57 protein-coding genes and 1 pseudogene (2 of these 58 only partly in view) are annotated in these 54537 nt (G+C 69.9%); 33 read left to right on the top strand and 25 right to left on the bottom strand.

All coding sequences use genetic code 11. The features are described from left to right. The 3 genes from ACFTE1_RS13395 to ACFTE1_RS13385 all read right to left on the bottom strand — a co-directional run. Positions 1-1912: the 5' portion of a SpaA isopeptide-forming pilin-related protein gene (locus ACFTE1_RS13395; RefSeq protein WP_380622468.1), read on the bottom strand. 1097 nt of this gene lie to the left of the window's left edge; the window shows 1912 of its 3009 coding nt (coding positions 1-1912); the start codon lies at positions 1910-1912; its stop codon lies off the left edge, out of view. Positions 1913-2290: 378 nt separating this feature from the next. Further along, positions 2291-2671, bottom strand: a complete 381-nt coding sequence (locus tag ACFTE1_RS13390) for an ArsR/SmtB family transcription factor (protein WP_380622470.1) — start codon at positions 2669-2671, stop codon at positions 2291-2293. Between the two features lie 211 nt (positions 2672-2882). Next, complete coding sequence (locus ACFTE1_RS13385) at positions 2883-5723, bottom strand: AfsR/SARP family transcriptional regulator (protein WP_380622472.1); 2841 nt, start codon at positions 5721-5723, stop codon at positions 2883-2885. A 219-nt stretch (positions 5724-5942) separates the two neighbouring features. On the opposite strand from ACFTE1_RS13385, the gene ACFTE1_RS13380 reads away from it, so the two are divergent. Both ACFTE1_RS13380 and ACFTE1_RS13375 read left to right on the top strand, forming a co-directional pair. Beyond that, positions 5943-6602 carry a response regulator gene (locus ACFTE1_RS13380; protein ID WP_380622474.1) on the top strand — a complete coding sequence of 220 codons (660 nt, stop codon included), beginning with the start codon at positions 5943-5945 and terminating at the stop codon, positions 6600-6602. Between the two features lie 56 nt (positions 6603-6658). Further along, a complete protein-coding gene (locus tag ACFTE1_RS13375; RefSeq protein WP_380622476.1) occupies positions 6659-7411 on the top strand; it encodes a sensor histidine kinase in 753 nt (250 codons plus the stop codon). Here the strand turns inward: ACFTE1_RS13375 and ACFTE1_RS13370 are convergent. Further along, complete coding sequence (locus tag ACFTE1_RS13370) at positions 7362-7715, bottom strand: ArsR/SmtB family transcription factor (protein ID WP_380622478.1); 354 nt, start codon at positions 7713-7715, stop codon at positions 7362-7364. The two genes, ACFTE1_RS13375 and ACFTE1_RS13370, sit on opposite strands and share 50 nt — an antisense overlap. Positions 7716-8055: 340 nt before the next feature. Here ACFTE1_RS13370 and ACFTE1_RS13365 point away from each other — a divergent pair, with 340 nt between their 5' ends. Together ACFTE1_RS13365 and ACFTE1_RS13360 are read left to right on the top strand one after the other, a co-directional pair. After that, positions 8056-9162, top strand: coding sequence for a dimethylarginine dimethylaminohydrolase family protein (locus tag ACFTE1_RS13365; RefSeq protein ID WP_380622480.1), 1107 nt, complete (start codon positions 8056-8058; stop codon positions 9160-9162). Then, positions 9159-9401: pseudogene (locus ACFTE1_RS13360) on the top strand (hypothetical protein); the annotation flags it as partial. The gene ACFTE1_RS13365 and the pseudogene ACFTE1_RS13360, both read left to right, overlap by 4 nt. Positions 9402-9496: 95 nt before the next feature. On the opposite strand, the gene ACFTE1_RS13355 reads toward ACFTE1_RS13360, so the two are convergent. Beyond that, positions 9497-9931: an NUDIX hydrolase gene (locus tag ACFTE1_RS13355; RefSeq protein WP_380622482.1), complete on the bottom strand. Its 435-nt coding sequence runs from the start codon at positions 9929-9931 to the stop codon at positions 9497-9499. A 74-nt stretch (positions 9932-10005) separates the two neighbouring features. Here ACFTE1_RS13355 and ACFTE1_RS13350 point away from each other — a divergent pair, with 74 nt between their 5' ends. After that, a complete protein-coding gene (locus tag ACFTE1_RS13350) occupies positions 10006-10980 on the top strand; it encodes a S66 peptidase family protein (protein ID WP_380622484.1) in 975 nt (324 codons plus the stop codon). On the opposite strand, the gene ACFTE1_RS13345 is transcribed toward ACFTE1_RS13350, so the two are convergent. The 5 genes from ACFTE1_RS13345 to ACFTE1_RS13325 all read right to left on the bottom strand — a co-directional run bounded on the left by ACFTE1_RS13345 (position 10957) and on the right by ACFTE1_RS13325 (position 15169). Continuing rightward, positions 10957-11571 (bottom strand): hypothetical protein, encoded by a 615-nt coding sequence (locus tag ACFTE1_RS13345; RefSeq protein WP_380622486.1) that lies wholly within the window; start codon positions 11569-11571, stop codon positions 10957-10959. The two genes, ACFTE1_RS13350 and ACFTE1_RS13345, sit on opposite strands and share 24 nt — an antisense overlap. A 118-nt stretch (positions 11572-11689) precedes the next feature. Further along, positions 11690-12979, bottom strand: coding sequence for a DUF58 domain-containing protein (locus ACFTE1_RS13340; protein ID WP_380622488.1), 1290 nt, complete (start codon positions 12977-12979; stop codon positions 11690-11692). Continuing rightward, positions 12976-13950: an AAA family ATPase gene (locus ACFTE1_RS13335; protein ID WP_380622490.1), complete on the bottom strand. Its 975-nt coding sequence runs from the start codon at positions 13948-13950 to the stop codon at positions 12976-12978. Before ACFTE1_RS13335 ends, ACFTE1_RS13340 begins: the two co-directional genes overlap by 4 nt. A gap of 2 nt (positions 13951-13952) precedes the next feature. After that, positions 13953-14462: a hypothetical protein gene (locus tag ACFTE1_RS13330; RefSeq protein ID WP_380622492.1), complete on the bottom strand. Its 510-nt coding sequence runs from the start codon at positions 14460-14462 to the stop codon at positions 13953-13955. Next, positions 14459-15169 carry a DUF4129 domain-containing protein gene (locus ACFTE1_RS13325; RefSeq protein ID WP_380622494.1) on the bottom strand — a complete coding sequence of 237 codons (711 nt, stop codon included), beginning with the start codon at positions 15167-15169 and terminating at the stop codon, positions 14459-14461. Before ACFTE1_RS13325 ends, ACFTE1_RS13330 begins: the two co-directional genes overlap by 4 nt. Positions 15170-15386: 217 nt before the next feature. On the opposite strand from ACFTE1_RS13325, the gene ACFTE1_RS13320 reads away from it, so the two are divergent. After that, entirely contained in the window at positions 15387-16664 is a 1278-nt protein-coding gene (locus tag ACFTE1_RS13320) for a chitinase (RefSeq protein ID WP_380622496.1), read from the top strand. Between the two features lie 16 nt (positions 16665-16680). Here ACFTE1_RS13320 and ACFTE1_RS13315 read toward each other — a convergent pair whose 3' ends face one another. Next, a complete protein-coding gene (locus tag ACFTE1_RS13315) occupies positions 16681-17130 on the bottom strand; it encodes a MarR family winged helix-turn-helix transcriptional regulator (RefSeq protein WP_380622498.1) in 450 nt (149 codons plus the stop codon). A 99-nt stretch (positions 17131-17229) separates the two neighbouring features. On the opposite strand from ACFTE1_RS13315, the gene ACFTE1_RS13310 reads away from it, so the two are divergent. From ACFTE1_RS13310 to ACFTE1_RS13290, 5 genes are all read left to right on the top strand, one after another. Further along, positions 17230-17763, top strand: coding sequence for a hypothetical protein (locus ACFTE1_RS13310; RefSeq protein WP_380622500.1), 534 nt, complete (start codon positions 17230-17232; stop codon positions 17761-17763). Positions 17764-17855: 92 nt separating this feature from the next. Beyond that, entirely contained in the window at positions 17856-18626 is a 771-nt protein-coding gene (locus tag ACFTE1_RS13305) for a dioxygenase family protein (RefSeq protein WP_380622502.1), read from the top strand. Between the two features lie 155 nt (positions 18627-18781). Continuing rightward, the gene (locus tag ACFTE1_RS13300) at positions 18782-20272 is read left to right on the top strand and encodes a flavin monoamine oxidase family protein (RefSeq protein WP_380622504.1); all 1491 of its coding nucleotides are present in this window, start codon (positions 18782-18784) and stop codon (positions 20270-20272) included. Positions 20273-20347: 75 nt separating this feature from the next. Beyond that, a complete protein-coding gene (locus tag ACFTE1_RS13295) occupies positions 20348-21274 on the top strand; it encodes a DMT family transporter (RefSeq protein ID WP_380622506.1) in 927 nt (308 codons plus the stop codon). Positions 21275-21291: 17 nt separating this feature from the next. Further along, a complete protein-coding gene (locus ACFTE1_RS13290; RefSeq protein WP_380622508.1) occupies positions 21292-22152 on the top strand; it encodes a phosphotransferase family protein in 861 nt (286 codons plus the stop codon). Here the strand turns inward: ACFTE1_RS13290 and ACFTE1_RS13285 are convergent. Then, complete coding sequence (locus tag ACFTE1_RS13285) at positions 22149-22595, bottom strand: Lrp/AsnC family transcriptional regulator (RefSeq protein ID WP_380622510.1); 447 nt, start codon at positions 22593-22595, stop codon at positions 22149-22151. The genes ACFTE1_RS13290 and ACFTE1_RS13285 overlap by 4 nt on opposite strands. Positions 22596-22694: 99 nt before the next feature. Between ACFTE1_RS13285 and ACFTE1_RS13280 the strand changes: the two genes are divergently transcribed. Further along, a complete protein-coding gene (locus ACFTE1_RS13280; protein ID WP_380622512.1) occupies positions 22695-23111 on the top strand; it encodes a rhodanese-like domain-containing protein in 417 nt (138 codons plus the stop codon). A 27-nt stretch (positions 23112-23138) separates the two neighbouring features. Here ACFTE1_RS13280 and ACFTE1_RS13275 read toward each other — a convergent pair whose 3' ends face one another. Beyond that, positions 23139-23987 (bottom strand): hypothetical protein, encoded by an 849-nt coding sequence (locus tag ACFTE1_RS13275; protein WP_380622514.1) that lies wholly within the window; start codon positions 23985-23987, stop codon positions 23139-23141. 83 nt (positions 23988-24070) lie between these two features. Here ACFTE1_RS13275 and ACFTE1_RS13270 point away from each other — a divergent pair, with 83 nt between their 5' ends. Further along, positions 24071-24445 carry an ADP-ribosylation/crystallin J1 gene (locus ACFTE1_RS13270; protein ID WP_380622516.1) on the top strand — a complete coding sequence of 125 codons (375 nt, stop codon included), beginning with the start codon at positions 24071-24073 and terminating at the stop codon, positions 24443-24445. 111 nt (positions 24446-24556) lie between these two features. Here ACFTE1_RS13270 and ACFTE1_RS13265 read toward each other — a convergent pair whose 3' ends face one another. After that, the gene (locus ACFTE1_RS13265; protein WP_380622518.1) at positions 24557-25492 is read right to left on the bottom strand and encodes a cation diffusion facilitator family transporter; all 936 of its coding nucleotides are present in this window, start codon (positions 25490-25492) and stop codon (positions 24557-24559) included. Between the two features lie 72 nt (positions 25493-25564). On the opposite strand from ACFTE1_RS13265, the gene ACFTE1_RS13260 reads away from it, so the two are divergent. Then, complete coding sequence (locus ACFTE1_RS13260) at positions 25565-26323, top strand: SIR2 family NAD-dependent protein deacylase (RefSeq protein ID WP_380622520.1); 759 nt, start codon at positions 25565-25567, stop codon at positions 26321-26323. Positions 26324-26394: 71 nt separating this feature from the next. Here ACFTE1_RS13260 and ACFTE1_RS13255 read toward each other — a convergent pair whose 3' ends face one another. Both ACFTE1_RS13255 and ACFTE1_RS13250 read right to left on the bottom strand, forming a co-directional pair. Next, positions 26395-27051 carry a response regulator gene (locus ACFTE1_RS13255; RefSeq protein WP_380622522.1) on the bottom strand — a complete coding sequence of 219 codons (657 nt, stop codon included), beginning with the start codon at positions 27049-27051 and terminating at the stop codon, positions 26395-26397. After that, entirely contained in the window at positions 27048-28703 is a 1656-nt protein-coding gene (locus tag ACFTE1_RS13250; protein ID WP_380622524.1) for a sensor histidine kinase, read from the bottom strand. Before ACFTE1_RS13250 ends, ACFTE1_RS13255 begins: the two co-directional genes overlap by 4 nt. Before the next feature lie 110 nt (positions 28704-28813). Here ACFTE1_RS13250 and ACFTE1_RS13245 point away from each other — a divergent pair, with 110 nt between their 5' ends. Genes ACFTE1_RS13245 through ACFTE1_RS13235 form a run of 3 tightly spaced genes read left to right on the top strand, consistent with a single transcriptional unit; the run spans position 28814 to position 31821 of the window. Continuing rightward, positions 28814-29803, top strand: coding sequence for a Bug family tripartite tricarboxylate transporter substrate binding protein (locus tag ACFTE1_RS13245; protein WP_380622526.1), 990 nt, complete (start codon positions 28814-28816; stop codon positions 29801-29803). Next, positions 29800-30312 carry a tripartite tricarboxylate transporter TctB family protein gene (locus ACFTE1_RS13240; RefSeq protein WP_380622528.1) on the top strand — a complete coding sequence of 171 codons (513 nt, stop codon included), beginning with the start codon at positions 29800-29802 and terminating at the stop codon, positions 30310-30312. The genes ACFTE1_RS13245 and ACFTE1_RS13240 overlap by 4 nt, the downstream gene beginning before the upstream one ends. Then, the gene (locus ACFTE1_RS13235; protein ID WP_380622530.1) at positions 30313-31821 is read left to right on the top strand and encodes a tripartite tricarboxylate transporter permease; all 1509 of its coding nucleotides are present in this window, start codon (positions 30313-30315) and stop codon (positions 31819-31821) included. 127 nt (positions 31822-31948) lie between these two features. Here the strand turns inward: ACFTE1_RS13235 and ACFTE1_RS13230 are convergent, their stop codons facing one another. After that, on the bottom strand, positions 31949-32503 hold the full coding sequence (locus tag ACFTE1_RS13230; protein ID WP_380622532.1) for a TetR/AcrR family transcriptional regulator: 555 nt from the start codon (positions 32501-32503) through the stop codon (positions 31949-31951). A gap of 110 nt (positions 32504-32613) precedes the next feature. Between ACFTE1_RS13230 and ACFTE1_RS13225 the strand changes: the two genes are divergently transcribed. Both ACFTE1_RS13225 and ACFTE1_RS13220 read left to right on the top strand, forming a co-directional pair. Next, on the top strand, positions 32614-33309 hold the full coding sequence (locus ACFTE1_RS13225) for an alpha/beta fold hydrolase (RefSeq protein WP_380622534.1): 696 nt from the start codon (positions 32614-32616) through the stop codon (positions 33307-33309). Between the two features lie 95 nt (positions 33310-33404). Next, positions 33405-33809 carry a hypothetical protein gene (locus ACFTE1_RS13220; protein WP_380622536.1) on the top strand — a complete coding sequence of 135 codons (405 nt, stop codon included), beginning with the start codon at positions 33405-33407 and terminating at the stop codon, positions 33807-33809. On the opposite strand, the gene ACFTE1_RS13215 is transcribed toward ACFTE1_RS13220, so the two are convergent. Continuing rightward, a complete protein-coding gene (locus tag ACFTE1_RS13215) occupies positions 33783-34904 on the bottom strand; it encodes an NAD(P)/FAD-dependent oxidoreductase (protein ID WP_380622538.1) in 1122 nt (373 codons plus the stop codon). The genes ACFTE1_RS13220 and ACFTE1_RS13215 overlap by 27 nt on opposite strands. 77 nt (positions 34905-34981) lie before the next feature. Beyond that, positions 34982-35914 carry an RNA polymerase sigma-70 factor gene (locus ACFTE1_RS13210; protein WP_380622540.1) on the bottom strand — a complete coding sequence of 311 codons (933 nt, stop codon included), beginning with the start codon at positions 35912-35914 and terminating at the stop codon, positions 34982-34984. A 130-nt stretch (positions 35915-36044) separates the two neighbouring features. On the opposite strand from ACFTE1_RS13210, the gene bluB reads away from it, so the two are divergent. Next, positions 36045-36671: a 5,6-dimethylbenzimidazole synthase gene (gene bluB / locus ACFTE1_RS13205; RefSeq protein WP_380622542.1), complete on the top strand. Its 627-nt coding sequence runs from the start codon at positions 36045-36047 to the stop codon at positions 36669-36671. 99 nt (positions 36672-36770) lie between these two features. Here the strand turns inward: bluB and ACFTE1_RS13200 are convergent, their stop codons facing one another. Continuing rightward, positions 36771-37457 (bottom strand): winged helix-turn-helix transcriptional regulator, encoded by a 687-nt coding sequence (locus tag ACFTE1_RS13200; RefSeq protein WP_380622544.1) that lies wholly within the window; start codon positions 37455-37457, stop codon positions 36771-36773. Between the two features lie 160 nt (positions 37458-37617). Here ACFTE1_RS13200 and ACFTE1_RS13195 point away from each other — a divergent pair, with 160 nt between their 5' ends. Beyond that, complete coding sequence (locus ACFTE1_RS13195) at positions 37618-38211, top strand: carbonic anhydrase (protein ID WP_380623100.1); 594 nt, start codon at positions 37618-37620, stop codon at positions 38209-38211. 86 nt (positions 38212-38297) lie between these two features. On the opposite strand, the gene ACFTE1_RS13190 is transcribed toward ACFTE1_RS13195, so the two are convergent. Then, entirely contained in the window at positions 38298-38651 is a 354-nt protein-coding gene (locus ACFTE1_RS13190; protein WP_380622546.1) for a hypothetical protein, read from the bottom strand. A 195-nt stretch (positions 38652-38846) separates the two neighbouring features. Between ACFTE1_RS13190 and ACFTE1_RS13185 the strand changes: the two genes are divergently transcribed. Then, on the top strand, positions 38847-39197 hold the full coding sequence (locus ACFTE1_RS13185; RefSeq protein ID WP_380622548.1) for a DUF1707 SHOCT-like domain-containing protein: 351 nt from the start codon (positions 38847-38849) through the stop codon (positions 39195-39197). 64 nt (positions 39198-39261) lie between these two features. Here ACFTE1_RS13185 and ACFTE1_RS13180 read toward each other — a convergent pair whose 3' ends face one another. Next, complete coding sequence (locus tag ACFTE1_RS13180; RefSeq protein ID WP_380622550.1) at positions 39262-40533, bottom strand: pyridoxal phosphate-dependent aminotransferase; 1272 nt, start codon at positions 40531-40533, stop codon at positions 39262-39264. 95 nt (positions 40534-40628) lie between these two features. On the opposite strand from ACFTE1_RS13180, the gene ACFTE1_RS13175 reads away from it, so the two are divergent. Continuing rightward, complete coding sequence (locus ACFTE1_RS13175; protein ID WP_380622552.1) at positions 40629-41528, top strand: LysR family transcriptional regulator; 900 nt, start codon at positions 40629-40631, stop codon at positions 41526-41528. Between the two features lie 59 nt (positions 41529-41587). Here the strand turns inward: ACFTE1_RS13175 and ACFTE1_RS13170 are convergent, their stop codons facing one another. Next, positions 41588-42850 (bottom strand): YibE/F family protein, encoded by a 1263-nt coding sequence (locus ACFTE1_RS13170; protein WP_380622554.1) that lies wholly within the window; start codon positions 42848-42850, stop codon positions 41588-41590. Between the two features lie 191 nt (positions 42851-43041). After that, positions 43042-43824, bottom strand: a complete 783-nt coding sequence (locus tag ACFTE1_RS13165; protein ID WP_380622557.1) for a maleylpyruvate isomerase family mycothiol-dependent enzyme — start codon at positions 43822-43824, stop codon at positions 43042-43044. Between the two features lie 135 nt (positions 43825-43959). Between ACFTE1_RS13165 and ACFTE1_RS13160 the strand changes: the two genes are divergently transcribed. From ACFTE1_RS13160 to dapB, 9 genes are all read left to right on the top strand, one after another. Next, positions 43960-44598: a thiamine phosphate synthase gene (locus tag ACFTE1_RS13160; RefSeq protein ID WP_380622559.1), complete on the top strand. Its 639-nt coding sequence runs from the start codon at positions 43960-43962 to the stop codon at positions 44596-44598. Positions 44599-44732: 134 nt separating this feature from the next. Beyond that, positions 44733-46061, top strand: coding sequence for an ABC transporter substrate-binding protein (locus ACFTE1_RS13155; RefSeq protein ID WP_380622561.1), 1329 nt, complete (start codon positions 44733-44735; stop codon positions 46059-46061). A gap of 1 nt (position 46062) precedes the next feature. After that, entirely contained in the window at positions 46063-47040 is a 978-nt protein-coding gene (locus ACFTE1_RS13150) for a carbohydrate ABC transporter permease (RefSeq protein WP_380622563.1), read from the top strand. Beyond that, entirely contained in the window at positions 47040-47936 is an 897-nt protein-coding gene (locus ACFTE1_RS13145; protein ID WP_380622565.1) for a carbohydrate ABC transporter permease, read from the top strand. The genes ACFTE1_RS13150 and ACFTE1_RS13145 overlap by 1 nt, the downstream gene beginning before the upstream one ends. A 141-nt stretch (positions 47937-48077) precedes the next feature. Next, a complete protein-coding gene (locus tag ACFTE1_RS13140; RefSeq protein ID WP_380622567.1) occupies positions 48078-48317 on the top strand; it encodes a hypothetical protein in 240 nt (79 codons plus the stop codon). Positions 48318-48382: 65 nt separating this feature from the next. Beyond that, positions 48383-49312 carry a bifunctional riboflavin kinase/FAD synthetase gene (locus ACFTE1_RS13135; RefSeq protein ID WP_380622569.1) on the top strand — a complete coding sequence of 310 codons (930 nt, stop codon included), beginning with the start codon at positions 48383-48385 and terminating at the stop codon, positions 49310-49312. Positions 49313-49413: 101 nt separating this feature from the next. Further along, on the top strand, positions 49414-49683 hold the full coding sequence (gene rpsO / locus ACFTE1_RS13130) for a 30S ribosomal protein S15 (RefSeq protein ID WP_380622571.1): 270 nt from the start codon (positions 49414-49416) through the stop codon (positions 49681-49683). A gap of 295 nt (positions 49684-49978) precedes the next feature. Continuing rightward, on the top strand, positions 49979-52369 hold the full coding sequence (locus tag ACFTE1_RS13125; RefSeq protein ID WP_380622574.1) for a polyribonucleotide nucleotidyltransferase: 2391 nt from the start codon (positions 49979-49981) through the stop codon (positions 52367-52369). A gap of 96 nt (positions 52370-52465) precedes the next feature. Further along, complete coding sequence (dapB, locus tag ACFTE1_RS13120; protein WP_380623102.1) at positions 52466-53194, top strand: 4-hydroxy-tetrahydrodipicolinate reductase; 729 nt, start codon at positions 52466-52468, stop codon at positions 53192-53194. Positions 53195-53266: 72 nt separating this feature from the next. Here dapB and ACFTE1_RS13115 read toward each other — a convergent pair whose 3' ends face one another. Next, positions 53267-53680: a MerR family transcriptional regulator gene (locus ACFTE1_RS13115; protein WP_380622576.1), complete on the bottom strand. Its 414-nt coding sequence runs from the start codon at positions 53678-53680 to the stop codon at positions 53267-53269. A gap of 52 nt (positions 53681-53732) precedes the next feature. Between ACFTE1_RS13115 and ACFTE1_RS13110 the strand changes: the two genes are divergently transcribed. Next, on the top strand, positions 53733-54537 hold the 5' portion of the coding sequence (locus tag ACFTE1_RS13110) for an oxidoreductase (RefSeq protein WP_380622578.1). It continues 149 nt past the right edge of the window; the window shows 805 of its 954 coding nt (coding positions 1-805); it begins with the start codon at positions 53733-53735; its stop codon lies beyond the right edge, outside the window.

Below are 54537 nucleotides of genomic sequence, written 5' to 3'. Positions count from 1 at the left end.
GGTTGACCGTCGCCCCGGGCACCGGGTCCTCGCCCGGGTCCTGGACGCCGTCCTTGTCCACGTCGTACCAGACGTAGTTGCCGATCTGGATCGGCGCCTCGTCACAGAGAACTTCGAGGTCGGCCATGGATCCACCCTTGCCGAAAGAGTTCGTCAACTGGTTGCCAACGAAGCCGTCGTTGCTCCCGTCGCGGTTGACGAAAGCGGTGCCGCCGGTCCAGCCGGGGCCGATCGGGTCGATGCTCGAGCTCGCAATCGTCGTTTCGACCTTTGACAGGGCGATGCCGGAGAACAGGGCGTTGTTGTGGGCGGCATTGCGGGTCTGGTAGTAGTATTCTCCGGCGCCGCCGCAGCCGCCGTTGGCGTCGAGAGTGTACATGTCGCCGTCGGCGCATGCACGGTAGAGCGCTCCGCCGGAAGCCGGGTCGCGGCCGGCGGCAGGAGAACCTTCGTAGTCGTGCTGGCCGAAGCCGAGTTGGTCGGTGTACCGGTCGCGGAAGCTGACGATGAGCGCTCCGTCGGTGTCTACGACGATGTCCCCGAGGATCGGAGTGGGGTAGGAGCGGCGGCCGGCGCAGGTGACTCCGTCGTCATTGGACACGGCGAGGTCGTCGGTCCAGGGATACCAGTTGGTGCCCTGGCAAGGGCCGGACAGCGTGTCGCTGATGGCGCGGTCGAAATCCAGAGGCTGGTCCATGACCTGTTCCCCGAACGTACCGGAACCTGGGTCGAAGGTTCGGATCACGGCCCGCAAGTCCGCGCGGTCCTGGGTCGACTCTCCGGAACAGGTGCCTCCCACGTAGAGGACTCCGTCCTGGAAGCCGAGTCCGTAGGGGCGCCAGTCGCCGGTGTCGGGGCAGGGGACGTCCGGCTGCGGTATGTCGTAGACGGCCGTGGGAGATCCGCCGGCGTCCTGGGTGGCGTCGTACCGGTACAGCTTGCGGTCATTGAGGTTGACCGCGTAGAGGTCCTGGCCGTTTTCGCTGACCTCGATGTCGCCGAGGGACTCCTTGGCCACCACGGACGCGAAGCCGAGGTCCATCCACGTGTCGAGATCGTGTTCGGTGGTCCCGGCGTTGGGGACGGTCGCCCATACCGAAGTGTCGCCAGTGTCGGGGTCGGTCACATAGATCGCGCCCGGACCTCCAGGACCGTACTCGGAGGCTCGGTGGGCGTGGGCGCCGCTGAAGACCAGCCCGCTCTGCCGACTGTACGCGATGCCGTACAAGGCACCGGTCTCCGACTTGGTGGAGAGGTCGGTGGTCTGGTCGTTGTTTCCGCGAGCGTTGTAGGGGAACTTGACGAGGGTGCGGTCGCCGCCCCTGCTCGTGTTCACGTCGTTGGTGAGGCAAGCCGTCACCAGGGTGGCGTTCTCTTGGCAGTAGTCCGCGGGGTTCCAGTACGCCGTGACCACCGAGGCGTCGTTTCCTCCGGAGAGGTCGACGAAGGATTCCGTGCTGGACAGCGAGGTGTCGCCGCCGTTCATGCCGTCGTGGTTGGCGAAGGCGGAGTAGAGGACGTCCGGGTCGGGGTTGATCACCTGGACCCGGTACCGGCCTCCGGTGAGGTCCGAAGAGGACGGGTCGATCGAGGCCAGTCCCTCGCCGTCGGTCGTGCCGGAGATGGTGTTGCCGGCGTCGTCGGTGAGGTTCACCGTCACTCCGGACATGCCCGGTTCGAGGGCAGCGCCGTCCCATTCGCCGTTCGCGTTGACCTCGCGGACGACGCGGACGGTCACGGTGCCGTCTCCGGCCTCGGCCGCGGCAGGCTGGGGCACCGCCGCGATCGCCGACGCGGCGACGCTCAGAGCGATCGCGGCGCGCCATGCTCCGCGCAGCCCGAGGCGCTTCGGGGGATGTTCGGCGGGGCGCCGCCGGTGCGGCGGTGCGCCGAATCTATCGGTCCCTGTCATGTATGAGTATCCTTTCGCATCATTACAATGAGTGTTCAATCGGATACAGATAAAATAACAGAGCGAATTGCCATGGCTCGCGTATATTTCGCGCGCGTCACGGCATTGAAGAATGGCGACCGCTTTCGATAACCGGTCGGTTATGGCCTGTGTATTGCCTTAGGGGCCAAGGGCGGGGCTGCACCCAGGCGAAATGGCGGGCCGGATATCAATAATCCATTGGGGATCTTTGTGATGGGGAATTGCGGGATTGCCATATGATTCCGGAATGGTTATATAACCGAGGCGGGAACAATTATTGCGAGAATCGTCCCCGCCGTCGGAACGGCGTATCCGGACGGGCGGCCCCTCGTGGAGCAAGGGCCGCGATCCCAGACGTCAGGCGCGGTGGTGCGACGATCTCCTACCGCCCACCGGGCGCTCGGCTTCGGGTGCACGGCGGCTCCCCGGGACATTCCGGCGCGGCTCTCCGGGTTCGCCGTGCGGGTCGTCCGATCGCTGTGCGGTGATCATCCGGAACGGGGCCAGCCATGCCTCCAGCTCGGCCAGCGGCTCGGTGCGGATCCGGTACCAGTGCCGTTGTCCGTCGACGCGGACGCGCACGAGCTGGGCGTCGCGCAGCACCTTGAGGTGCTTGGAGATTCCCGGCTGACTGATCTGGACCTTCACCGCCAAGTCCCCGACGGTGTGCTCTCCCTGGGCGAGATGGAGAAGGATTTGCCGGCGCAGGGGCTCGGACAGGACGCGAAAGATGGACATCGTGGAAAGGTCAACTCCTCTGGGGACGGAGGGCCGCTCGGCAATGTGGACGGGCGATGTGAACGGGCAAGAGCGGATCCGTCGTGGTTTAAGTTGCATGTGAGATTGTAGAAGCCCACCGGGCGGACTCGACCGGACTCGACGGACGGGTCGGCCAGCATGTCGCAAAAGCTATATGCCTCGGTCGTTATGGTCACGTCGAGGCGAACGGTCATCGGACCGAGAAGAATCCTGGCCGCTCCACTGTTCCCTCGGACAGGAAACGCGCAGTGTCATCGGTGCCGATACCGCCGATGCGCACGCCCATCTCGACAGACCGTTCGCGGAATTCGGCAGCGGTCCTCCCGTCTCCCAACGCGCCGTGGGCCTCCGCCAGCCCCCATAGGGCCTCGGCATGGGCGTCCGAGGGAGTCTCCCCCGCCCCGACGAGGAGTTCGCAGCACCGGCGCAGGAGGTCGGACGCCTCCTCCCACTCTCTGGCACGGAGGAGGCAGAATCCGTGGTGGAGCAGGACGCTCGTCCTCGTGGGCGGCAGCACGCGGTCCAGCAGCCCGAGGCTCCTCTCCCCGTACGACAAGCCCACGTCCAAAGCTCCGCGGCCGACGTGGGCTCGCGCCAAGTGGATCAGGCTCCACACCTCCGCGTCGACATTGCCCGTCGCCTCGGCGTCCCGGAGCGCCGCGAGCGCCTTCGCCTCCGCGGTGGCGTGGTCGCCGGCCCTCAGAGCTGCGTCGGCCTCGTAGGTGGCCACCTTCGGCACCAGGTCGTAGCGGCCCGCCGCCCGTGCCCGCTCGACGGCGGAGGCGAAGGCCTTCTCGGCATCGGCGAAGCGGCGGAATGCCAGGAGCTGGTGGCCTGCCGCCATATGGAGGTAGTAGTCCCACGGCCGGGGACGGAGTTCGACGATTCTCACCGCGGCCGTGGCCAGGTCCAGGAGCCGCGATCGGGACACTCCGCTCCGGGTGCAGACGGGGTACGCCAGAACGGCGGTGATCGCGGCCAAGAGCCCGTCGTCTCCGTCCGGAGAGGACTCGACGAGGGCGGTGATGCCGTCCGTTTCCGTGTTCGCCCACTGGAAGGCCTCCGCGGCGCCGGAGAACGGTAGCGCCTTGCGAACGATGCGGTCCGGGAGGAGGCCGAGCCGATTGGTCAGGTCCGGATAGGTCGCGGAGAGCGCCCGGTGCGCGCTCGCGGCGTAGAACTCGCGGAGTCGCCTCCCCGCCGTCTCCCTCGTTTCGTGGTCCAATGCCGCCGCCTCGGCACGCGCGTATAGGCGGACCAAGTCGTGCGTGCGCCAGCGGTCCGCGGACGCCTGCTCCCACAACCGGGCGCGGACGAGCGTGCCGGCGAGCCGCCCCGCGCGTTCACGGGAGCGTCCCGAGAGGGCGGCGACGGCTTCCAACCCCCAGTCGTCGCCGTGGTGAAGGCCGCAGAGCCGGAAGAGGGTCGCGGCGGCCTCGCCGTCGGGCGTCCCGGACAGGTTGTCCAGTGAGGCGGCGAGTGCGGTCCCGACGGCCCGCGATCCGTCGTCGAGTTCGGCCAGCCGGTAGTCGGCGGACTCGAGCCGACGCGCGAACGATTTCGCGGAAGTGCGGGGTTCCATGCGCAGCCGTGCCGCGGCGACGCACAGGGCCAGGGGCATTCCCCCGCAGGCGGCGGCGATCCGGCGGAGCGCTTCGGTGTCGGCCTCGTCCCGGTCGCGGCGGATCGCGGTGCGGAGCAGGTCGATCGAGCTCGGTTCATTCAGTTCGCGCAGGTGGAGGTTGGTCGTGGAGTCGATGGCGGCCAGGGATCGTCGCGCGGTGATGAGGACGGCGCACCCGGGGTCGGCGGGCAGAAGGGGACGTATCTGGTCGGCGTCCCGGGCGTTGTCGAGGACGATGAGGAGGCGCTTGCCTCGCGTCGCGGAGCGGAACCGCGCCGCCGCTGCGTCCGGGTCCGTTCCGGGGTTCGACCGGCCGAGGTCGTTCAGGAACCGGTCCAGGACGGCAGCGGGGTCGCGTGGAGCGGTTCCCTGCGTGGAGCCCGCCAGGTCGGCGTAGAACTGCCCGTCGGGGAAGTGTTCGGCGACCTGCCGCGCCACGCGGAAGGCGAGAGCGGACTTTCCCATGCCGCCCAGTCCGTTGACCGCCACCGCGTTCACGGTGTCCGAGGGGCCGGACAGGACCGCCTCCGTGATGAGGCGCGCCTCCTTCTCCCTTCCGGCGAAGTCCGCCGGCGGCGCCGGGACCTGCCGCGGGACGTCGCGGAGGACGTCGTCCCCGGACTCGGCGAGCGTGCTTCCGGCGAGCGCGCGGGTGTGCGCCTCGATGAGAGCCGGACCGGGGTCGAGACCGGTCTCCCGGGCCAGGCGGGTCCTGAAGGCGTGGTAGAGGCCGCTGGCCTCGGGGACCTTTCCCAGGGCGGCCAAGGCCGAGACAGCCGTCGTGGCGGCGGCCTGGTTCAAGGGGTCCCCTTCGAGAAGCCGACGCGAGAGGTCGAGGGCTTCCTCGAAGGAGCCGGAGGCGGCCAGGGCCCGGGCCAGGGTATCCCGCGTTTCGGCCGTCTTGAGCCGGAGTCGCTCCTTTTCGGCGGAGAAGTAGGCGCCCTCCCATCCTGGCATGGGTTCGCCGCGGCAGAGGTCGAGGCAGCCGCGGAGCAGGTCGGCGGCCCGGGCGGGGGAGTCGGCGAGGAGTGTGCGGGCACGAGCGGACTCACGGTCGAATTCGGCCAGGTCGGTCTCTGTGCGGCGCAGGACGACGGAGTCGCCCGTGCGCTCGACGAAGGGGCCCGCGCCTCCGTCAGGAGCTTCGCTGTTCAAGGCCCTGCGGAGGCGGCCGACGAGGTTCACCGTCATCCTCCGTACCCGTTCGGGCCGCTCGCCGTCCCAGACCACCTCGGCGATCCGAGACAGGCCGACCGGGCGGTCCGCGTTGAGGGCCAGCAGGGCCAGCAGTTGCGGAAGCTGCCGGCCGGGAAGGTCGACGGGTTCTTCTGCGACCCGGCAGCGGACGGGTCCGAGCAGGTCGACGCGGAGCCGTCGTCCGCGGGCCTCCTCGGGGACGGGGGTCATGTGCGACATGGTAACCGGCGGAGGCCGGCGGGAACTCCGCGACCGACCGGTCCGAGTGCGTTCTCGGTCGCGGATTTGTGCGCGGTTTGTGCGCGCCGGTGAGAAGGTCGTATGACCTGCGCGGGATATTGTAACGCGATTGGAACATCACCCCTGGTAGATATAGACACAGCGTCTTCGGCGATCGGGAGTGGAGAGGGCCGGGAGGATCAGCGAGGCATGAGAGTGCTGGTGGCGGAGGACGATCAGGTCTTGGCCGAGGCAGTCGCCGACGGCCTGCGGCGGTCGGGCTACGCCGTCGACGTGGCGTACGACGGAGAATCGGCCCTGGACAAGGGCTTCGCCCACCCCTATGACGTGATCGTGGTGGACCGGAACCTCCCGGTCGTCCACGGTGACGAGGTGTGCTGGACCCTGGCCTGCGCCGAAGTGGTGCGGGGCCGCATCATGATGCTGACGGCGATGGGCGGCGCCGACGCCGTGGTGGACGGTCTGCGCCTCGGGGCGGACGACTACCTGGCCAAGCCCTTCCATTTCAAGGAGTTCGCCGCGCGGGTGGACACCCTCTCCCGCCGCACCTCCCCGACCGCCGCCCCGATCCTGGAGCGGTCCGGCGTGCGGCTGGACCCCGTCCGCCGCAGGGTCTGGCGGGGGTCGTCGCCCGTGGCGCTGTCGAAGAAGGAGTTCGGAGTCCTCCACGAGCTGGTCCGGTCGGGGGACCGCCCCGTCTCCGGCGACGCGCTGCGCTCCAAGGTATGGGACGAGAAGCTCGACCCGCGCACCCCCGTGGTGCGGGTCGTCGTCCACCGGATCAGGAGAAAGCTCGGCCCGCCGGAGCTGATCGAGACCGTTCCGGGCGTGGGGTACCGGATCAGATGAGGGAGGCATGCCGAACCGCCTCCGGGTGTCTCCCGGGGATTCCGCTCTCCACGGCCGTGACGGTCCTCGCCGTTCTGGTCGCCGTCGCGGCGGTCGCCGGATGGTGCGCCGCGCTCCGCCGCCTGAAGCGCAGGGACGCGTTCCTGTCCCATGTGGCGCACGAGCTTCGCGGACCTGTAGCCGCCTCGCGGATCCTGGTGGAGGTGGCGGTGGAGAAGCACGCCGACTCCGAGGAGGTCGTGGAACTCGGCGGGAAACTGCTCCGTCTGGGGGACAGGCAGCACGGACTCATCGAGAGCCTTCTCGCGCTCGCCTATGCGAGGCGGGAGGCTCCGGGAAAGGAGGCCGTCCGGGTCGATCTGGCAGTGCGGGACATCGTGGCCGACCTGTCCCGGCGGGAGTCCGCGACCCTCCTGGCGGCCGAATCGGTCCCGGCGGAGGTCCGGGGTGAGAGGCGTCTGATCGAGGTCCTCGTGGCCAATGTCGTCGACAACGCGGTGCGCCACGGCGCGCCGGGCGGCACGGTCGTCGTGCGGACAGGTTGTGCGAACGGCAGGGTCGAGCTGACCGTCGAGAACCAGGGTGAGCGGCTCCGTCCCCGCGACGTGCCGGGCTTCTTCACGCCCTTCCTCAGGCGCGGAGGCAAGGGTGTGGGGCTGGACGGGAGTGCGGGCCTCGGATTGCCCATAGCGAAGGCGATCGCGGAGGCCCACGGCGGCACTGTCACAGCACGGCCCAGGGAGGGAGGCGGCCTGGTCGTCACCGTCCGCCTTCCCGGACGCGCGGTTCTCGGCGGCTCTGCGGACTGACCCGGGAGGCGGGCCGGGGTACGGCCCGGGTGCCGCTCTTGGGGCCGATCGAGGTTCCCGCGGTCTGGCTCAGCCAGGCCTCCAGGTCGGCGAACGGCTCGGCGCACAGGCGGTACCAGCGTCTCTGACCGTCCGCACGGGCTATCACGAGTCCGGCCTCCCGCAGGGTCTTCAGGTGTTTGGAAGCCCTCGGCTGGGATACGCGGAGGAGGACGGCCAGTTGCCCGACGGTGTGCTCTCGTCGCGTGAGGGCCTGGAGGATGCTGCGGCGCAGAGGGTCGGCGAGGGCTTGGAATACCTGCATGGGCCCATTATCGGCTCATCGAGTCGGAGGGGGCGGCTGGAAACTCCATGATCCGCATCGCTCTGTAACAATAGGTTCGCCCCCTCCGAAAAGAATGCCGGCTTCGGTGCGGCTCAGCGCGGTCGAAGCGGGATTGTCGGGAGTTCATGGCCGTAACGTCATGTTCGAGTCCGATCGCGAACGCGCCGTTCGTGTATCACCCCGGGAAAGGCGAGGCGCGGGCCGTCGTCATCATTTGTGCCCACCGCTCGTCCTTCGAAGGACCGATGCCCCGGCCGATTCGCGGTGGTTGACTTCGATGGGAACACGATTGATTCCGACATCGTTGGGAGACAATGAGATGAACGCTCTGAACCGACGCCGCGCATTGACGTCCGCAGTGGTGGGAGGCGCGGCCGCGGCCGGACTCGCCGCCTGTGCCGGAGACGGACCGGAGGCCGCCGAGGAGGAACCGGCGCGCTCGCCGGAATCCGGCGCGTTCTCGGTTCCCAATGAGTTCGACACGCTGTGGGAGGTCTTCGTGGGCCGCTACGACCCCGACGCCCCGGTGCCCCCGCTCTCCTACTCGTTCATGAAATACCTGCCCGACGAGGCGACCGATCTTCTGGCGCAGGTGGTCGGCCGGTCACCGAGGGAGTACGACTCGCCCGAGTCCGTCGAGGCGACGGCCGGGCAGCTCGAAGACCTGGTGGCGGTCTACGAGTCCCACGGAGTGAAGGTGCACCGGCCGCGCCGGCTCGACGAGGCCGAGAACGAGTTCGTTGTGACGGGCAGCCATCAGGTGTTCGCGCGCGACCCGATGTTCGTCGTGGACGACCTCCTCGTCGAAGGGGCGATGATGATGCCCAGCCGTCGCAAGGAGATCTTCGCCTACCGGGAGACCTTGTTCGAGTTGACCGCCTCCTCGAAGGGGGCCCGGTGGGTCGCCGCCCCACATCCGGTGCCGACCGCACCGGATCCCGAAGTCGCCGAGAGCCCCGGCCCGTTCCTCGAAGGAGGCGACGTCTTCGTTCTGGACGACGGCGTCCTCGCGGGCCACTCGGGGCTCGCCTCGAACACGGCGGGCATCGACTGGCTACGCCGCGAACTGGGCGGAAAGCCGGTACACGAGGTGCGCGTGGAGCACAAATGGCTCCACCTCGACTGCGTCCTCGCGGTGGTCCGTCCCGGCCTGGCCGTTTGCCACCGGGAGGGGCTGCCCGACGGGCTGCCGGACCTGATAGCGGACTGGGAGGTGGTGGACGCCACCGAGGAGGAGGCACACGCCATGGGCTGCAACTCCATGTGTTTGGCGCCGAACAAGGTGATCGTCCCCGACGAGCACGGCCGCCTGATCGACGAGCTCGTCAAGAGGGACGTCGAAGTCGTCGGGGATTTCCGGTTCGACGAGGTCTCCCATGCCGGAGGCGGAGTCCGCTGCGCCACCCAGCCCCTGAAGCGCGGGTGAACCGCCGTGTCGGGAACCGCCGTTCACAGCGGTGCCGGTCGAGGCCGACGTCCCGCTCCGCTGCGGAGCCTACGGAGAGGAGTACCTCATCGTCGACTCGCCCGAGCACGGCTCGGGCGAGCGCTGGGACCGGGAGCCCCCGGCGGAGCGCCCTCCGGCCGACGGCTTTAGCCGGCGGCCTGCGCCCGGACAACCTGGCGGAAGTGGTGCGGGATCTGCGGCCGTGGGGAGTGGACGTCTCCACCGGAGTGGAAACGAGGCGCGGGGTGAGGGATTCCGGGCTGATCGCCGGGTTCACCGCGAAGGCACGAGCGGCGGCCTTCCGACCGTTCCCTCATACGACCTTCGCCACGGCGGCGACGCTCGCCGCCAGCCAGGGAGGACAGTTGTCCCGGGCGACGACCTCGTCGGGCGTCATCCAGCGCAGGTCGGCGATCTCCCGGGGCGCCTTGATGTGCGGGTCGCCCTCCCAGGATCGGGCGGCCAGGACGATGTCGAGGACATGGCGGCCGGGACGTGGTTCGAAGGTGAAACTCTGAGCGTAGACGAGGTCGCCGGGCACGACGCCGATCTCCTCGGAGGCTTCTCGGCGCGCGGCCGCTTCGAGCGTGTCCCGACGGTCCTCGGAATGCTCGACCTTGCCTCCGGGAAAGGCCAGGAGGCCGCCGCCCAGCGCCTCCTCCGAAGAGCGCTCGGTGATGAGCAGCGCGGTGCCGTTCCACAGGGCCACTTCGACATTGACGATGAATGCGGGGTAGGAGTCGGTCATGCGCAGATTCTAGCGAGACGCCCGGGCCACTCCGTGGGTACGCTGAGAATCCCCGTTTTCCTTTGGGAGGAAGCATGATCGAAGCGCTCTACCCGGCGAAGCTCGCCCCCGGGGACACCATCGCCATAGCGGCCCTGTCCAACACTTCGGCCCGCCGCGTCGACCAGGCCCGCCGGGCCGCCGCGGTGCTGCGGGAGATGGGTTTCGAACCCGTGCTCTCCGAACTGACGGAGTCCGAGTCCGAGCACGGGTGGCGTTCGGCGCCCGCGGAAGCGCAGGCCGCCGAGCTGAACGGATTCCTCGCCGACCCCGGAGTCCGCGCCGTCCTGGCCTTCACCGGCGGAACGTCGACCTTCGGGTACCTCGACCGGATCGACGTCGACGCGGTCCGGGCCGACCCCAAGCCGATACTCGGATTCTCTGACATCACGGCCGTCCACCTCGCACTCTATTCGCGGACCGGCCTGATCGGCTTTCACGCCGACATGGCCGTCACCGGACCGGGAGGGACATGGGCGGACCTCGACGGCCGGCGGCGCAAAGAGATCCAGGACCTCTACACCGGCCTTCTCACCGGGGCAGCGCCGATCGAGCTCCCTCCCTCGCGGCCGTGGCAGGCCTGGCGGGAGGGAAAGGCGACGGGAACGCTGATCGGCGGGCTGCTGCGCCGTTTGACGGCCGTCCAGGCCACCCCGTTCGCCCTGCCGCTGGACGCCTTCGACGGCGCGGTCCTGTTCTGGGAGGAAGTCGGCCAGTCCCCGACCGACATCTGGAACGACCTCCAGGTGCTGCGGACGGCCGGGGTGTTCGACCGTATCGCGGGCATGGCCGTCGGCAGGGTCGCCCACATGCCCGAGGAGAACCTGCCCGCCGGGCGGGTGACCTTGCGGGACGCGGTCATGGACGCCGTGGCCGGTTTCGGCTTCCCGGTGCTGGGCGACATGGAGTTCGGCCACCAGCCGCCGAACCTGCCCATGCCGATCGGCGTCCGGGCGGAGCTGGACGCCGGCGGCGGGGCCCTGACCCTACTCGGACCGGCGGTCCGCTGACCGCTCGGAGCGCCCGTTCGTCCGCAGGAGACGGGCGATCAGGTACACGGCCAGCAGGGCGAAGGAGAGTCCGATGGCGAGCGTGGCGGCGGCGGGAGCGGTGGAGAGACCCGAACCGGAAGTCAGGGAGAGCGCCACGACGGCCGCCGTGCCCAGGGCGGTCGCTCCGAGGTGCCGCAGCCGGTCGCGGACGACGGCCTCGTCCATGAGCATGCCCGCGCGCACGTTCTGGACGGCCGCGGCGGCAGAGAACGCCGCGTAGAAGAGGAATCCGGCGAGCGCGCCCTGCCAGAGCGGGAGTCCGCCTTCGGAACCGGCGGTGGCGAAGAGCGCCGCGCCCGAGAATGCGAGGGCCGAGACGCCCACGGCGACCGGGCGGGGCACGACGGCGCCGACAGCGAAGGCGATCGTGGCGGCGACCGGGGCGTACGACGGCCAGAGGAGGGCCGCGGCGCCGGCGGAGGAGAATACCGCCGCGGCAGCGCGCATGGCCAGGCCGAGGCGCGCCGATCCCTGGAAGGACAGGCGCACTGACTCGACGATGCTCTGAGCCAGGTTCCGGGCTCCGGTACTCGCGGTCCGTTCGCTCATCGGGTGCTCCGTGACGGGGTCGGCAGGCCGGGGAGGGCCTGGTGCGGTTCTTCGGGGTCGGCCGCGGGCCGGTGGTGCGGGCGCGGCGGTCGGGGTCCGGTTCGGACGGCGCGGGGGTTCAAGCGCGTCTCCTTCCGGCGGCGCCGACGGCCCGCAGGGCGGCGTCGATGCTGCCCGGTCCCCGCCACGGGACGACGGGGACGCCGATGCCGCCGAGCCGGGCGATCAGGTTGTCGCGGTCGAGGTTCCACAGGCGCCAGGCGAGCGGGGTCCACTGTGAGCGCTGTGGAGGGCGGACGTCCTCGGGCAGGGTGTCGACGCAGACGACCGGGTGCCCGTGCCGCACGAGCCGGGTGATGAGGCCGGCGAAGCTCCGGTTCATCAGCGGCGTCACGATGATGTAGAGGCGGCGGCGGGTGTCGATGGAGCGCTCGACAATGGTCAGCGGTGCGGCGTTGTCCCCGGGGACGGAGCCGACGGCGGCCAGCGAGTGGCGCAGCCGCAGCAGCTGCCTCCGCCCGGTGGCCGGGGGTATGTGGTCGACGATGCTGCCGATGAGGAACGCCTCTAGGCGGTCGCCGAGGGAGAGGTAGTGCGCCCCTATGGACACGCCCGAGCGCACGGTCCGGTCCAGCAGGCTCTCGGTGCTCCCGTGGCCTTCGGAGGCCCCGGCCTCGGTCTGGGCGTCGAGGATGAGGGACACGTGAGCGTCCTTCTCGGCGAGGGTCTGGGCCACGTGGAGGTCGCCGTGCCGCAGAGAGGAGCGCCAGTCGATGCGGCGCAGGCGGTCGCCGAACTGGAACTGCCGGATCTCGGCGAGTTCTCCGCCCTCGCCGTGGCGGCGCGAGTGGTGGACTCCGACGACGCCCTGGGCGAGGGGGACGGGGGTGGAGGTGTCGAACCACGTAGGTGCCGGCAGGGCTCTGACCTGGGCGGCCGGGGACTGGACGACAGGTGTGGAGAGCATTCCGCCGCAGGCGAAGTACTGGGCGTCGAGGGGGCCGGCGGCGTGGGATCCCCAGCGCAGCACGGAGACGGGGTAGTGGAGTGCCGCCTTCTCTCCGGGGCCGACCGCCAGGGCAGTGCTGGGCCGGGGGCCTTCGAGGGAGAGCCACGGGCTGTGCGCGGCTGAGAGGACCGCGGTGACCGGGGCATCGCCGGTGTTGGCGACCTCGACGCGGAAGGAACTCGACCGTCCCTCTTCGACGGCGGTGTCGTCGACGGCGACGGTGGCCTCGGGGACCCGCCGGGGCCGTCGGCTCAGGTTGAGGGCGAGGCCGAGTGCGAAGGGCACGGCGAAGGCCGCGATTCCGGGGCTGCCCGCTGCGAGCCCGGCGGCGAGGACGGCGGCTGTGAGCCCCAGCGCCATCGTCATTGCCGGGGTCGGCCTCCATTGGGGAGCGGTCATGATAGGGAGGCTGACGGCGTGGGGACCCGTTCGCAGACCTCCGTCACGACCTGCGAGGCGTCGGCGCCGTTCATCCATAGTTCGGGCTTGAGGACGACGCGGTGCGAGAGTGCCTGCGGGGCTATGCCCTTGACGTCCTCGGGGGTGACGTAGTCGCGTCCGGCCATGGCGGCGACGGCCCGGGAGACGGTGAGGAGCGCAAGAGCCCCGCGCGGCGAGGAGCCCACCGAGGCGTGGGCGTGTGTGCGCGTGGCGCGGGTCAGCTCGACCATGTAGCGGCCCACCGAGTCGTCGACCTTGACGTTCTCGAGCGACCGCTGCATGGCGACGAGGGTCGGGGCGTCGACCACGGCGGGGAGTTCCGTTTCCTCCCGGCGTCTTTCGATGCGGCGGGACAGGACGGTCCACTCCTCTTCGGCGTCGGGGTATCCGAAGGAGACGCGCAGGAGGAAGCGGTCCAGCTGGGCCTCGGGCAGGGGGTAGGTGCCCTCGGACTCGATCGGGTTGGCGGTGGCGAGGACGCAGAACGGCCGGGGCAGCGGGTGCGTGGTGCCCTCGGCGGTGACCTGGTGTTCCTGCATGGCCTCCAGGAGGGCCGACTGCGTCTTGGGCGGGGTCCGGTTGATCTCGTCGGCCAGCAGGAGCTGGGTGTGGACCGGTCCCTTGTGGTAGTGGAAGTCGCCGGTCTTCTGGTTGTAGAGCATGGATCCGGTGACGTCGGCCGGCAGCAGGTCGGGGGTGAACTGCAGGCGCCGGAAGTCCAGTCCGAGGCTCTGGGCCAGGCAGCGGGCGGTGAGGGTCTTGCCCAGTCCGGGGAGGTCTTCGAGGAGGGTGTGGCCTCCGGCGAGTATGCCCGCGAGGACCAGTTCGAGCGGGCGGCGGTGGCCGACGACGACGCTTCCGACGGTGTCGAGGACGGTCCGGCTGAGCTCGGCGACGCGGTCGAGCGGGAGAGGCTCGGGTTCGGACATGGTCAGATCCTTTCGAGGCGGGAGGTGTACTCGTCCAGCAGTTCGCGGTCCGGCAGGCGGGGCGGCGGCAGGACGAGGAGCGTGTAGAGGTCGTCTCCGAGCAGTTCGCGGCACTGATCGGGGTGTTCGTCCAGGTCCAGTCCGCGGCGGTACCGCAGCGTCTCGGCGGCGACGCGGCGCAGCCCCCGGTAGGCGCCGGACTCGGGGAAGGGGCGGCGGGGGCCGTCGGACTGGTGGGAGAGGCGGACCTCCCACTGGGCGAGGCCGTCGAACGGCCGGGACATGGTGTACTGGCGTTTTCCGGGGCGGGGCTTGGGGAACCGGTGGGCGAGGGGGTCGGTCGCGCCGATGAATCCCATGAGGACCGCCATGGCGGCCCACAGTGCCGCGCCGAAGGGGAGGGGGATGACGTACCCGGCCAGGTAGGTGCCGCCGTAGAGGACCGCGGTCACGGCGCCGGCGCCGACGATGTGGCCGAAGCGGAAGCGGTAGAGGCGGGGCTTGTCGCTCACGGTGTGTCGGCCTTTCGCTCGATGCCGGACCGCAGGGCCTCCAGGTGCGCCCGGGCCCGGTCGCGGGCCTCGTCGTCCATGGGGTGGTCGGAGAAGCGGGCCTCCAGGTAGAGGTCGCGCAGTCCGGAGATGGCGGTTTCCGGTGCGGCCGTGGCGGACAACAGGCGGACTCCGTAGTCGGTGGGGGTGTCGGAGGCGCCGCGCTCGATGCCGGTGGCGGCGCCGTGGGCCTCGAGCCGCTGCCAGCAGGCGATGACGGCGCGGCGCGCGTCGGTCTCGGCGACGACCGCCTCCAGGCCCGCCTCGATGCCGGCGCCCACCGCTTCATCGGCGGAAGCTTCGGACCGGGTGATGGCGGCGCTACCGTCCCCGAGCGCGCGACCTGGTGCGTCCTGGTCGGACAGCCAGGCCCTGACCAGGTAGGCGATGAGGCCGAGGATCGCGGCGGCGGCCGCGATGAGGATCGTCCAGCCCAGGGCCGCCACGATGGCGCCGAGGAGGCCGAACGTCCACGGTTCGGACGGCTCGCCGGTATCGGTGGGCGGCGGGGAGTAGGTTCCGTCGGCGGACGGGCGGTCGGGGGTCTGCGAGGGGGGATCGGGCGGTTCGGCCGGCTGGAACTCGATGCCCGGCCCTCCGGCGAACACGAGTGCGGCGACCAGGGTCAGCAGCAGGGCCGCCAGCAGCGGCCAACGCTTCAGACGCATGGGGGGCTCCGTCCTCGGGGGTGACTGCGGGTCACTGTAACAGGCGCGCAGAGGAGACCGGGAACCCGCCCTCCGGCGTGCGGGGCTGTTCGACTGGACGCTGGGGCCCCGTCGCGGGGCGGCATTGACTTCCGGGGAGGGCTTTAATAATATTTACTATAGATAAACGTCGATATCCCCTCGTGTCGACCCAGGCCCGCGCAACAGGGGAGCAACCATGACCGACAACGACAACCCGGTCGCCACGACCACCGAGACCCGGCGGCGATGGCGCCGCCTGTCACTCGTACTGAGCGCCGTCGCCGTCCTCGCCGCGGCGACCCTCGCCATCCGGCCCGCCTTCTCCGAGACTCTCGCCTCGTGCGACGAATGGGCTGAGGGAACCTCCTACCAAGTCGGCGACACCGTCACCTACCAGGGCGGCGCCTACACCGCACGGCAAGCGCACACGGCACACCCGGGAGCAGGCTGGAACCCCGCCGACACACCGACACTGTGGACGGCCGGCGGCGACTGCGACGCCCCGCCGACCGAGACTCCCACGGACACGCCGACGGAGACGCCCACCGACGACCCGCCCGTCGACCCGCCGGACGTGCCCGTTCCCGCGCACGCGCTGACCGGCTACTGGCACAACTTCGTCAACGGCTCCACCGCCCTGCGGATCTCCGACGTGCCCGACGAGTACGACGTCATCGCCGTGGCCTTCGGCGAGTCCACCGCCAACCCGGGCGAAGTCGACTTCGCGATCGACCCGCAACTGTCCGATCAGCTGGGAGGCTACACCGAAGCGGAGTTCAAGGCCGACATCGCCGCGAAGCAGGCCGCCGGGAAGGCCGTCATCATCTCCGTGGGCGGGGAGAAGGGCACCGTCTCCATCGCCGACCCGACCCAGGCGGCCCGCTTCGCCGACAGCGTCCACGGACTGATGACCGAGTACGGCTTCAACGGCGTCGACATCGACCTGGAGCACGGCATCAACTCCACCTACCTCGCCCAGGCCCTGCACGACATCGCCGGGCGCGCCGGACCGGGCTTCGTGCTCACCATGGCGCCCCAGACGATCGACATGCAGAACCCGGGGACGGAGTACTTCAAACTCGCGCTCGCCGTGCAGGACATCCTCACGGTCGTCAACATGCAGTACTACAACTCCGGCACCATGCTCGGCTGCGACGGGCAGGTTTACGCCCAGGGGACGGTCGACTTCCTGACCGCGCTCGCCTGCGTCCAACTGGAGAACGGCCTGCGCGCCGACCAGGTGGGGCTGGGCCTCCCGGCCTCGCCGAGCGCGGCGGGCGGCGGCTACGTCGACCCGTCGGTCGTCAACGACGCGCTCGACTGCCTGGCGAAGGGGGTCAACTGCGGCTCGTTCCAGCCCGCCCAGACCTACCCGGACATCCGGGGCGCCATGACGTGGTCGGTCAACTGGGACGTCGTGGCCGGCCGAAGCTTTTCCGGCACGGTAGGGCCGCACCTGGACACCCTGCCGTAGCGGCAGGGGCTCCGGCTCAGGAGCGGAGCCTCTCGTAGACCCGCTCCAGGGCCGCTGTCAGCGTCCGCTGCTCGTCGGGGGTGAGGACGTCGATGAGCGCCTCGCGCACCCGGTCCACGTGGCCCGGTGCGGACTCCTCCAGCTTCCGCAGCCCCTTTTTGGTGATGCGGGCGAAGATCGACCGGGAGTCCGACGGGCACGTCCGCCGCTCCACGAGGCCCTGCTTCTCCATCTGGTTGACCTGGTAGTTCAGCCCGCTCTTGGAGTTCAGCAGGACCTTGGCGAGGTCGCCCATGCGCCTCTCGCCCTCCTCGGACGACGCGAGGTGGACGAGGATCTCGTACTGCAGGTGGGACAGGCCTGCGTCGGCTTTGAGCTGGTCTTCGACGCTCCGGTTCACCAGCGAGGCGGCTCTCAGGAAGGCGATCCACGCCCGCATCTCGTCCTCGTTCAGCCAGTTCGCCATCCCTCGATCATAGCCCCTTGTTCAAATTTGAACCGACGGGTACTCTGTCTCCGAAAGTTCAAAATTGAACTAACTATCGGACCAGACGAAGGGACCATCATGAACGACTCACTGGAACACAGCCCGCCGACCGAAGCGACCGCCGAGGCCCCCGCCGCCGGCCGCCGAACGCTCGCCCTGCTGCGGATCGTCCTCAGCGGCGTCTTCCTCTGGGCCGCCGCCGACCACCTCCTCGGGCTCGGGCGACCGACCCCCTCCGGACAGGGATGGGTCGACGGCCAGAGCCCCACGAGCGGATACCTCGCCGGAGCCCAGGGCACTTTCGCCGACCTCTTCCAAGGGTTGAGCGGCCAGGCCTGGGTCGACGTGCTCTTCGTCGGTGGCATGGGCGCGGTGGGCGTCGCCTTGCTGCTGGGCATCGGCATGCGCCTCGCGGCTGTCGGCGCCGTCTGCCTGATGGGCATGCTCTACCTCTCCTCCATGCCGCTGCAGGGCAACCCCGTGGTGGACCAACACCTGGTGTACCTGGTCGCGGCCGTCGCGCTCGCGGCCTCCGGCGCCGGCCGCGCCTTCGGCCTGGGTGCCCGGTGGGAACGGACGGGACTGGTCAAGGCCATGCCCTGGCTGCGGTAGGCGTCGCGGCGGGAGTTGGTTCGGATATCGACCGAGTGCTATGCTGATGGTATTAGTTCAAATTCGAACTAATTTTCGCCGAGGAGGAGACCATGGCCGACCGCATGCCGACGCTCTATCTCAGCCACGGGGCGCCGCCGCTGGCCGACGACCCCGTCTGGCCGGGCCAGCTCGCCGCCTGGTCGGGCGACCTGCCGCGTCCGAAGGCGATCCTCATGGTCTCCGCGCACTGGGAGGACGCGCCCGTGACGCTCGGCGCCACGAGCACCGTCCCCCTCTACTACGACTTCTGGGGCTTCCCGGAGCACTACTACCACGTCCGGTACGCGGCTCCGGGGGCTCCCGACCTGGCCCGCAAGGTCGAGGCGCTCCTGCGTCGCCCGGGCACGGCCGTCCACCGCGACGAGGACAGGGGCCTCGACCACGGCGCCTACGTGCCGCTCGTCGAGATGTACCCCGACGCCGACGTCCCGGTGCTGCAGATGTCCCTGCCCACCCTCGACCCGCGGGGACTCTACGACCTCGGAGCCAGGTTGGCGCCCCTGCGCGACGAGGGAGTCCTCATCGTCGGCAGCGGGTTCTTCACCCACAACCTCCGAACCCTCGACACCGGCGGGGGCGTGGCCGGCGGAATGGCCGAGTTCGACCAGTGGGGCCGCGAGAGCCTGGACGCCTCCGACCTCGACGCCCTGCTGGACTTCCAGCACAAGGCTCCCGACGCCCGGTTCGCGCACCCGCGCACCGAGCACTTCGCCCCGCTGTTCGTCACGCTCGGGGCCGGAGGGGACGAGCTCGGCTCGCAGCGCACCGTGATCGACGGGTTCTGGATGGGGCTCGCGAAGCGCTCGGTGCAGATCGGCTGAACCGCCGCGGCACCGCCGTGGAATTCCGCGCCTGGGACCGGTGCTCGCGTGCCCGTCCCGCCCGATCTCCACGTCGGGCGGGCCAGCGGCCGCCGGCGCCGGCCGCTCGGGTGAATCCGCCCTATCGGACCGGAACCGCACCGTAAAGTGTCCGAATGAACCAGTCCACTCGCGACCGCGTCGCCGAAGTCGCCGCCGACATCACCCGCACCACGATCGACGGCGCGAGCAGGGAATCGGACTACCTCGACCTCCTCGCCGGATCCGGGCCCTCCCGCGCCCCGCGAAGCGCCGTCATCGTCGGCGCGGGAATCGCCGGACTGGCCGCAGCCGGGATGCTGCGCCGCGCCGGCTGCGACGTGACCGTGGTGGAGGCCAACACCAACCGCGTCGGAGGGCGCGTCAAGACCGTCCGATCGCCCTGGGCCCTGCCCGGTTCCCTCGGCGAGGCCGGGGCCATGCGCCTGCCCACGTCCCACACCCTCGCCACCGCCCTGGTCGACGACCTCGGCCTCGAGACCCGGCCGTTCGCCATGACCTCGGCCGACAGACTGGTCGACGCCGGGTCCGCCCGCGTCACCCGCGCCGAGTACCTCGCCGACCCCGCACTGATCAACGGCCAGTTCGGAGTCGACGGCGACCGGACCGCCTACGACATCCTCGCCGAGTGCCTCTCCTCCGCGCGCCCCTCCAACGACGACCCCGAGGGCTGGCGCGCCCACCTCGAACAGTACGGGGAGTGGAGCCTCCGCCGGTGGCTGGTGGAGCACTGCGGACTCAGCGAGAACGAACTGGACCTCGTGGGAACGCTCGGCAACACCACCGCGCGCATGCACCTCTCCCTCACCCACAGCCTCCTGTCCGCCGGGTACCTGGGCGGGGGAGCGCGCCTGGTCGAAGTCGTCGGAGGCACCGACCGCATGGTCGACGGCCTCGCCGAACGGGCCGGGCGAGTCCGGACCGGTTGGCGGGCCGTGGAGGTCGACACGACGGGACCGGAGGCCGCCGTGCGGTGCCGCCGCGAGTTCGGCACGTCCGAACGCGAGTTCCGGGCCGACACTGTCATCGTGACCTGCCCGCACCCGACCCTCCGCTACATCCGCTTCACCCCCGAGCTCTCCTACGGGAAGCAGCGCGCCGTCACCGAACTGCACTACGACGCGGCCACGAAGATCCTGCTCGAGTTCGAGTCCCGGTGGTGGGAGAAGGACGGCGCCGAAGGCGGGGCCGACGTCACCGACGGGCCGCTGCGCAATATCGTCTACCCCTCCCACCCCGTCGGGGACGGCGGCGTCGTCATCGCCTCCTACACCTGGTCCGACGACGCGCGCGGCTGGGACTCCCTGCCCGAGGGCGAGTGCCTTGACCGTTCCCTGCGGTCTCTGGCCGAGTTGTACGGTCCGGTCGTCCAGGACTCCTTCACCGGGGGCTTCCACGTGCAGAGCTGGGCCCGCAACGCCTTCGCCGGGGGCGAGGCGGCGGTGTACGTGCCCGGGCAGGCCGTGGAGATCGGACCCGAGACGCGCTCCCCGGAGGCCGGGGGACGGCTGGTCTTCGCCGGGGACGGCACGTCGACGGCCTACCGCTGCTGGATCGAGGGGGCGCTGGAGTCGGCCTGCCGGGCCGTGGAGCAGTTGGCCCGATAGGGTCCGGTCCGCAAACAGGACACAGAGGCAGGGGCATGCGTCGCTCTTGTCGGTGTGCGGTGGGACAGTCGACGGGTGACTAGCACAGCAACCGCCGAGCGTCCCTCCGGCCGAACCTCCCCCGAGCCCTCGCGCGCACTCGCCTACGCCGCCGTCGCGCTGGTCGTGACCAGCTGGTCGTCGGCCTTCGTCGTGCTCCGCTACCTCCATGACCAGTTCGACCCCTTCACCCTCTCCCTGGGGCGCACCTCCATAGCGCTCCTCGTCCTCGTCGCCCTCAGCCTCTTCGCGCGCAACGGCGACCCGTGGCTCCCTCGCGGCCGCAAGGAGTGGACCCTGGTCCTGGTCTGCGGCATAGGATGGTTCTTCGCCTACCACGTTGCCCTCAACTTCGCCGTCCGCTATATCGACGCGGGGACGTCCTCCATCCTCGTCAACATAGGGCCACTGCTCATCATCGCCTTCGCCATAGTCTTCTTCGGCGAGAAGACCCGCTGGAACCTCTTCCTCGGGGCGGCGGTCTCCTTCACCGGAATCCTCCTCATCGGACTGGCCTCTGCCGACACCGCCCAGATCGACTGGAAGGGCGTCGTGCTCTGCCTCCTGGCGGCCCTGCTGTGGAGCGTCGGTTCCATGACCCAGAAGCCGCTCTTCTCCTCGGCCTCTGCCCTGCGCGTGACAGTCTGGACCACCGCCGTCGGCGTTCTGGCCGCTCTCCCCTTCTCCGCGGCCTCGGCCGACCTCTCCTCCGTGACGCCGGCCGGTTGGGGCATGCTGGTCTACCTCGGCGTGGTCCCCACTGCGATCGGATTCGCCGCCTGGGCCTATGCCATGTCGAAGTTGAAGGCCTCGAACCTGGGCACCTTCACCTATCTGGTGCCGCCGCTGGCGATCCTCATGGGCTGGGTGTTCCTCGGTGAGCTGCCTCCCTGGATGGCGTTGGCGGGCAGTGCGATCTGCCTCGCGGGTGTCATCATCGCCAAGTACGAGCGTAAAGCCTGAGCGGCGAGGAGGCCCCCGTGATACCGGACGTGCTAGCTGAAGTCTGCCGGTCCGCAGACGTCGAAGTGGCCGACCCTGTTCTCCTGCACCAGGGCGAGAACGAGATCTGGCGCGTCAACCCCGGAACCGTCGCGCGCATGTCCCGCCACGGGACGATGGACGTGCGCCGAGGAGAGATCGCCGCGGCCCGCTGGTTCGAGAAGCTGGGCTTCCCCGCCGCCCGGCTGATCCCCGGACTCGACCAGCCGATCCGCGCGGGCGACCGCGTCGTGTCGTTTTGGCGGTGGATCGGAGAGCATACCCATGGGACGCCGGAGTCGATGGGAACGACCCTGCGGCGCCTGCACGCCCTGCCGCAGCCGGAGAACCTCGACGTGATCCCCTTCAGTCCCTTCATCCGTCTCCGCGAGCGCCTGGAAGCGGCCGACGTGCTGACCGAGCGGACGCGTGTCTGGTTGCTGCGGCACTACGAGGACCTGGAGTCGGCGTGGAGCGGACTCCCTTCGGGGCTGCCCGACCGTCTCATCCACGGCGACGCCAACCCCGCCAACCTCGTCGTCGCAGGCGGCGAACCGGTGATCCTGGACTTCGAGCGGGTCTGCGTGGGCCCGCCCGAGTGGGACCTCTCCTTCACCGCCTTCCGCCACGGCACCTTCGGTTCGCTGAGCGACGCGGAGTACGAGACCTTCTGCGAGGCCTACGGACACGACGTGACCGAGTGGGAGGGCTACGACCTGATGCGGGACCTGCGGGAACTGCGCATGGTCGGGGTTATGTCCCAGATGGCCGAGTACCGCCCCGCCATGGCGGACAGGGCCCGGTACCTGGCCGAGTGCCTGCAGGGGGCGCACGGCGAGAGGCCCTGGAAGCGCGACTAGTCCAGCGGCAGCGGACGGCCCTCCAGCGGACTGGAGTAGACCACCGACGTCGTCACCGGTCCCATGGCGCAGACGCGCCCGGTGATCTTCTCCAGCTCGGCCATGGAAGAGGCGTGCGCCTTCATGATGAAGCAGTCGTCGCCGGTCACGTGGTGGGCCTCCACGATGGCCGGCGTCTCGGCCAGGAACTCGTGGAAAGGGCGGTAGTTGGTCCCGTTGAAGCGCAGGCGGATGACGGCGGTGATCGGACGGCCGAGTTTCTCCGCGTCCACGGTGACCGTATAGCCCGCGATCACGCCCTCCTGCTCCAGGCGCTTGACTCGGGCGGCCACGGCCGAGGGGGAGAGCGCCACCGCGCGCCCCAACTCGGCGAACCTGGCGCGCCCGTCCTTCTGCAACGCGGCGATCAACGCGAGATCGATATCGTCCAGTGCGGTGTCCACGGTACGAGTCTAGAACTGTCGTGGATTCGCGCCCTGATCGGATCCCGCACGACGGATTCCGCTGTGCGGTCCGAGGGCGGGGAATCTAGCCTTGAACGCATGGACGCCATAGCATTCTTCCAGGCCAGACTGAACTACCAGACCGACGTCAGCGACGTCGAGGCGGCACTGTCGCAAGGGGCCTTCACCCTCGTCGACTCGCGCTCGAAGGAGTCGTGGGACCAGGGGCACATCGAGGGGGCGGTCCACCTGCCGACCGCCGAGATCGCCGCACGCGCGGCGGAGCTGATTCCGGCCGACCGGCCCGTCGTCACCTACTGCTGGGGACCGGGCTGCAACGGGGCCACGCGCGCCGCGCTCGCCTTCGCGCTCGAAGGGTACGAGGTCAAGGAGATGCTGGGAGGCATCGAGTACTGGATCCGCGAGGGCTTTCCCGTCACCGCCGCAGACGGCGTGCACCGCCACGACCGCGACCCGCTGACCGGGCCCGTCTCCGGGATCTCCTGCGCCTGCTAGGGCGGAGGGGCCGTTGGGCCGGAGGGGCTACCGGTCGGAGTGCTCCATGAGCTCCCGGGCCTCTACCGTGTCGCCCTCGGGGAGGCTCAGGTCGACGCCGTCGCCCCACTCGAAGAATTCGATGGAGTAGGAGGCCTCCACCGGGCCGTGGCCCTCGACCTCGAGGGTGAGGGTGAACGACAGCTCTTCGAAGCGGCCCTCGCCGTCGAGGACGATGTCGACCGGGACGTCTGAGACGACCCGTCCTTCCAACGGTCCGAGCAGGGTGTCGCGGTCGGGGGAGGGGGCGAAGACCGGGCCGTCGGCGGAGAGGAGGCCTTCGACCGTCGAGCCTCCCGCGTGCTCGAGTCCACTCAGACCGGCGGCCGCTTCGAGCGCGTAGTCGGCGTGGTGGGCGGCCGTCATCCCCAGGCCGAGTTCGAAGTCCGGTCGGAGGTCCGCCGGGACGTGCACCCACGTGCCGTTGCCGAATTCGCCGGCATACGGCTCGTAGGCTCCGCCCTCCAGGGCGAAGTAGGCCTCCCCGCCGACGACTAGGGTCTGGACGTCCAGGGGAGTGGAGGCTTCCCCGCCGGGCAGGGCGGTGTCGTCCAGGAGCGCCGAGGTTCGGTACGCGTCGGGGCCTTGGACGAGCATGCTGCCGTCGAGGTACGTCCGTCCGTCGATCACGATGTCGGTCTGTCCGACGTAGGGCGTCGATTCCAGGACGGATATCGCGTCCAGGACGGCGGTCTCGGGGTCGGCCGCCACGGCGTGGGTCGGGTCGTCGGAGACGGCGGGTTCGGCCGGACCGTCCGGCCCGCAGCCCGCGGCGGCGACGAGGACGATCGCGGAGGCGGCGACGACCCGCGATGCGGGGGTGTGGAACGGGGCCATGGGCTCTCCCTCCGAAAACGGCTTCGGGGCAAGGGCCTCAAGACTATAGAATGGCCCGGACCCGCGAGTGGCGGAGAGGTGAAATGCGAACGACGAGACTGTGGCGGCCGACGGGCCCGGAGGAGATGGACCTGGTCCGCGCCTCCGACTGGCTGGCCTGGCCGCCGAGGCTGCCGGACCAGCCGATCTTCTATCCGGTCCTCAACGAGGACTACGCCGTCAAGATCGCTCGGGACTGGAACGTCCCCGCTTCGGGCGTCGGCTATGTCCTCGCCTTCGACGTCGAGACCGCCTTCGTCGAACGCTATCCCGTCCGGCAGGCCGGGGGAAGGACCATCCTGGAACTCTGGGTTCCGGCCGAGGAGTTGGAGGAGTTCAACCGCCACATCGTCGGTCCGATGACCGTCGTGCGCGAGTTCCGCCCCGAAGGCGAAGTGGCCGTGGATCTGAGCAGATGATCGGCGGATCTTGGCGGATCCACCGCCCGGACCCGCCGATCCAGTACACCGCTCGGCTCGCGGCGGGCCCCGTCGGATTACTCCGCCGAACCCGCCGCTACGGAGCGACGGTCAGTCCGCGGCCGCCTCTTCCGCGGATCCCTTCTTCCCGTGGTGGATGTCCGGCTCCAGGAAGATGAGCGTCACCGTGGGGACGGCGGCGCGGATCCTCTCCTCGGCCTCGTTGATCTCGGTGGCGATCTCTTCCCCCGTGGCGCTGTGCCGGATGGCGATCTTGCCCGTCACCAGGATCTCGTCGGGGCCGATGTGCAGGGTGCGCAGGTGGATGATCGCGCTGGTCTCCTCGATGGCCCCGCGGATCGCCTTGATGTCCTGCGGCTTGGCCGACTCGCCGACCAGGAGGCTCTTGACCTCCATCGACAGCGCGATGGCGATGACCACCAGGAGGATGCCGATGGAGAGCGTTCCGAGGGCGTCGAAGATCGGGTCACCGGTGACGAGGGTGAGCCCCACGCCGAAGAGCGCGAGGACCAGACCGATCAGCGCGCCGCTGTCCTCCAGCAGGATCACCGGGATCTCCGGCGCCTTTGAGTTGCGGATGTACTGGTACCAGCTCTGGTCGCCGCGAACCTTGTTGGCCTCCTTGATGGCCTGCCTCATGGCCATCGACTCGAGGACGATGGCCACCGCCAGGACTCCGACGGCGACGAAGGGGCTGGAGACCTCGTGGGGGTGCATCATCTTCTGGTAGCCGTGGTAGACGGCGTAGAGCCCGCCCACGCTGAACAGGACGATTCCCACGATGAAGGCGTAGATGTAGCGCTCGCGCCCGAAACCGAAGGGGTGGGCCGGGTCGGCCTCGCGCCGCGACCGCTTGCCGCCCACCAGCAGCAGCACCTGGTTGCCCGAGTCGGCCACCGAGTGGACGCCCTCGGCTAGCATGGACGCCGAACCGGTATAGGCGGCGGCGGAGAATTTGGCTACGGCGATGCCGAGGTTGGCGCCCAGCGCGGCGATCACGGCTTTGGTTCCGCCTTCGGCGGCCATGGAGTGCTCCTTCTGTGGACTGGCTGTAGAACTCCCACATCTTACGCCCGCCCGGCAAGACTAGGACGGCGCATGATCACGATACTCACCGGGGCGGGGGTCTCCACCGACTCGGGAATCCCCGACTTCCGCGGGCCGCAGGGACTCTGGCGGCAGTTCCCCGACTACGAGAAGCTGGTGGACCTGGAGGCGTACTCCGGCGATCCGGCGATCCGCAAGCGGGCCTGGCAGTTCCGCGAGGCCAGCCCGGCGCGCACCGCGGAGCCGAACGTCGCGCACCTGGCCTTGGCCGAACTGGAGCGCAAGGGCGCCCTGGACACGGTGATCACGCAGAACATCGACCGCCTGCACCAGAAGGCCGGACTGGACGACGAGCGGGTCGTCGAGCTGCACGGCGACATGTTCGGCATCGTGTGCCTCGGCTGCGACTTCACCTCCACCCTGGAAGAGGTGCTGGAGAGGGTGCGCTCCGGGGAAGAGGATCCCGCGTGCGAGCGGTGCGGCGGCGTTCTGAAGACGACGACGGTCATGTTCGGCGAGTTCCTCTCCCCGCAACGCCTCAAGCGGGCGGAAGAGGCCGCCGAGAGGGCCGAGGTGTTCGCCGCGATCGGGACCTCGCTCCAGGTCTATCCCGCAGCGGCCCTGGTGGGCATAGCTGCGCGGGCGGGCGCCGAGATCGTCATCGTCAACGCCGATCCGACCCCGTACGACGGCCTGGCCGACGAGATCGTCCGCGAACCCATCTCCACGGCCGTGCCGGAACTGGTCGAGAGGCTCGCCGCCCGGGCGGAGGGCCGCTTAGTCCAGGGCCGCCATCGGACTCGGCATTGATCGTGCCGCCCGACAGGAAGGCCGCTTATCGCCGGTAGCGTGCCGCTTATTCTGGGGCGGCCGTCGGCCGTCTACAGGAAGCGGTAGCGCCGCTCCGGCCGACCCCGCTTGGCATAGCGGAGCTTTACCGACGCCTTTCCCGACTCGTGCAGGTACTCCAGGTACCGGCGGGCGCCGACCCGCGAGATGCCCACGGCCTCGGCGCACTCGGTCGCCGAGAGAGTGTCGGAGCCCTTGAGCGCGTTCTCCACTGAGGCGGCCGTCTCGGCGCTCAAACCCTTGGGGAGCAATGCGGTCCTGCCCGAGCGCGAGAGGATCCTGTCGACGTCGGACTGGTCGTGGACCTGCCGGGGAGCGGACTTGACCCGGGCGGCGTAGTCCTCCAGGCGCTTGCGCAGGTCCTCCAGTCCGAACGGCTTGAGGAGGTAGTCGGAGAGCCCGTGGCGCACCGCGGCCTGCACCGTCTCCGCCTCGCGCGCGGCGGTGATGGCGATGATGTCGCAGTCGTGCCCCTCGGACCGGAGGCGCGCCGCCAGGTCGAGCCCGAACACGTCGGGCAGGTAGAGGTCGAGCAGGACGAGGTCGGCGGGGGCGGTCCGGAGGGTCTCCAGGGCCTCGGCGCCGGAGTGGGCGACGGCCATGGTCCGGAAACCGTCGACTGCCTCGACGAAACGGCTGTGGATGCTGGCGACGCGGAAATCGTCGTCCACGATGAGCACTTCGATCACGGGACCTCCTGCGGGGCGGCCGGCGTCGGCTGCGCCGATTCCGGTCCGGTGTTCGGTTGGGGCGGAAGCGGGGCGGTCGAGACGGTGGCGGTCAGGCGCGCCCCGGCGGCGGAGGAGTCGAGCACGACGTCGCCGCCGCGCTGGCGGCAGACGAGCCGGGTGAGGGCGAGCCCGATGCCGCGCGCCCCGGAGGCGGCGGCCTTGGTGGTGAACCCGTGGGTGAAGACCTCGCGGGCGATCTCGGGCGCCACGCCGGGACCCGAGTCGGCTACGGTCACCGACACCTCGTCGTCGGTCTGCGAGACGGCGACGGTGACGCGGGGGTCGGGGGAGGAGGCGACGGCGTCGAGGGCGTTGTCGACGAGGTTGCCCAGGACCGTCCCGACGTCGGCGGCCAGGTCCGGTGCCAGCGCGCCGAGGGAGGATCCGGGCGCGAGGACGAGCCGCGTGCCGTGCTCGGAGGCCTGTGCGGCCTTGGCCATGAGCAGCGCGGCGATGGACTTGTCGGCGACGGCGCGGGCGATGGAGAAGTCCGGCTCGCTGCGGTCGCCGCCCAGCGACCGGATGTAGGTGGCGACCTCCTCGTACTCGCCGAGCTGGGCGAGCCCCGAGATGACGTGCAGGCGGTTGTCGAACTCGTGCTTCTGCGCCCGGAGGACGTCGGTGGCGGAGCGGAAGGCGCCCAGGTCCTTCTCCAGCCGGACCAGGGCCGTCCGGTCGCGCAGGGTGGTGACCGAGCCGAGGGCCCGGCCCTCCTTGACGACCTCCATCCGGTTGGCGGTGAGGACCTTCTGCCCGTGGAGCACGACCAGGTCGCGGCCCTCGGCCCGCCCGGAGAGGACCTCGCGGACCCGGTCGGAGAGGCCGAGGTCGTCCAGCGCCCGGCCGGTCGGGTCGGCGGGGAGGTCCAGGAGCGTCCTGGCGGTGTCGTTGACGAGGGTGACGCGGTCCTTCTCGTCGAGCGCCACGACGCCTTCGGCGATGCCGTGGAGCATCGCCTCGCGGTGCTCGGCCAGGCCGGCGATCTCGCGCGGCTCCATGCCGAGGGTCTGGCGTTTGATCCGGCGGGCCAGCAGGTAGGAGCCGGTGATTCCGATGGCGGAGGCGACGCCGAGATAGAGCAGGAGGTTCGGGGTGTTGTCGAACAGCCGGTCCCAGAGGGTCGGGTAGTGCTGGCCGACCATGATCGTCCCCAGCACCCGGCCGTGGGCGCCCGGAGAGGCGTCGAGGACGGGCACCTGGGAGACGTACTCGAGGTCGCCGTCCACCCGCAGCTCTCCCAGCCAGCCGCGCCCGTCGGGGACGCTCGGGTGCCCGTACTCCAGTTCGGTCCCGGCGAGGAGCGGGTTGGTGGAGACGACGACGCGCCCCTCGGCGTCGGCGATGGCCACGGTCGACACGTTCGACTGGGTCCGCATGCGCTGCACCAGGGGCGCCAGGGCGTCGCCCGCCCCGGGCACGTCGATCCTGCCGCGCACGAGCGGGCTGTCGGCCATCTGCTCGGCCAGGGCGGAGACGCGGCGGCCCTCGGCCTGGAGGAAGACCGCCTCGGACTGCGCCATCGACAGCGCGCCCACGGCGGTGAGGACCAGGAACACGACGACGGCCTGGAAGACCATGAGACGGCCTGCCAGGGTGGTCCTCTTCGACACCGTGAACACAATTAACTCAATTAACGCTATGGACACATTAGGGACATTCGCCGGGTGGGCGGTGACCATTGTCTCAGACCGCTCGACGCCGAGACGAAAGTGCAACCGGAATGAAGACTGCCAGACGAAACATACTGGGCGCATTGATGATCGCCCCCATCATGGCCGTGAGCGCCTGCGGCGCGACCGCGAACCGGGACGACGGCGAGGGACTGGGCGAGGCCCGCATCATGGTCCCCAACAGCCCCGGCGGCGGCTACGACACCACCGCCCGCGTGGCCGCGAAGGTCATGGAGGACGTCGGCATCGCCGACAACATCGAGGTGTTCAACCTCTCCGGCGCCGGAGGCACGGTCGGCCTCCAGCGCACGGTGAACGAGGAGGGCAACGGCGACCTCGTCATGCAGATGGGGCTCGGCGTCGTGGGCGCCTCCTACACGCAGGACTCCGAGGCCAAACTGACCGACACCACCGCCGTCGCCCGGCTTATCGAGGAGGCCGGCGGCATCGTCGTGCCCGCCGACTCGCCCTACGACACCATGGCCGACCTCGTCGAGGCGTGGAAGGCCGACCCGGGCGACTTCGCCGTCGGCGGCGGTTCCTCGCCCGGCGGGCCCGACCACCTCCTGCCCATGCAGCTGGCCGAGACGGTGGGCATCGACCCCGCCGAGGTCAACTACGTGTCCTACGACGGCGGCGGCGAGCTGCTCCCGGCGGTCCTCGGCGGCAAGGTCGCCTTCGCCGCCACCGGCATCGGCGAGTTCATCGACCAGATCGACGCCGGACAGCTCAAGGTCCTGGGCGTCTCCTCCGAGGAGACCCTGGACATCCTCCCCGACGTCCCGACCCTGCTGGAGTCGGACATCGACCTGGTGTTCACCAACTGGCGCGGCTGGGTGGCCCCGCCCGGCATCTCCGACGACGAGCGGCAGAAGTGGATCGACGCGCTCGAGGAGATGTACGACTCGCAGGAGTGGCAGGACGAGCTGGAGAAGCAGGGCTGGGACGACGCCTTCCTGGCCGGCGACGAGTTCACCGACTTCCTCGCCGCGGAGGACGAGAAGGTCGGCACGGTCCTCGAGGAGCTCGGCCTCTCATGAGCACCGTCGAGACCGACAGCCCCGAGGCGCCGGGGGAGGAGCGCGCCCCGGACAAGGCCCAGTACGGCGTCTGCGCGCTCCTCGTCCTCCTGGCGGCGCTCGTCGCCTTCGACACCTCCCGGACCGGCTCCTACCTGGCGGGCAACGACGTCATCGGGCCGCGGCCCGTCCCCTACATCCTGGCCGGGGGCCTGCTGGTCTTCGCCGTCCTCTACGCCCTGGACGTCAAGCGGGGCGGCAGGGGCGACGACGCGGCCGACGTAAGGCTGGACTGGCGGACCATCGGGCTGTTGTGCGCGGTGTTCGCCGCGAGCGCGCTGTTGATGGACTGGCTCGGCTGGGTCATCGCCGGGGGGCTGCTGTACTTCGGCTCGGCCGTGGTGCTCGGCACCCGCCGCTACATCGTCGCTCTGGTTGTGGCCGCCGCGCTGGCGTTGGCCACCTTCTACGGCTTCGCCATCGGCCTCGGCGTGGGACTGCCCGCCGGAATACTTCAGGGGATCTTGTAAATGGAGAACTTCGCCAATCTGGTCGACGGCTTCGCCGCCGTCCTCAGCCCCGGGAACCTCCTCATCGCGCTCCTCGGCGTCACCCTCGGCACGGCCGTGGGCGTGCTGCCGGGCCTGGGTCCCGCCATGACGGTGGCCCTGCTCCTGCCGGTGACCTACGCGATGGAGCCCACCCAGGCGTTCATCATGTTCGCCGGGATCTTCTACGGCGGCATGTACGGCGGGTCGACCACGTCGATCCTCCTCAACACCCCGGGGCAGTCCTCCTCGGTGGTGACGGTGCTGGAGGGCTTCAAGATGGCCAAGAAGGGGAGGGGCGGCCCGGCGCTGGCGACGGCGGCGATCGGGTCGTTCGTGGCGGGCTTGATCGGCACGCTGCTCCTGGTCGTCCTGACCCCCTTGACCGTCAGCTTCGCCATCGGGCTCGGCGCGCCGGACTACCTGGCGATCATGCTGCTGGCGTTCATCGCCACGGCCTCGGTCATGGGAGGCAGCCGGATCCGCGGCTTCATCGCCCTCCTAGTCGGCCTGGTCGTTGGCATCGTCGGGATCGACCAGGTGACCGGGCAGCAGCGGCTGACGTTCGGGATGGCGAACCTGGCCGACGGGATCGACATCGTCATCGTCGCGGTGGGGATCTTCGCCGTCGGGGAGGCGCTGTGGACGGCCGGCCGGCTCAAGACCGTGAAGGACGAGGTCATCCCGGTGGGCAAGCCGTGGATGGGGCGGGAGGACTGGAGGCGTTCGTGGGGCCCGTGGCTGCGCGGGACGGCGTACGGCTTCCCGTTCGGCGCCATGCCCGCAGGGGGCGCCGAGGTGCCGACGTTCCTGTCCTACATCACCGAGCGGAAGCTCAGCAAGAAGCCCGAGGAGTTCGGTCACGGCGCCATCGAGGGCGTGGCGGGCCCCGAGGCGGCCAACAACTCCTCGGCGGCCGGGACGCTCGTGCCGATGCTGGCGATCGGCCTGCCCACCAACGCGACGGCGGCGGTCATGCTGGCGGCGTTCCAGACCTACGGGATCCAGCCGGGCCCGCTCCTGTTCGAGAAGGAGTCGGCGCTGGTGTGGACGCTGATCGCGAGCCTCTTCATCGGCAACGTGCTCCTGCTGGTGCTCAACCTGCCGCTGATCCCGCTGTGGGTCAAGCTCTTGCGGATCCCGAAGCCGTACCTCTTCGCCGGGATCCTCTTCTTCGCGGCCATGGGGGCCTACGCGGTCAACGCGCAGCCGTTCGACCTCTTCCTGCTGTTGATCCTGGGGTTGGTGGGGCTCGGGATGCGGCGGTTCGGGTTCCCGGTGCTGCCGTTGATCGTGGGCGTGATCCTGGGGCCCGTCGCCGAACGCCAGGCCCGCATGTCGCTGCAGCTGTCAGGGGGCGACTTGAGCGGGCTGATCGGAGGGCCCGTCTCGTGGGCGCTGTACGCGGTGCTGGCCGTGGTGCTGGTGTGGCCGCTGGCGAGGTGGCTGCGGACCCGGTCCCCGAGGGATAGGGAACTGCAGGACGCCTGACGTCCGCGAGTTCCGGGGGCGCCGCTCTCACAGTCACCGTGCGGCGCCCCCGGCCTTTGTGCTGCCGGGGAGCGGGTCGGCCCGGCGTCCAGATCGGCCCAGCGTCTAGATCAGCCGAGCCTCCAGGTCAGCCGAGGCGCCGGGTCACGACGCGCGCGGTTTCGAGCGGGTCGGCGGCCCATGCGGCGGGCAGGTTGCCCGACATGAGGAGGGTGACCAGGCCGTGGACCATGGACCATCCGGCGATCGCAGCGCTGTCGCTGGTGTCCGGTGCGAGCCGGGAGGCCCCGCTCTGCAGGACGTTCCACGCCTTCTGCTTGGCGGCTATGAGTTCCCCGTCGTCCAGGCGGAGCAGGTCGGGGCGGAACATGACCGAGAAGTGGGCTCGGTGGCGGATGGCGAACTCGACGTAGGCCACCCCCAGTTCCGAGTAGCTGTCGGTGGTCTCCAGCTCGCGGGCCAGGGCCTCGCCGAACAGGAGGAAGCCCTCGGTGGCGATCGCGGTGAGCAGCCCCGTCTTGTCCTGGAAGTGGTGGGCCGGGGCCGCGTGGGACACGCCGGTGCGCTTGGCCAGCGACCGGAGGCTCAGGGCGCTGGGGCCCTTTTCGTCGAGCTCTTCCAGGGCTGCGTCCATGAGCGCTCGGCGCAGGTTCCCGTGATGGTAACTGTCCTTTTGTGTCACTCTGTCACCATACCGCAACATCTTGACACTGCAACGACTTCGGGGTCGCCGTGCGTGTGGCGCGATCGCCCTCCACGCCATAGGATGGCGGGCAGAAAGGAGGGCCGTCCATGGTCCCTGTGGTGTTCTTGCACGGTATCCGGATGTCCGGAACGATGTGGAGGCCGGTGGCCTCGCGGTCGGCGGCCGAATGCCGTCTGCCCGACTTTCCCGGGCACGGAAGGCGGTCGGGAGAGGGGTTCACGATGGACGCGGCGGTGGAGGCCGTGCGCGAGGAGGTGGAGGCCCTGGGCGGCAGGGCGTTCCTGGCGGGCGTGTCGATGGGCGGGTTCATCGGGATGGAGTTCCTCGCCCGTCATCCCGGTATGGCCGCCGGGTTCATGGGTTTCGGCTGTACCAGCCGGTCGAGGGCGCTTCACGGCGCCTTCACCGCCGCGGCGGCGGTGGCCGCGCGCAATTCCGAGACCGTCGACCGGGTCAGCGAGTACCTCGTGCGCAAGGCCGTCCCCGGCGAGCCGGGCCGGGCCATGATCGAGGGCGGCATGCACTCCGAGGTGCTGCCCGACGTGGTTCGGGAGGTGTCGGCCTGCGATCCGTTGGCGGCGCTGCGCGGATACGGCGGACCCGTCTGGTTCGTCAACGGGGAGAGGGACCATTTCAGGTCCGACGAGCGGGAGTTCGCCCATGCGGCGCGGAACTCGCGCCTGGTCCTCGTCCCCCGGGCGGGGCACCTCACGGTCTTCACCCGGCCGCGGACGATGGCGCGCCTGGTGGACGACGCCGCGGTGGTGGCCTCGCAGGGGTGAGCGGGCCCGGCGGCAAGGTCGGAAACTTCTTGCGGCCCGTATCTTGACATTGTAAAGTCAGGGGCGGAGCACCGGAACGCGAACGGAGGACCACCATGTTGAGCGAAGCGGCCGCCACCACGGCCGGAATCGGACTGATCACCATCGTGACCATCGAGTTCGGCGGAACCTTCCTGTTGAGGATCGTGCGGGGCCAGGTCCCCATGACCGACTTCCAGAAGGCCTTCGCCCGAGCGGGCCACGCCCACGCCGGCGTGCTCGTGACCCTGGGGCTGGTGTGCGCCGTCCTGGCCGACGCCACCGCGCTGGAGGGCCTCCCGGGCTGGCTGGCCCGGGCCGGCGTCCTCGTGTCGGCGGCACTGATTTCGGCCGGGTTCTTCTTCTCCTCCATGGGGAGGGAGGTCACCCGGCCGAACAAGTGGATCGCCCTGCTGTGGGCCGGGGCCGCCCTGCTGGCGGCCTCGGTGCTGACCCTAGGCGTGGGCCTCATCGCCGCGTAGCGCGGGAGCGGCGACCACGGCGCGGCGACGCGTCGGGAAGTACGACGGCCAGCGCACCGAGGCGATGGCGAACCGGCAGACGGCCTCCTTGTAACGGGCCGCGGCCGCGGCCTTGAGGTAGCCGCGCCGCGCCCGGTCGTCCCAGCGGACGAACTGTATGACACCGTCCCTGCGCCCCAGGCTGATCCCCTGGTGGAGGTAGCCGAGCGGGTAATGAGACGGACGGCGCCCCGCCAGGCGGCTCACGATGGCGTTCGCGGCCTGCCACGCCTGCGGAACGCCCATGCCGCAGCGCATCTCGCAGGCCCGGCCTCCCGGCCCCCGCACGAAGGCGCTGTCCCCCACGGCGTAGACGTCCGGGTGGGAGGCCGACCGCATGGTCCGGTCCACCCGGATCCGCCCGTCCTCGGCCGTCTCCAGCACCGTGTCCGCGGCCAGTGAGGAGGCGTCGAAACCGGCACACCAGACGGTAGTGCCCTCGCCCTCCCCGGGGCGGACGGTCGTGCCCTCCTCGACGGCGATCCCCAACCGCGCGAACGCCTCGCGGACGTGCCGCCGCGCGCCCGGGGCCAGCCAGGACCCCAGCCGGCCGGACGTCGCCAGCGACACCGACAGGTCGGGTCGCGACTCGGCTATCTCGGTGGCGGCCTCCAGCCCGGTCAGCCCTCCGCCGACGACCCGCACGGGATCGCCCGGCCGCAGCGAACCCAAGTGCTCGCGCAGGCGAAGCGCGCCGCCGTGGTCGGAGAGCGTGAACGTCCCCTCGGGCGCCCGGCCCGTGCTGCCCAGGGCGTAGACGAGGGTGTCGTATTCCAGCTCGCCCCGGTCGGTGAAAACGGTCGCGGCGTCGGCGTCCAGCCCCGTCACGCGGGCGACGCGCGTCTGGACACCCGTCCCGGCCAACAGGTCGTCGAGCCGGACCGGCTCCACGTCCTGGCCCGCGGCGACCTGGTGCAGCCGCACGCGCTCCACGAAGTTCGGCTCGGCGTTGACGAGGGTGACGGAGGCGTCCGGGGCCCGCAGGCCGCGGGCGATCCGCGAGGCGGCGTGGGCCCCGGCGTATCCGCCTCCGAGGATGACTATGCGATGGTTCATGGTTCCTCCTGAGTTCGTGTCACCCCCTTGAACCCGGGAGGGCGCGGAAAACTGACACGAATCAGGAGTGAAGCGGGTCACTTATAGGTGAAGAGCGGTTCGCCGTGCTCCCCGGCGCCCCATTCACGCTCGAAGGCCCCGAGCTTGGCGGGGTTGACGGCGTTGTAGATCGCGGAGATACGCCCGTCCTCGAAGGCCAGGCTCAGGACTCCGACGAGGCGCTCGCCGACCGCGACGACGAGCGCCGGCCCGCCGTTGGCCGTGCTGAAGTACATGTCCGGCTTGCCGCCGACCATCTCCAGCTGGCGCGCCGACGGGTTGAACAGGCCCTTGACCAGTTTCGCGACGCGTGCGGCCCCGACGACGGGCTTGCGCGCGGCGTGGATGACCCCGCCGCCGTCGCCGATGGTGACGGCGTCCTCGGTCAGCATCCCCACCAGGGCGTCGGTGTCGCCGCTGGCGGCGGCCCGGAGGAACTCCTCGATGATCTGCTCGGCGGCGGCCCGGTCTATCTCCGCCGTGCGCTTCGCGTCGGCCAGGTGCCGCTTGGCGCGGCTGAACACCTGCTGCGAGTTCGCCGTCGAGATGTCCAGGATCTCGGCGATCTCATTATGGGAGTGGGAGAACGACTCCTTGAGGACGAAGACGGCCCGTTCCTGCGGGGTGAGCTTCTCCAGCAGGGTCAGCACGGCGAAGGACACCGACTCGCGCTGTTCGGCGGTCTCCTGCGGGCCGAGCATGGGGTCCCCTTCGAACACCGGTTCCGGGAGCCACTCTCCGAAGTACTCCTCGCGGCGGGCCCTCGCCGAGGTGAGGGACGAGAGGCAGACGTTGGTGAGCACCTTGGTCAACCACGCGACGGGGACGCGGACGGCCTCCCTGTCGGCGCCGGCCCAGCGGAGGTAGGTCTCCTGGACGGCGTCCTCGGCCTCCGACGCGGATCCGAGCATGCGGTAGGCGATGGCGAGCAGCCTGGGGCGGGCGGCGTCGAAGTCCTCCAAGGTGTCCATGGCCTTGAGGTTACTACGCCGGAATGCCGCCCGCACAGGGAGAAAAAGGGAGGCCCGGGTCCGAGCGCACTCGGTCACCTCCGCTCAGGTCCCTCCTCGGCGGGGCCCGGTCTCCGGTGAGACTGTCCGGATGGATCTTTACGAAGCGATCTTCCGCCGCCGCGACGTCCGAGCCGAGTTCACCGGGGAACCCCTGGATCCCGAGGTCCTGGACCGCGTCCTGGCCGCCGGCAACGCGGCGCCCAGCGTCGGCATGTCACAGCCGTGGGACTTCATCCTCGTCCGCGACGAGGGCGTCCGCGGGAAGTTCTACGACCACGTCCGCTCCGAGCGCGACGTCTTCGCCGCCGAGCTGGAGGGGGAGAGGCGGGAGCGCTTTGAACGCATCAAGATCGAAGGCGTGCGCGAGTCGACCCTCGCCGTCGTGGTCACCTACGACCCCTCCCGCGGCGGCGACCACGTGCTCGGGCGGCACGCCATCGCCGACGCCGGCCTGTACTCGGTGTGCCTGGCGATCCAGAACCTCTGGCTCGCCGCGACCGCCGAGGGACTCGGCATGGGCTGGGTCTCCTTCTACCGCGAGGAGTTCCTCTCCGACCTGCTCTCCGTCCCCGACGGGATCCGCCCGGTGGCATGGTTGTGCCTGGGCCCCGTCTCCGGCCTCCAGGAGATCCCCGACCTGGAGCGCCACGGCTGGCAGAAGCGCCGCGGCCTGGAAGGGCGCCTGCACGTCGACCGCTGGGGCGCGGAGGGCTGAGGTGACCGCCAGGGGCTGCCGCGCCGGTCATTGAGAGGGGGCGGGGCCGACGAGAACCCGTTCGGGCCGCCGACGCCCTCCGGCGGGGACGGCCGGGCCCTAAGCCCCGGAGCGGCCCTCGAAATCCGGCCGTGCCGCCCCGGCCGACTCCGGCAGCCGGAACAGGTCGAGGAAACGCTCGGCCGAGGCCTTGTCCCCCGTGACCGTCGCCCTCTCCGCGTGCACCGCGACCTCCAGCGACCTCGTCCCGATCGTCAAGCGCTTCAAGGTCTCCGCATCGGCGGTGACCACCGCGTGCGGGTGCTCGATGAGTCCCGGCATGATCAGCAGCGTCCCGTCCACGACCTCGGCGGAGAAGTAGCGGTCGCCGATCTCCAACTGGATCGCCAGTTCCAGGCCGCGGGCGGCGGTCGGGAGGAACAGCGTCCGGAGCGACAGGATGAGGGCGTCGGTGCCTATGCGCGTGTCCAGCGGCATGGCCGGCGACCGCGCGCCCCAGCGCAGGAACTGGACGATGATTCCCTCCAGCCCCCGGCCCCACTCGGTCAGCTCGTAGACCTGGCTGGCCGCCGGGGGCGGCAGCTTCCGGCGCCGGACGACGCCGCCCGCCTCCAGGGCCCGGAGCCTCTCGGTGAGGACGTTGGCGCTCGCTCCGCGCAGGCCGGACCGCAGGTCGGTGAAGCGTTTCGGGCCCAGGAGCAGCTCCCGGACGATGAGCAGGGACCAGCGCTCGCCGACGAGGTCGAGGGCGTGGGCGGCGGGACAGCCGTCGTCATAGGATCGCATGGCACTCTCCACACGGAGGGACGGAGGAACTCACGGGTCGGTGTGAACGTGCCTCAAGGATACGCGGCGGCGCCGCGGTGCGGGAGTGAGGCGTTCCCGCAGAACGGACGGTTCGGTGGATGGTGCCGGATCCGCCGTGCATCATAGTGGTGTGCCAGATATGAATGCTTCCGCTCTGATGGCCCAACGCGAGGTCATCGACACTTTGGGCGGTCTCCTGGAGGGAAACGAGCGTTTCCGCGCCGGGGAACCGCGTTTCAAGAGGGACATCGAGTCCGCGCGCCGCGCGGCCCCGTCCCAGAATCCCAAGGCCGCGGTCTTCACCTGTGTGGACTCGCGCGTCACGGCCGAGTCGGTCTTCGACTGCGACTTCGGGCAGCTGGCGGTCATCCGCACCGCCGGACACGTCCCGGACCGCGCCGCGGTGGGATCGCTGGAGTTCGTGGTCAGCGAACTGGGCGTCCCCCTGATCGTCGTCCTCGGCCACGAGCGCTGCGGCGCGGTCGGGGCGGCCCTGAGCGCCGTCGAGGAGAAGTCCCACGACCCCCGAGCCGGGTACCTGGTCGAGCAGCTGTGGCAGCCGGCCGCGCAGGCGCTGGAGGAGGCCCCTGACGAGGCGGAGCCGCTGGCCATGAGGCTGCAGATCCAGCGGACCGTCGCCGATCTGAAGAGGCGCGAGAACCTGAAGGACGCGATGATCGTCGGAGCGGCCTACTCGCTGGACACCGGCGAGGTCACGCTCGTCGACGAATAGAGAGCGGTTACGTCCGGGTGAACGGACGGCGAATCGGCGGTCGCCCACCGGGGCGGCCGCCCTTCTTCTGCGCGGGCCGAACCCCGTCAGCGCCGCTTGAGCGGCTCGGACGCGGCGGCGGGCGTCGCCGAAGGGGACGCGGCCTGGACGGCCACCGTGGCGCCACAGCGCAGCAGCCGCCTCGCCATCTCCTCGGCGGCCTCGGGAAGGACGCGCCGGAGGACGGCCGTGGGACGCCGCTGCAGCATCTCGTCGGCCCGGCGGCGGCCCTCCGCCAGCCCGCTGGGGTCGAGGCAGTGGGCCAGCACCTTCACCGCCCTGCGGTAGTCGCGCCAGCCTTCCGGCACGTGGGTGACGACGATGTCGAGATACGCCGCCGTCGAATTCTGTCTCAGGGTCCGGTCCAGCAGTCGGTCCGAATCCCTCTCGGGAGCGATCATGCCCAAATCATAGTGAAAGCGATGGAACTCTGAGTAGATCCCGCGTGTACACCGGGGGAACTGTCGGGGGCCGGACTCTTCACCGCCCCCCGGGCCGGCCGCCCGGTCACGCTGAGCCCCCTACCGTGGGAAATCGGGCTTCCCCAATACGTATTCCTCTGTCATGCTTGATAAAAAGCGCATGAGGAGCCCGCCATGGACCCGTACGACATCCGCGCCTCCCGAGCCGACCGCCGCTATGTCATCGACTGCCTCGACAGCGCCCTCAAAAAGGGCCACGTCTCTCAGGGCCAGTACCGCTCCCGCCGCCAGGAGGCCCTCGCCGCCACCACCGTCGGAGAACTCCAGCACCTGCTCGACGAGTTGTCCTACATGGAATCCGTCCCGCACGACTCCTGGCGCTACGGGCACTGGAGGGGACCGGTCCGCGAAGGCCGCGAACTGGAGCTCCAGCGCGCCGTGGGCCTGGCCTTCTTCTTCGTGGCCGTCGTCGTGGTCGTCCTGGTCCTCTATGTCGTCTTCACCCTGATCTCCGACGTTCTCTGATCCCTTCGCGGCACGGCGAGGGGCCGGATGCTCCGCGTCCGGCCCCTCCGTGTCGGAATCGGAGTCAGACCCCCTGACCCACCAGCGACGGACGGGAGACCGTCAGATCGGCCAGCGTCTCTGAGAGGCGCTCCAGCGCGTGCTCGATCCAAGGGACGGACAGCGGGTCGCCGGCCTCCAGCGCCGCCGACCGCTCGGTGTCGGTGGTCCCGTAGAGCCCGGGCACCGCGATCCTCATCGTGAGATTCTCCGGCGCGTCACCGAACTCCGTGCCCGGAATCGCGAACACGTCCCTCTCGGCCAGGTACGCGGTCAGGTCCGCGCTGGTCTCCACGCCCCTGGAGGCCAGTTCACCCCGCGCCGGACCGAAGTCCGGCCACACGTAGAAACCGCCCTGCGGCTTGGCGACATCGGCCCCGGCCTCGCGGAACACCTCGGCCACCGCCCTGGCGACCGTCCCGTGCAGACGGGCCGAGCCCTCCACGCGCTCCCGCAGCTCCGGGGCGTCCGACCAGGCCACCGCCGCCACGTGCTGCGCCGGCAGCGGCGGGGTCGACCAGATCTCGCTGGCCCAGGACCGGACCCGGTCGCACAGGCGCTCGCCGCGCTCGCCGTCCGGGAAGCGGGCCGCGCCCATCCGCCATCCGCCGAGGGCGAAGTTCTTGGACAGTCCGGTGGTCACCACGGTGCGCTCCGGGGCGTACAGCGCCGGCGAGGGCACCGGGACGCCCTCGTGCACGAGGTCGCGGTAGATCTCGTCGGAGATGATCACCAGGTCGTACTCCTCGGCGATCGCGCACAGCTCCCGCACCGTCGACTCCGACGGGATCAGGCCCGTCGGGTTGTCCGGCATCGTCATGAGCATCGAGGTCGGACGGCGGCCCTCGGCGCGGGCAGCCTCTAGAGAGGCTCGGAGGAGGGCGGGGTCCGCGGCCCCGCCCTCTCCACCGGGGACGGGGATCCGAAGGGCGGAGATCCCCAGGAGGTCGGCCTGGGCCGCGTAGGAGACCCACGCGGGGGTCGGGACGGCCACCTCTCCGCCGAGGGCGCCCAGCAGCGTGTAGAGGATCGGCTTCGTGCCCGGTCCGAGCAGGAGGCGGTCGGGGGAGGTGGCGAGGCCCTGGCGGGTGAAGTACCCGGCGAGAGCCTCGCGGGCGGCCGGGAGGCCCGCGACCGGACCGTAGGAGGCCCTCCCGGCGCCGGAGAGGTAGGCATTTCTGAGCAGGGGATGGACGGGGAGGTTGGCCTCCCCGAAAGCGAGTGCGACGACATCGGCTCCAGCGGCTCGTCGGGCGGCGACGGCCTCATTGGCGGCGAGGGTTGCTGAGATGGTCACGGTCTCTCCTTCTATTAAGATTCGTGCCTACAGCGTCGCCCTACGTATACCTAAACACAAGTGATACAAGCTTTCGCTCAGGGTAAGATTTCCTTATGCTCGCTCTGTCGCGCCTGAGGCTCCTCTACGAGTTCGCCTCCCACGGTTCCATAAGGGCCACCGCCATAGCCACCGGACAGACGGCCTCGGCCGTCTCGCAGCAGTTGCGCGCCTTGGAGAAAGAGATTGGCGTGCCGCTCCTTGAGCGGACCGCTCGCTCGGCGCGCCTCACCGACACCGGACAGCGGCTCGTCGAGCACGCCGGAGAGATACTGGACGCCATAGCGGCCGCCGAGGCGGACGTGGCGTCCATGGACGACAGTCCACAGGGTCAGGTGACCGTGTCCGCCACCCCGTCGGTGGCCGTCGCCCTCGCCGGCTCGGTCATGCGCCGGGTGCGCAAGCACCCCGACCTGACGCTCGTGTTCCGCCAGCAGCCGACCGCCTCGGAGGCCGTCTCCCGCGTCAAGACCGGCGAGGTGGACCTCGCCCTCGTCGACGACTGGTCGGGCATGCGCCACCCCGAGACCGAGGGGCCGCTGACCTACCACTACCTCTTCCACGACCCGCTCATGGCGATCCTTCCCAAGGGGCACCGCCTGGCCGAGGAGGAGCGGATCTCCATGCGCCGGCTGGCGGGGGAGTCGTGGATCGCCTCCCCTGAGGGTGAACCTTCGCGCGTGGCCCTGGAGCGCCTGTGGCGCCGCGAGTCGATCAAGGCGCCCCTCTCGGTCTTCGAGGGGCTCGACACGATCCTGACGCTCGTCTCCAAGGGGCTGGGAGTGACCGTCGCGCCGTGGATGGCCACGCTCGGGCGCCGGGGGATCTCCACCCGGCCGCTGATCGGGGTCGCCCCGGCCCGCGAGATCTACGTGGTCCACCGGACAGTCTCCAAGGCCCGCCCGTCGGTCATGACCGTGCTCCGGGCCCTCCACGAGGGCGCCCGGAACTTCTGAGCCGTGCTCCCGGCGTCCCCTGGACGGCTCGGAACCCCCGACCCGCTCCCAGGGGCGGCCTACCGGGTGTGCCCCGGCGGGTAGGGCTGGTCCTCGTCCCAGGCGAGCTCCTGCGGCTTCGGGCGCTTGCGCGCCGGCACGGGCTCCTCGGCCGGCTCCGGCGCGCCCCTCCCGCCGTCCCGCCGCTTCACGAGGACGGCCGCCAGGTAGGTCGTGATCGGGACGGCCGCGATGAGGCCGAGCGTGCCGACCACCGAGCGGATGATCTCGGCCGCGATGAGCTCGTTCGTCAGCACCTGCCCGGCCGGGGCGTCCGACGCCGCCAGCAGCACCAGGAGCGGGAGCGACGCGCCGGCGTAGGCCAGGACCAGCGTGTTGACCACCGAGGTGATGTGGTCGCGCCCGACCCTCATGCCCGATCCGAACAGGTGCGCGGTGCTCCAGCCGGGATTGGCCTTGGACAGCTCGTCGATCGTCGCCGACTGCGAGATGGTGATGTCGTCGATGACGCCCAGCGCGCCGATGATGATCCCCGCCAGCAGCAGCCCCGACATGTCCAGGTCGTAGTACAGGCTCAGCTGGCTGGTGTCCTCGTCCATGATGCCCGTCAGGTGGGCCAGGCTCGTCGACGCGGCCGCCAGGATCCCGGTGATGACCAGCGCCGCCAGCGTGCCCAGCACCGCCACCGTCGTCGTCCGGTTCCACCCGTGGGTGAGGAACAGGGACGCTAGCATGATCGCCGCCGACCCGGCGATGGCCACGAACATCGGCGGACTGCCGTCGAGGATGGCCGGGACGATGAACAGGAGCACTATCGCGAAGGTGATCGACAGGCTCACCAGCGAGCGGACGCCCTTCCACCGGCCGAAGGCGATGATGGCGAGGACGAAGGCGATCAGCGCCGCCCACATCATCGGCGAGCGCTCCTGGTCGACGATGTAGTACTGCTGGCCGGTCATGGAGCCCTCGAGGTACATGAGCACGACGGTGTCGCCGACCTCGACCTGCGGGGAACCCGGGCCGGTCGGGAGGTCCACGACCAGGTCCTCGCCCTCCTCGGGGCCGGTGAGGACCCGGACGCCCACCTCGCCGCAGGGGCCCTCGATCCCGGCCTGCTCCTGGCCCTCGGGGCACTCGCCCTGCACGACCCTGAGGACCTCGGCCTTGTACTGGGGGTTGTGCTCCTGCTGCTCGGGCTCGTAGTCGTAGGGCCAGAGCCAGAGGAGTCCGGCGAGGGTGGCGAGTGCGGCGGGAAGGAGGATCCACAGGGCGCGCCGGGGCACGGCGTCGCGGTGGACGGTATGGCTGTGGTCGTGGCTCACCCCGTAAAGGATAGGGACGGCTCGGCCCGGTGTCGAGCTGGGGCGCACTCTCGGGGCGGGTTCCGTGAGCGAGGCCCGGTGGTACCGGGACGTCGAGGACCCCGCGGCCTGAAAGGGCGGGTTCCGTGCGCGAAGGCCGGCGGTTCAGGCCGTTCGGCCGAGGCGGGGACCGGATCTCCCGGCGCCGGGGCTCAGACGTCGATCGGGATCGACCAGAGCACCGGGGAGAGCTCGGTCCACAGCTGGAGGGGGTAGGTGTCTCCGACGCAGTCGAGGTCGCGGAAGGGCAGCCGGTTCCACAGGGCCAGGTACAGCAGCTCGGCCGGGCCCCGCACGGCGCACTCCGGAGGGAGCGTGGGGTAGGAGGTGACCAGCGGCGGCATGTGGCTGAGGTGGATGTACCAGTCGCCCCGGGTGTGGGGGACGTCGCTGGCCTGGAAGTGGATGCACGTGGGCCGTATGGTCCTCAGCAGCGTCGACGACCGGCTCTGGAACCCCATGAGCATCTCGTCTATGCCGTCCAGGGCGTAGAGGGGGGAGATGTGGGATACTTCGTCCCCCAGGGCCAGCTCGGCGTCCACGCGGTGCATCGTCGTCTCGTGGACCTGGCGGCGGACCCAGAACCGGATCCCGCTGGGGGCCGGCAGCGGCTGCCAGCAGCGCAGGTCGTCGGGGGCCTCGGAGAGCACGTCGCCCAGGTGCTTGACGCCCAGGCGGACCCAGTCGGCGAGGTCGGAGTCGTCGGGGAGCGGGCCGACGTGCCGGGTGAAGGCGTCCGGGTCGGGCTCGGCCGGGCGGCGGCGTCCCACTATGTAGGCCGTCCAGCGGTGGATGAGGCCGACGTGGCGGGCCAGGTCCCGCAGCACCCACCCGGGACAGGAGGGTACGGGGGCGTCAAGCGAGGCGGCATCCGCTACACGGGCGATGCGGTCCCCCTCCGACCTGATGACGTCGATCTGATCCCCAATACTCATTAAGAGCAGTCTTACGCAAAAAATGTGACGAACGCAAGTGTTGGAGGTAACTGTTATCGTAGCGTTAGCAACCAATACGTTCCGTTCCGTTCATGTCACTGGCCGGTAACTTATCTTGAAATAGACTGTCGTGCAATGGATTTGCTTAAATATCGCCTCCTCGTGGTCACCGACGCGACCCAGGCCGGCCCCGGGGGTCCGGTGGAGGTCCTGCGGCGCGCTCGGGAGGGTGGCGACTTCTCCGTTCTATTGCGCGACAAGCATATTCGCGTTCATCAACGTCGTGAAATGGCCCGGGAGCTCGGGGAGTTCTGCTCCGATGTGCTTGTCTCCGATCCGGAATGGCCCCATTCGAAGGCTCACCTCTCCTCCCGAGTGGACAATCCACGGTGGCCGCACTCGGTCCTCGGTCGATCCCGACATGTGGGAGACCCGCCCCATCTGGACGCCGGGCTCTCGTACGTCACCTTCTCACCCGTTTGGGTTAGCGCCTCCAAGCCCGGCTACGGTCCGGCGCTCGGCCTCGCCGCCCTCCGGTCCCGCTGCGAGGAGTCGCCCGTCCCCGTCTACGCCCTCGGCGGCGTCGAGGCTCCCGAGCGCGCCCGCGCCGCCCGCGAGGCGGGCGCCCACGGCGTCGCCGTCATGGGCGCCGTCATGCGCGCCGAGGATCCGGCGGCCGTCATAGCCGCCTTCAACGGCGCTCTCCACTTACCGCCGGCGCGCCGGCCTCCGGGCCTTTTCAGTAAAGGTATCTATGCATTTCGTTTCAGGTAACAAAACCATAACTTGGGCTTGACCCCGCTCCGTCCGCTCGGCACCATATGGTTAGTACTCATAGTTGTGGTTGTCACACTTGACTTCTGGGAGGAGCCACAACAGCCTTCGACCTAGATTCAGGGAGTCCACACATGAGAACCAGACAAGCCTCCCGCGCCGTCGGCACGGCGGCGGCCCTCGGCCTGCTCCTGACCGCCTGCGGCGCACCCGACGACGACGGAACGAGGGGCGAGAAGCAGGACGCCGCCTCCGACTGCGACACGTACTCCGAGTACGGGACCTTCGACGACGAGACCGTCGAGATCATCTCCACCATCCGCGGGGAGGAGGGCGACGAGATGGAGGCCGCCTGGTCCGACTTCGCCGAGTGCGTGGGCATCGACATCCAGCACGAGGGGACCGGCGAGATGGAGGCCATCCTCCGCCAGCGGGTCGACGGCGGCTCGGCCCCCGACATCGCCATGATCCCGCAGCCGGGCCTCATGCGTAACTTCAAGGACGACCTCGTCCCGGCCCCCGACGACCTCTACGAGAGGGCGCAGGAGGGCTGGACCGACGACTGGCTGGACTACGGCACCATCGACGGCGAGTTCTACGCCGCCCCGCACTCGGGCAACGCGAAGTCCTTCGTCTGGTACTCGCCCTCCGTGTTCGAGGAGAACGACTACGAGATCCCGCAAACCTGGGACGAGATGATCGCCCTGTCCGACCGGATGCTCGCCGACGGCATCGCCCCCTGGTGCGTCGGTTCGGGCTCCGACCAGGCGACGGGCTGGCCCATCACCGACTGGATCGAGGACGTGGTCCTGCGCGAGGACGTCGCCCTCTACGACGACTGGGTGACCAACGACGCGGAGTTCACCGACCCGCGCATCAAGGCCGCCTTCGAGAAGGCCGGCACGATCCTCACCAACGACGACTACGTCTACGGGGGGACGGAGCTCATCTCCTCGACCGACTTCAAGGTCGCGGCGCTGCCGATCCTGGACGGCGAGTGCGGCATGCACCGCCAGGCCTCCTTCCTCGGCTGGGAGGAGGACGTCGACGTCAGCGAGGACGGCGACGTGTTCGTCTTCCGCTTCCCCGAGACCAACGAGGGCGACAACAGGATGCTCATCGGCGGCGAGTTCGTCGCGGCCTTCGACGGGCGCGACGCGGTCGAGGCCGTCCGCATGTACCTGGCGAGCCAGTTCTACCACGACAACCGGCTCAGCACGGGCCCGTGGACGACCGCCCGCCAGGGCGTCGACCCGTCCAACGCCACCACGGCCGTCAACGAGTTCGCCACCGAGATCGTCTCGGACCCGGCGGTGACCGTCCGCTTCGACGGCTCGGACCTGATGCCCGGCGAGGTCGGCGCGTCGGTGTACTGGGAGGCCGTGACCGCCTGGACGGACGGGGACAAGGACCTCGACCGAGTCCTGGCCGACGTGCAGTCTGCGTGGGACGAGCTGAAATAGCGTGGAAGCGCAAGACCTATTCGACCGCCTGGCCTGGCTGGGGATCGGACTGGCCGCCGTCGGCGCGCTGGTCGCCTTCTTCCTCTCCCAGGCCGGGCTGTCCAAAAAGGCGGGAAGGGAGGGCCTCACGGCGGCCCTCTTCCTGTTCCCCGCACTCCTCTTCCTCGGCGTGGGCCTCGTCGTCCCGGCGCTGCGCACGCTGGCGCTGTCCATGTTCGACAAGACCGGCGAGCGGTTCGTCTGGTTCGACAACTTCACCTGGGCGCTGACGGACCCCGACACGCAGCACATGCTCGTCAACACGGGCATCTGGATCGTGGCGGCCCCGCTCTCGGCGACGTTCATCGGGCTGGTCTACGCGGTCCTCATCGACGGCAGGCGGGGCGAGAAGATCTACAAGACGCTGGTCTTCCTGCCCATGTCGATCTCCTTCGTGGGGGCGTCGGTGATCTGGACGTTCGTCTACGACATCCGGCCGGCGGGCGCCGAGCAGGTGGGCCTCCTCAACGGGATCGCGACGTCGCTGGGGCTGCCCCCGGTCGACTGGCTGCGGGAGTGGCCGGCCAACACGCTCCTGCTGGTGCTGATCCTGGTGTGGATCCAGGTCGGCTTCGCCACCGTCCTGCTGTCGGCGGCGCTCAAGGGCGTGCCCGCGGAGATCACGGAGGCGGCGCTGATGGACGGCGCGAACCCGTGGCAGCTGTTCTGGCGGGTGACCGTGCCGAGCATCCGCCCGGCGATCGTGCTGGTCCTCATTACGATATTCATCGCCACGCTGAAGCTGTTCGACATCGTCCGGACGATGACCGGCGGCCGGAGGGGGACCGACGTGGTCGCGCACAACATGTGGGCGCAGGTGTTCGAGCAGAACAACATAGGCCGCGGCTCGGCCATGGCCGTCCTGCTGCTGGTCCTGGTCGTCCCGGCCATCGTCTACCAGGTGCGCGTCCTGCGGCGGGCCCAGAGGGAGGGACGCTGATGAAGACTCTCGCCGAGAAGCTCTCCAGCCGGGCAGGCAGCCTGGCGGCCGTCCTGATCGCCATGCTGTGGACGCTGCCCACGGCCGGCCTGTTCGTGAACTCGCTGCGCCCGCCGGAGGACGTGACGTCCACCGGCTGGTGGACGGTGGCCTCGGAGCCGGCGTTCACGCTGGAGACCTACAACTACGTGCTCTACTCCGACCGGTCGGGCGGGGGACTGGCGAACTACTTCGTCAACAGCCTCGTCATCGCCGTGCCGAGCGTCCTGCTGCCGATAGCCATCGGATGCATGGCCGCCTACGCCATCGCCTGGATCCGCTTCAAGGGACGCCTGGTCCTGTTCGTGGCGATCTTCGCGCTGCAGATAGTGCCGCTTCAGATGGTCATCGTGCCGCTGCTGAAGATGTTCTCCGAGGGGGTGCAGGTCGGGGGCGTGACGCTCATGCCCGGCTGGGGCCTGGACGGCTTCGAGAGGTACGTGCAGATCTGGGTGGCGCACACCGTCTTCGGCCTGCCGCTGGTGGTCTTCCTGATGCACAACTTCATCCGGGAGATTCCCGGCGAGGTGGTGGAGGCCGCCCGGGTCGACGGGGCCGGGCACGTGCAGATCTTCCGCAAGGTGGTGGTGCCGCTGGCGGCACCGGCCATCGCGTCGATCGGCATCTTCCAGTTCCTGTGGGTCTGGAACGACTATCTGGTCGGACTGGTGTTCGGGGGAGGACCCGCGACCAACCCGCTGACGGTGGCGCTGGCGAACCTCGTCGGAGCGACGGGGGACAACTGGGCGCGCCTGCCCGCGGCGGCGTTCGTGTCCATTATAGTGCCCTTGTCGGTCTTCCTGTTCCTGCAAAAGTACTTTGTCCGGGGTCTGCTGGCCGGCTCGGTGAAGGGATAGTGTCGGCCCTCGGTCAGAGAAATCCGCGCGAATCGCGAACATATTTCGGACTGTTTTGCTAAAACCCAGCGTCCCCCATTCGGCTGAGCCACAATCAGGATTGCCTACAGATTCCCGATACCCGGCCGAGTGGGGGACGCCATGAAAGAGGAAATGCCCGCCGAGATCCGCGACGCCCTGTCACTCGAGCAGCAGGAGACCACCGGCCACGAGAGGCCCGACGAGCTGCCGTCCGTCGTGGGCGACGAGGCCGACGCCCAGAGCGGCGCCATCGGCAACACATGGGTCCTGTTCGGAGTGTTCGTCCTCGTGGCCATAGGCGTTGTCCTACTGCTGATCTTCGCCTCGTCCGGCGACGCGTCGGAGTCCATGCTGCTGTGAAGGAAGGCTGACTTCCCTCACAGCTCCATTGCCGCCGCCTCCGGCGAGTGCGACACTCTTTAGTTATGGAAACCTGGCGCGGAATCGAAGAGACTCCCCAAGACTGGCCCCGCTCCGTCGTCGCCATCGGCGTGTTCGACGGAGTGCACCGGGGCCACCGGACACTCGTCGGCACCACCGCCGACGAAGCGAGGCGGCGCCCCGGCGCGCGCTCCGTGGTCGTCACTTTCGACCCGCATCCCACCGCCGTCGTCGCTCCCAAACACGTTCCCGCGGCCCTGACCAGCGTCGACAGGAGGGTCCAGCTCCTGGGTGAGCAGGGTGTGGACGCCGTGGTCGTCCTCCCGTTCACCAGGGAGCTGTCCCAGCTGAGCCCCGAGGACTTCGTCAAGGAGGTCCTGGTCGACCGCCTCCACGCCGAGGCCGTGATCGTGGGCGAGAACTTCCGCTTCGGCCACAAGGCCGCCGGAGACACCGCCCTCCTGGCCGAGCTGGGGGAGAAGTACGACTTCACCGTCCTCCCGCAGACCCTCGCCGCCGACGACGAGGCCTTCTCCTCGACCCGGGCGAGGGGCCTCATCGCCGAGGGCGAGGTCGAGAAGGCCGCCGAGGTCCTCGGCCGGCCCCACAGCCTGGAGGGGAGCGTGGTCCGCGGAGCCGGCCGCGGAGTCGACCTCGGCTTCCCCACCGCGAACATCGGACACGACACCCACGCGGCGGTCCCCGCCGACGGCGTCTACGCCGGCTGGCTCCACGTCGGGTTCGACCGGCTCCCGGCCGCCGTCAGCGTCGGCACCAACCCGACCTTCGGCGAGGGGGCCCGCACCGTCGAAGCCCATGCGCTGGACTTCTCCGGCGACCTCTACGGCAAGGCCGTCCGGCTTGACTTCGCTCACCGCCTGCGCGGCCAGACCACGTTCGACAACCTCGACGACCTGGTCGAACAGATAGGCGCCGATGTCGACCAGGCACGCCGCCTCTTGGAGCGCCGGTGAGGGCCTGCTAGGCTTTAACCGCCGCTCACGGGCGGCCCACGAGTCTGCACGACGCCGCGGACTGCGTGGACCTCCATCCGAACTACCTGTAAAGGGAGACCATGGCGCTCGATTCCGCCAAGAAGGCAGAGATCATCAAGGAGTACGCCGTCAACGAGGGCGACTCCGGCTCGACGGAGGTCCAGGTGGCCCTCCTGACCGCCCGCATCTCGGAGCTCACCGAGCACTCCAAGCAGCACAAGCACGACCACCACAGCCGCCGCGGGCTGCTGCTGCTGGTCGGCAAGCGCCGCCGTCTGCTCAAGTACCTCCGCAACGAGGACATCACCCGCTACCGCTCGCTCATCGAGCGGCTGGGGATCCGCGGATAAGACCTGACGGGAAGAGGAGCGGCGAGCCCGCTCCTCTTCGCGTATGACCTCCGCGTCGGACGAACCATTCGTCCCCGCAGCGCGGAACGGGTAGCATTCCAGACAGAACGTCCGGTCCCGACCGGACCCGACACCCAGGCCGCGTCCCGCGCCGAACCCCGGTCCTCGGTAGTGGCATACGGTGGAGCCCGCTCCAGCGTGTGCTTCGATCGATGACCGGAATCCTCCTCCCGCGAGGGAGGCCCCGGCGGGCCGCGCTCCTGGCGAACACAGAAAATAGGAGCACAATACACATATGACAACCGAACAATCCCAGGCCGAAGGCCACCGCCTCGGCGAGGAGGCCTCCACCGCCGTCATCGACAACGGTGAATTCGGCAAGAGGGAGCTCACCTTCTCGACCGGCAAGCTCGCCAAGCTGGCCCAGGGCTCGGCCGTCGTGCAGATGGACGACACCGTCGTCCTCGGCACCGCCGCCGCCTCGAAGTCCCCCAGGGACCACCTGGAGTTCTTCCCGCTGACGGTCGACATCGAAGAGCGCATGTACGCCGCCGGACGCATCCCCGGATCCTTCTTCCGCCGCGAGGGCCGTCCCAGCGAGAACGCCATCCTCACCTGCCGCCTCATCGACCGCGGCCTGCGCCCCTCCTTCGCCGACGGGCTCCGCAACGAGGTCCAGGTCATCGGCACCGTCATGGCGCTCGACGAGGCCCACGAGTACGACGTCATCGCGATGAACGCCGCGAGCATGGCCACCCAGCTGGCCGGCCTGCCGTTCTCCGGACCGCTCGGCTCGACCCGCGCCGTCCACATCGACGGCCGGTGGGTCTTCTTCCCGACCATCGAGGAGATCGAGCGCGCCACCTTCGACATGGTCGTCACCGGCCGCGTCCTGGACGACGGCGACGTCGCCATCATGATGGTCGAGGCCGAGGCCACCGACAAGGTCATGGAGCACGTCGAGGGCGGCTCCCCGCAGCCGACCGAGGAGATCGTCGCCGAGGGCCTCGAGGCCGTCAAGCCGGTCATCGCCGAGCTCGTCCGCGCGCAGAAGGTCCTCGCCGACCGCGCCGCCAAGCCCGAGGGCGACTACCCCCGCTTCCCCGACTTCGAGGACGACGTCCTGACCGCGGCCGAGAACGCCGTGGGCACGAAGCTCGACGAGGCGCTCACCATCGCCGACAAGCAGGAGCGCGGCGCCGCGCTCGACGCCGTCAAGGCCGAGTTGCTGGAGAAGATCGGCGCGGACTTCGAGGGCCGCGAGGGCGAGATCGGAAACGCCCTGCGCTCGCTGACCAAGAAGTACGTGCGCCGCCGCGTCATCGCCGAGAACGTCCGCATCGACGGCCGCGGCCCGGAGCAGATCCGCCCGCTGTCGGCCGAGGTCGGCATCCTCCCGCGCGTCCACGGCTCCGCCCTGTTCGAGCGCGGCGAGACCCAGATCCTGGGCGTCACCACGCTGAACATGCTGCGCATGGAGCAGGCCATCGACACGCTGTCGCCGGTCACCAAGAAGCGCTACATGCACAACTACAACTTCCCGCCCTACTCGACCGGTGAGACCGGCCGCGTGGGCAGCCCCAAGCGCCGCGAGATCGGCCACGGAGCGCTCGCCGAGCGCGCCCTGGTCCCGGTGCTGCCGGGCAAGGAGGAGTTCCCCTACGCGATCCGCCAGGTCTCCGAGGCCATCGGCTCCAACGGCTCGACCTCGATGGGCTCCGTGTGCGCCTCCTCGATGAGCCTCATGGCCGCGGGCGTGCCGCTCAAGGCCGCCGTCGCGGGCATCGCGATGGGCCTCATCAGCCAGGAGGTCGACGGCGAGACCAAGTTCGTCACGCTGACCGACATCCTCGGCGCCGAGGACGCGTACGGCGACATGGACTTCAAGGTCGCCGGCACCACCGAGTTCGTGACCGCCCTGCAGCTGGACACGAAGCTCGACGGCCTGCCCTCGGACGTCCTGGCCGCCGCGCTGCGCCAGGCCCGCGAGGCCCGCTTGGAGATCCTCGACGTCATGGCCTCGGCCATCATCGCCCCCGGCGAGCTGGCGGAGTCGGCTCCGCGCATCACGACCCTCAAGATCCCCGTCGACAAGATCGGCGCGGTCATCGGCCCGAAGGGCCAGACGATCAACCAGATCACCGAGGACACCGGCGCGGACGTCACCGTCGAGGACGACGGCACCATCTACGTGTCGGCCGAGAAGGGCCACCAGGCCGAGGCCGCCGTGGAGACGATCAACGCGATCGCCAACCCGGCCCAGGCCAACATCGGCGACCGCTTCCTCGGCACGGTCGTCAAGACTACCGACTTCGGCGCCTTCATCTCGCTGGTGCCGGGCCGCGACGGCCTGCTGCACATCTCGAAGGTGGGCGACGGCAAGCGCGTCGACCGCGTCGAGGACGTGCTCAACGTCGGCGACAAGCTCGAGGTCGAGATCACCGACATCGACAACCGCGGCAAGATCTACCTCGACAAGGTCTACCCTGAGGGCGAGGAGCCGGAGGGCTACAAGAAGGGCCGTCCCTCCCGCGACGAGGGCGGGCGCCGTGAAGGCGGCCGCGGAGGCCGTCGCGAGGGCGGGCGCGGCGGAGACCGCGACCGCGGACCGCGCCGCGAGTCCCGCGGAGGGGACGACGAGAACGGCGAGCGCCGCCGTCGTCGCCGTCGCCGCGACGAGGACTGATCCGCTGACCCAGCGTTAGAGTGGGGCGGGGCCTGGTGCCCCGCCCCTCTTTTCGTTTTTGTTCTGTATCGAGTTCTGGAGAGGACCGAAGCCTTGATTCGTGTGGGAGTACTGGGAGCCTCGGGACGCATGGGTTCCACCGTCGTGGAGGCCGTGAACGGCGCCGAGGACATGGAGCTGGCCGCCGCGCTGGACCACGGCGACCCGTTGGAGAAGCTGACCGAGGCCGGGGCTGAGGCGGTCGTCGACTTCACCCTGCCCGGCGCCGTCATGGGCAACACCGAGTGGGCCCTGAAGCACAGCGTCCGGCCCGTCGTCGGCGTGTCCGGCTTCGACGCCGAGCGGATCGCGACCGTCCGCGGCTGGAGCGAGGAGACCGGGACCGCCGCGGCGGTGATTCCGAACTTCTCCATCGGCGCGGTGCTGCTGATGCGTTTCGCCGGCCAGGCGGCCAAGTACTTTCCGTCTGCCGAGATCATCGAGGCGCACCACCCCCGCAAGATCGACGCCCCGTCCGGGACCGCCGTTCACACCGCCAGGATGATCGCGCAGGCGCGCGAGGGCCTGCCGGAGTTCCCCGACGCGACCGAGTGCGACCCGGACCACTCGCGCGGGGCGAAGGTCGACGGCGTGCCGGTCCACGCGGTCCGCGCCACCGGTTATGTCGCCAGCCAGCAGGTCTGGTTCGGCGGCGAGGGCGAGCGCCTGACCCTGTCTCACGACTCGACCGACCGGGGCTCGTTCATGCCCGGCGTCCTACTCGCCGTCCGCGAGGTGATGCGGCGCGAGGGCCTGGTCGTCGGCCTCGACGAGCTGCTGGACTAGAAGGTTCGGAAAAGGGCGGCGGGACCCGGTCCCGCCGCCCTTTTCCGCTGTCCGGCCGCCGGAACCTCTCCGTCACGTTTCGGGCGACCAGACACCGGCAGCGGTGCCCTCCCGCACGTGCCTCTCGTACACCTCGACCTTGTTGTGGATGACGTCGAGGCAGGCGCCGAGCTCGTCGAGCTTGGCCCGGACGGCCTCCTCGTGCCGCCGAAGCAGGTCCAGGCGTTCGGTCTCATTGCCCGGTCCGGAGCGGACGAGGTCGGCGAACCGTCGGATCTCGGTGAGCGGCATGCCCGAGTCGCGCAACCGGTTGACCAGGACGAGCCAGTCCACATCGGCTCGCCCGTACCGGCGTTGCCCGCCGCTCGACCGCGGAATGGCGCGGAGCATCAGGCCTTCGCGCTCGAAATACCGGAGTGCGTGGATACTCAGGCCCGTCTCAACGGCGACTTCGCCGATGGGGATCGCCTCGGCTTTATCGTTCATGAGCCGATCTTAGCTTGACCTATAGCTGACTCTAGGTTGTAGTCTCCTCGGCATGATCAAAGAACAGCACGAGATCGGCACCGGATTCGGTGCCGCCGACACCGCCGACGGGGTTCTCTCCGCTGTCGGGCTTTTCGGCAGGACGGCCCTGGTCACGGGAGGGTATTCCGGCATCGGACTGGAGATGGCGCGGGCCCTGGCAGCGGCCGGGGCTTCGGTCGTCGTCCCCGCGCGGCGCCCCGCCGAGGCCGAACGGGCCTTGGCCGGCGTGAGAGGGGTCGAGGTCGACGAGCTCGACCTGGCGGACCTCGCCGGAGTCCGGGCGTTCGCCGAACGCTTCCTCCGCCGCGGGCGCCCGCTCGACATCGTCATCGCCGCGGCGGGAATCATGGCCTGTCCCGAGACCAGGGTCGGCCCGGGCTGGGAGGCGCACTTCGCCGTCAACCACCTGGGACACTTCGCCCTCGTCAACCTGCTGCGGCCGATGCTGTCTCCGGGGGCGAGGGTCGTCTCGCTCACCTCGTCCGGACATTTCCTCTCCGGCATACGGTGGGACGACCCGCACTTCCGCTCCTCTTACGATCGGTGGAAGGCCTACGCGCAGTCCAAGGCCGCCAACGCCCTCTTCGCGCTGCACCTCGACACGCTCGGTGCGGCGGAAGGAATTCGGGCCTTCGCGGTCCACCCCGGCAGCATCCTCACCCCTCTCCAGCGCCATGTGCCGATGAAGGAACAGCGCGCTCAGGGTTGGTGGACCGAGGAGGGGAAGCCGGCCGCGGGATTCAAGACTCCGCGGCAGGGCGCTGCGACGGCGGTCTGGGCGGCCACGTCTCCGCTGCTCGACGAGCATGGTGGAG

Origin of the sequence: Salininema proteolyticum, from assembly GCF_042685645.1 — a bacterium.
GTDB classification, from domain to species: Bacteria; Actinomycetota; Actinomycetes; order Mycobacteriales; family Micromonosporaceae; genus Salininema; species Salininema proteolyticum.
The sequence above is the reverse complement of the archived record's forward strand: the minus strand, read 5'-3'. Positions and strand labels throughout refer to the sequence as shown.

Excerpts from the sequence above, each read along its gene's own strand:
- ACFTE1_RS13185 (WP_380622548.1), top strand. The coding sequence starts at position 38,847 with ATGGACCCGTACGACATCCGCGCCTCCCGAGCCGACCGCCGCTATGTC.
- ACFTE1_RS13220 (WP_380622536.1), top strand. The coding sequence starts at position 33,405 with ATGTTGAGCGAAGCGGCCGCCACCACGGCCGGAATCGGACTGATCACC.
- ACFTE1_RS13390 (WP_380622470.1), bottom strand. The coding sequence starts at position 2,671 with ATGTCCATCTTTCGCGTCCTGTCCGAGCCCCTGCGCCGGCAAATCCTT.
- ACFTE1_RS13320 (WP_380622496.1), top strand. The coding sequence starts at position 15,387 with ATGACCGACAACGACAACCCGGTCGCCACGACCACCGAGACCCGGCGG.
- ACFTE1_RS13370 (WP_380622478.1), bottom strand. The coding sequence starts at position 7,715 with ATGCAGGTATTCCAAGCCCTCGCCGACCCTCTGCGCCGCAGCATCCTC.
- ACFTE1_RS13210 (WP_380622540.1), bottom strand. The coding sequence starts at position 35,914 with ATGGACACCTTGGAGGACTTCGACGCCGCCCGCCCCAGGCTGCTCGCC.
- ACFTE1_RS13280 (WP_380622512.1), top strand. The coding sequence starts at position 22,695 with ATGGACGCCATAGCATTCTTCCAGGCCAGACTGAACTACCAGACCGAC.
- ACFTE1_RS13325 (WP_380622494.1), bottom strand. The coding sequence starts at position 15,169 with ATGCGTCTGAAGCGTTGGCCGCTGCTGGCGGCCCTGCTGCTGACCCTG.
- ACFTE1_RS13215 (WP_380622538.1), bottom strand. The coding sequence starts at position 34,904 with ATGAACCATCGCATAGTCATCCTCGGAGGCGGATACGCCGGGGCCCAC.
- ACFTE1_RS13355 (WP_380622482.1), bottom strand. The coding sequence starts at position 9,931 with ATGACCGACTCCTACCCCGCATTCATCGTCAATGTCGAAGTGGCCCTG.
- ACFTE1_RS13190 (WP_380622546.1), bottom strand. The coding sequence starts at position 38,651 with ATGATCGCTCCCGAGAGGGATTCGGACCGACTGCTGGACCGGACCCTG.
- ACFTE1_RS13315 (WP_380622498.1), bottom strand. The coding sequence starts at position 17,130 with ATGGCGAACTGGCTGAACGAGGACGAGATGCGGGCGTGGATCGCCTTC.
- ACFTE1_RS13300 (WP_380622504.1), top strand. The coding sequence starts at position 18,782 with ATGAACCAGTCCACTCGCGACCGCGTCGCCGAAGTCGCCGCCGACATC.
- ACFTE1_RS13345 (WP_380622486.1), bottom strand. The coding sequence starts at position 11,571 with ATGAGCGAACGGACCGCGAGTACCGGAGCCCGGAACCTGGCTCAGAGC.
- ACFTE1_RS13305 (WP_380622502.1), top strand. The coding sequence starts at position 17,856 with ATGGCCGACCGCATGCCGACGCTCTATCTCAGCCACGGGGCGCCGCCG.
- ACFTE1_RS13245 (WP_380622526.1), top strand. The coding sequence starts at position 28,814 with ATGAAGACTGCCAGACGAAACATACTGGGCGCATTGATGATCGCCCCC.
- ACFTE1_RS13235 (WP_380622530.1), top strand. The coding sequence starts at position 30,313 with ATGGAGAACTTCGCCAATCTGGTCGACGGCTTCGCCGCCGTCCTCAGC.
- ACFTE1_RS13275 (WP_380622514.1), bottom strand. The coding sequence starts at position 23,987 with ATGGCCCCGTTCCACACCCCCGCATCGCGGGTCGTCGCCGCCTCCGCG.
- ACFTE1_RS13310 (WP_380622500.1), top strand. The coding sequence starts at position 17,230 with ATGAACGACTCACTGGAACACAGCCCGCCGACCGAAGCGACCGCCGAG.
- ACFTE1_RS13125 (WP_380622574.1), top strand. The coding sequence starts at position 49,979 with ATGACAACCGAACAATCCCAGGCCGAAGGCCACCGCCTCGGCGAGGAG.
- ACFTE1_RS13165 (WP_380622557.1), bottom strand. The coding sequence starts at position 43,824 with ATGAGTATTGGGGATCAGATCGACGTCATCAGGTCGGAGGGGGACCGC.
- ACFTE1_RS13335 (WP_380622490.1), bottom strand. The coding sequence starts at position 13,950 with ATGTCCGAACCCGAGCCTCTCCCGCTCGACCGCGTCGCCGAGCTCAGC.
- ACFTE1_RS13350 (WP_380622484.1), top strand. The coding sequence starts at position 10,006 with ATGATCGAAGCGCTCTACCCGGCGAAGCTCGCCCCCGGGGACACCATC.
- ACFTE1_RS13265 (WP_380622518.1), bottom strand. The coding sequence starts at position 25,492 with ATGGCCGCCGAAGGCGGAACCAAAGCCGTGATCGCCGCGCTGGGCGCC.
- ACFTE1_RS13385 (WP_380622472.1), bottom strand. The coding sequence starts at position 5,723 with ATGACCCCCGTCCCCGAGGAGGCCCGCGGACGACGGCTCCGCGTCGAC.
- ACFTE1_RS13200 (WP_380622544.1), bottom strand. The coding sequence starts at position 37,457 with ATGCGATCCTATGACGACGGCTGTCCCGCCGCCCACGCCCTCGACCTC.
- ACFTE1_RS13365 (WP_380622480.1), top strand. The coding sequence starts at position 8,056 with ATGAACGCTCTGAACCGACGCCGCGCATTGACGTCCGCAGTGGTGGGA.
- ACFTE1_RS13340 (WP_380622488.1), bottom strand. The coding sequence starts at position 12,979 with ATGACCGCTCCCCAATGGAGGCCGACCCCGGCAATGACGATGGCGCTG.
- ACFTE1_RS13145 (WP_380622565.1), top strand. The coding sequence starts at position 47,040 with ATGAAGACTCTCGCCGAGAAGCTCTCCAGCCGGGCAGGCAGCCTGGCG.
- ACFTE1_RS13225 (WP_380622534.1), top strand. The coding sequence starts at position 32,614 with ATGGTCCCTGTGGTGTTCTTGCACGGTATCCGGATGTCCGGAACGATG.
- ACFTE1_RS13140 (WP_380622567.1), top strand. The coding sequence starts at position 48,078 with ATGAAAGAGGAAATGCCCGCCGAGATCCGCGACGCCCTGTCACTCGAG.
- ACFTE1_RS13175 (WP_380622552.1), top strand. The coding sequence starts at position 40,629 with ATGCTCGCTCTGTCGCGCCTGAGGCTCCTCTACGAGTTCGCCTCCCAC.
- ACFTE1_RS13240 (WP_380622528.1), top strand. The coding sequence starts at position 29,800 with ATGAGCACCGTCGAGACCGACAGCCCCGAGGCGCCGGGGGAGGAGCGC.
- ACFTE1_RS13260 (WP_380622520.1), top strand. The coding sequence starts at position 25,565 with ATGATCACGATACTCACCGGGGCGGGGGTCTCCACCGACTCGGGAATC.
- ACFTE1_RS13115 (WP_380622576.1), bottom strand. The coding sequence starts at position 53,680 with ATGAACGATAAAGCCGAGGCGATCCCCATCGGCGAAGTCGCCGTTGAG.
- ACFTE1_RS13155 (WP_380622561.1), top strand. The coding sequence starts at position 44,733 with ATGAGAACCAGACAAGCCTCCCGCGCCGTCGGCACGGCGGCGGCCCTC.
- ACFTE1_RS13160 (WP_380622559.1), top strand. The coding sequence starts at position 43,960 with ATGGATTTGCTTAAATATCGCCTCCTCGTGGTCACCGACGCGACCCAG.
- ACFTE1_RS13195 (WP_380623100.1), top strand. The coding sequence starts at position 37,618 with ATGAATGCTTCCGCTCTGATGGCCCAACGCGAGGTCATCGACACTTTG.
- ACFTE1_RS13270 (WP_380622516.1), top strand. The coding sequence starts at position 24,071 with ATGCGAACGACGAGACTGTGGCGGCCGACGGGCCCGGAGGAGATGGAC.
- rpsO (WP_380622571.1), top strand. The coding sequence starts at position 49,414 with ATGGCGCTCGATTCCGCCAAGAAGGCAGAGATCATCAAGGAGTACGCC.
- ACFTE1_RS13380 (WP_380622474.1), top strand. The coding sequence starts at position 5,943 with ATGAGAGTGCTGGTGGCGGAGGACGATCAGGTCTTGGCCGAGGCAGTC.
- bluB (WP_380622542.1), top strand. The coding sequence starts at position 36,045 with ATGGATCTTTACGAAGCGATCTTCCGCCGCCGCGACGTCCGAGCCGAG.
- ACFTE1_RS13135 (WP_380622569.1), top strand. The coding sequence starts at position 48,383 with ATGGAAACCTGGCGCGGAATCGAAGAGACTCCCCAAGACTGGCCCCGC.